The sequence below is a fragment of the Wenjunlia tyrosinilytica genome (assembly GCF_014646055.1).
Classification (GTDB): Bacteria; Actinomycetota; Actinomycetes; order Streptomycetales; family Streptomycetaceae; genus Wenjunlia; species Wenjunlia tyrosinilytica.
The window spans coordinates 57309-114498 of the sequence record NZ_BMMS01000007.1; the positions used below are offsets into that span (position 1 = coordinate 57309).

Consider the following 57190-nt stretch of genomic DNA (forward strand, 5'->3'; position numbering starts at 1 on the left):
ACTGGGCCGGGCCTACCGGGCGCTACCCCCGGGTTCGCCGGAACGGGCGGCCGCCGCGGCGGAGTACGGCACCGCGGTGGAGGCGCTGCGCAACGCCGAGGGCGGCTTCTTCACCGCGGCCGCCGACCCCTCGGTCGCCGGACGGGCCGTCACCGGCACGGTGGAGCGCGAGAGTGTGCGGGCGGTGGCGGCGCTCACGGACGGGGCGACCCGGCTGGTCCAGCTGTTCGGGGTGGCCGACTGGGCGAGCAGCATGGGGCTGCTGCGCAAGGAGGGGCCCGCGGAGCTGATCGCGCGGGTGCGGGCGGCCGAGAAGGCGGATCTGGAGACGACCGAGCACCCTCGCTGGAAGGCGCACGACGACGCCACGGCGGTGCTGGTGGAGCTCGGGTAGCCCGGGACGGTCTCGAGCGGGCCGCCCTATGCCTGCTCGGCGTGCTCGTTGAATCGGTGGAGGAGGCGGGCGAGTTCGGCGACCTCGCCGCGGTCCCAGGACTTCATCAGCTCCAGGTAGCGGCCGCGCCGGGCCTCGCGGACGCCGTTGAACCGTCGCCGCCCCTCCTCCGTGAGCTTCATCAGATAAGCCCTGCCGTCGGCCGGGTCCGGCTCGCGGGCCACCAGGCCGAGGTCGCACAGCGCCCTCAGCTGGCGGCTCATCGTCGCCTTGCCGACGCCGAAGTAGGCGGCGAGGTCGGTGGCCCGCTCCGAGCCGACCTGCTCCAGCCGCACGAGCAGCCCGTAGGCACCGGGCTCCAGCTCGGAGTGCAGCTCCCTGGCCATCTCGCCCATCGAAGCCCGGGCCCGGCGCAGCAGGACGGAAAGCTCGCGCTCCAGCTCCTCGAGCGCGCCTTCGACGCCTGCTCCGGCCTCATCCACCATCGGACGAGTATCCCTCAGCCGGCCAGGCCGTCGAGGACCTGCGCCCCGGGCAGGCCCGCGAGCGACTTGCCGGGAACGAGGATCTTGGAGCGGCGCACGCCGCTGCCGATGACGGCCCAGGGCACGTCCAGGACGGCCCGGTCGATCAGCAGGGGCCAGGAGTCGGGAAGGCCCACGGGGGTGATGCCGCCGAACTCCATGCCGCTCTCGGCGACCGCGATCTCCCGGGGTGCGAACGAGGCCTTGCGCGCACCCAGGTGGCGGCGGACGAACCCATTGACGTCGGCGCGGGTGTGGGCGAGGACGACGCACGCGGCGAGGGTGGTCTCCCCGCCCCGTTTGGCGGCGACGACCACGCAGTTGGCGGACTCCTCCATCGTGACGCCGTACCGCTCGCAGAACGCGGCGGTGTCGGCGACCTCGGGGTCGGTGTCCACGACGACCGCCCCTTCCAGGGAGGCGATCACGGCCGCGACGGGCTCGGCCAGCAGGTCGGGCCGCTCGGTGGCGGGCCAGGCTTCGGTGAAGGTCCCGAAAGGCGCATCAGGCATACCGCCAGCCTAGTGGCGGCGGGCAGCCGTCCCGGCCGCATCCGGGGTACCGGCCGTATCCGGGGCACCGGTCGTATCCCGGGTGCCGGCCGTATCCGGGGCACCGGCCGCGCGACCTCCGTTACGCCAGGCAGATGAAATTACGGATGTCGGCACGGCGATCCTCGGAGCCGACGGCTTCCCCCTGGTGGTATAGACCAACGGCGTGGTCGGCGGAGCCTTTCACCGCCGCTTCTCCGCACACACCCTCACATGTCATGGCCACACCAAAGGCGGAGGCACCATGCTCGTGCACAGACCCGGCTCGGCACGTCGTTCCCCGCGCACCGCCCTCATGGCGCTGCCCGCCGTGTTCGCCCTGGTGATCACCCTGCCCGCGACCGCCACGGCGGGCGGCAGGGGCCGGATCCCCCACCCCGAGGCCGACTGGGCGGGCTCCACCGTCCTCGCCCACGAAGGCGGCGGGTCCGACAACGACCCACCGCGGCCACGGGTGGCCCAGACCGGCGGAATGGACGTCAGCAGCCACCAGGGCAATGTCGACTGGGCCACCGCGTGGAACAACGGTGCCCGCTTCGCCTACGTCAAGGCCACCGAGGGCACCACGTACACCAATCCCTACTTCGCCCAGCAGTACAACGGCTCCTACAACGTCGGCATGATCCGCGGCGCCTACCACTTCGCCCTGCCCGACGTCTCCAGCGGCGCCGCCCAGGCCGACTACTTCGTCGACCACGGCGGCGGCTGGTCCCGGGACGGCAGGACCCTCCCGCCGGCCCTCGACATCGAGTACAACCCCTACGGCGCCACCTGCTACGGCCTGAGCCAAGCGGGCATGACCAACTGGATCCGCGACTTCAGCAACACCGTGCTCGCCCGCACCGGCCGCTACCCGACCATCTACACGAGCACCAACTGGTGGGTGACCTGCACCGGCAACAGCAGCGGCTTCGGCGCCACCAACCCGCTCTGGATCGCGCGCTACTCCTCCAGCCCCGGCACCCTCCCGGCCGGATGGGCCTACCACACGATCTGGCAGTACGCCTCGTCCGGCACCTTCCCGGGCGACCAGGACTGGTTCAACGGGGCCTACGACCGGCTCCAGGCCCTGGCCAACGGCTGATCAGCGGCCCGCCCACACCGGCCCGTCGGGGAAGCGGTAGTGCTGGAGGGACTCGTCGTGCATCCGCGTCGACATACCGGGGGCAGTGGGCGCGAGGTAGCGGCCGGCGCGGACGCGCGCCGGATCGGTGAAGTGCTCGTGGAGGTGGTCGACGTACTCGATGACGCGGTCGTCGAGGGACCCGCTCACGGACACGTAGTCGAACATCGCCAGGTGCTGGACGGACTCGCACAGGCCGACCCCGCCCGCGTGGGGGCAGACCGGGACACCGAACTTGGCGGCGAGCAGGAGGATCGCGACATTCTCGGCCACACCGCCGACCCGGCAGGCGTCGAGTTGCAGCACATCGAGGGCACCGGCCTGGAGGAACTGCTTGAAGACGACCCGGTTGTGGATGTGCTCGCCGGTGGCGACCTTGACCGGTGCGACGGCACGGCGGACGGCGGCGTGGCCGAGTACGTCGTCCGGTGACGTGGGCTCCTCGATCCAGTAGGGCTCATAGGGGGCCAGGGCCTTGGTCCAGGTGATGGCGTCGGCGATGTCCCAGCGCTGATTGGCGTCGACGGCGATCCGGATGTCGGGGCCGACGGCGTCCCGGGCGACCCTCAGGCGGCGGGCGTCCTCCTCGAGATCGGCGCCGACCTTCAGCTTGATCTGGCTGAAGCCCTCGGCCACGGCCTGCTTGGACAGCTCCGCGAGCCGTTCGTCGGTGTAGCCGAGCCAGCCGGGGGTGGTGGTGTAGGCGGGGTAGCCGTCGGCGAGGAGGTGGGCGATGCGCTGCTCGCGGCCCCGCCGTGCGCGGTGGAGGATGCCGAGGGCCTCGTCCGGGGTGAGGGCGTCGGTGAGGTAGCGCCAGTCGACGAGGCCCAGGATCCGCTCGGGTTCCATGTCGGCGAGCAGCCGCCACACGGGTTTGCCGGCGGCGCGACCGGCGAGGTCGAAGGCGGCGTTGACGATGGCGCCCGCGGCCATGTGGACGGCGCCCTTCTCTGGTCCGAGCCAGCGCAGTTGGGAATCACGGACGAGATCGCGGGCGAAGCCGCCGAGGTCGGCGACGACGCTGTCCACGCTGCGCCCGACGACGAGCGGGGCATGAGCGCGGATGGCCGCGGTGCAGACCTCGTTGCCGCGGCCGATGGTGAAACAGAAGCCGTGGCCGTGCTCGTGCTGCGGACCGTCGGTCCGCAGCACCACGTAGGCGGCCGAGTAGTCGGGGTCGGGGTTCATCGCGTCCGAGCCGTGCAGTTCCAAGGAGGTGGGGAACCGCACGTCGTGGATGTCCACAGCGGTGATGACGGACGCCATGCGGTCTGTCCCTTCGTCGCAAGTGTAAGAATATTTATCAGACCTCTTTATGGTTGGAACAGGGCCTGTATGGGATTTTCTTCCTCAGAACCTCACCGTTGCAGCACATTGGTCTGACCATTGAGGTGGGGGGCACAATGTCTGGCGATGGCAAGACCGACGGGGGCACGACCGACGGGGGCACGGACGCATGTACAGCGCGGAAGGGGACGGGGGCATGGACGGACTCGCTACACCGGCGGCCGAGGTGGCGCCGGGCAGACGAACGGTGACCCAGCGGGCCATCGAGCAGATCAAGCAGATGATCGCGGCGGGAGAGCTCAGGCCGGGGCAGCGGCTGCCGACGGAGCGGGATCTGGCGGCACAGCTCGGCCTGTCGCGAAGCTCCATGCGGGAGGCGATCCGGGCGCTGACGGTGCTGGGTGTCCTCCAGGCGAGGCATGGGTCGGGGATCTATGTGACGGAGCTGGGGGCCGGGGACCTGCTGGAGACGTTCGGCCTGATGGCGGAGGTCGTGCGGGGGGAGCAGCTGCTGGAGCTCCTTCAGGTTCGGCGGTTGCTGGAGCCGACGGCGACGGCGATGGCGGCGGCGAGGATCACGGAGCCGGAGCTGGCGGAGGTCGAACGCCATCTGCTGGCGATGGAGGACACGGACGACCCGGAGGAGCTGCTGACGGAGGACCTGGCGTTCCACCGCGCGGTGGTGGCGGCGGCGGGCAACCCGACCCTGGCGGCGATCGTGGAGGGCCTGTCCAGCCGCACCTTCCGCGCCCGTCTGGGGCGCGGGCGCCAGGAGCCGGGAGTGTTCGCTCAGGTCCGCAAGGACCACGCCCGGATCCACAGGGCGTTGGCGGCCCGCGACCCAGAAGCCGCCCGCGCGGCGGCGGCGGTCCACATCGCAGAGGTGGAGGACTGGCTCAGAGCGCACATGGACGACTGGAGGTGACCCCCTCGGCGGAGTGCGCCGTAAAACCGACGGCACCGCCGCCGGCGCCCTCCGCGCGGGAACGGCGCCCCTGCCCCGGCGGCGGCTGGCCCCGCAGGCGGGCCTCGGCTTCGGAGGCGTGTCCGAGCGGTTCAGCCGCCGGACTGGTCAGCCGCGCTCCACGCGGGGACCGAAAACACCACCGCAGGGGGCGCCTGCCGCCGAACTGACGGTCCCCCCGCCAAGTGGCGGCCGGTGCTGCGTGCTCCGCACGAAAGACAAAAGCGCTCGCAGGGGGAGCGAGCGGGGTCGGCACCGCAGGTGACCCGTGCCCGAGGATGGGCTGGGGGGTACGGGGGTCGTTTGGCCCGCACCCGGCACCCGGCACGCGGCCCCGCGTGCCGCTGTGGTCCCTTGGCTGTGGTGCGCTCACCGTTGGCGACACAAACCACCTCAGCTCGAATCCGGGCGATCGCCGCCAGGAGGGGAGGCTTTCAAGCCCTGATATGCCTCACGCAAGTCCGAGGCTTCCGGCAACTGTCGAGCCTCGACCGCCTTGACAACTTCCAGGACTCGCCAATGATTCGATGGCACGACACGTCCGGACTGTATGGCCTTCTGTGCGGCGTCGCACGCTTCGTCCAGTCGATCAGTCGTCAACAAGGCCAACGCCAAGTCAATATTTGCCGAGGCGACACGGCGTGGCCATTTGCTGATTTCATCGCTTGGACCAAGGTTCGCGATAATTTCCCGTGCGTACCTTTCGGCGGCAGGGTCGCCTATCCAAGCGAGAGTGGTTGCCGTATACGCTGTTGATTTACCGGGGTCGTATTGATAATGATGCTCGGGACGTTTCCGTCTTTCCAGGGTGGTTGACATCATCTGCACCCTGTCAATGGCGGCGTACGTCTCTTTCACATGGCCAAGCCGTGCTCGCGCCCTACCCTCTTGTGCGGTTGCCTGAATGGATACCGAACTTCCAACTGGAGCAAGGCGCTGTGCAATCCTCGACAGTTCCACGGCGTGCAGGAAATCGCCGTCCGTGAGTACCCGCCAAGCATCCGTCTCATAACACCACGCTTGAATTTCCGCATGGCCGACGTGTTGGGCGAGAGTTGCCGCAGTTCGCAAACGGGCCGTCGCGGCGTGCTGTTGGTTGAGATCGATATGCAGCGTGGCCCCCAACAGGGAAAGCCAACCTCCAACTGTGAGCAACCGCCGTTGCTCATCGAGAGTCTTTCTCGCGTCCATAAGGTGAGCCACATAGGCGGAGTGTCTGCGCACCCCGCTCAGGAGCTCTTGGGGCGGTGCAACTGGATAGGCTGTAGCTAATTCGTCAAACGCGGACTCAAGCCGATTCAGCGTTTCCGCTCCGACGTCACTTGCTTCTACGCGTCGCACCAACTCAAGCGCGTCAAGTTCGTCGTCATTGGCGTGGGCGCCATTCACAGGCCGCTGGCCGGCGGGCCGATGAACTGCAACGGCATCAAGGACCAGGAGCGCTTCGAGCTCATCCATAGTAATCGCCAGAAGTTTTAGCAATCCTTGGCCGAAGCCAAGGCTGCGGCCCATTGCCTCCTTTCTCCTAACGCTGAACTGTGGTGCGGTCCACTTTCAACGCGTTCGCGAATTCCTCTTGACTGTATCCGCACGTCTTCCTGCGATCCGCGAGGCGCTCCCGCTCGTTCCCCATGCCTGTCCTCCTTCCCGGTGCCGTTTCGCCAGGTCAGCGTATCCGGTGCAGCGCCTGCACCGCAGTGATGCAGCGGAAATGCAGCAGCGATGCGGCACTTCTGCCGTGGTGCGGAGCAGCAGTCCCCGATTGCCTGGGAGAAACGGCGACACGGTCTGATCAGTGAGCGGACGAGACGCGAGGTACCCCATGGTGACGGCCCAGCAGGCAGCCGAAGCGTGGCAGGTCGGCGAACGGGTGGCGGCGGAACCGCACTTGGCCTTGGCGAGCTGTCGGTTCTCGATGCAGACCCAGGCGTGCTCGCCGGTCCACGGACGAGCGTTCATGGAGATCGGTCCCGTCCATGCGGGTCTGGCCATGCGGTTCGTTGAGTGGCTGGGGGAACGAGAGTGACGCCCCTGACGAGCTCCATTCACCTCCGTACGTACCGGCGGGGCGAGGGCGGCTTACAGATCGGCGACGTGCAGCCGGTCACGGTCGTCGTCCCTCGCCCGTGGTTCCGGCCCACCACTGACCGGTGGCCCCCGTACGTCTGCCCGTGGTGCCGCGAAGGCGAGCGCCAAGGGTGGAGCCGCGACCGGTTCGGCGTGGTGATCCAGCCGTGACGGCTACGACGTCCCTGGCCAGAGCGAGCACCTAGGACTCCCGTTCCGGTCGGCGGAATCATGGACAGCCGAGCGGGCCGGAGTGGATCGCAAGTGCACGACGACGCGGGATGGTCTCGCGCCGCATCCGAGGGAGGTACAGCCTTGAAGACTGCGCGAAGGTGCACATTGCGCGCCGCTGCCGGTGGCGGTGGGGAGGGAGGCGACGGACACCCCCGGCACTCCTTGGACGCCGCCCCCGCCGCCCCCGGGTGGTGAGATGCCGCCCGGCGACGGAACGCACCGCAAGTGAGGCCCAGCACTGAGCAGGAAGGCCGCGCCAGCGACGAACTGGTGCGGTCCCTCCTCGAATCCGGAGCCCTGACACCCGATTGGGCGGAGACGTTCAGGGCCGGACCGCGATCGCTGTTCCTGCCTGATCTCGTCTGGGCTCACGACATGGCGACCGGCCGAAGTACGCCCGTCTCAGGGACCGACAACCCCGAAGGGTGGGAGCAGGCCGCGTACGCGAATGTCCCGTTGGTCACCCAGTGGGACGACGGACAGCACACGGGTACGGAGCCGGGGACCGTGCCGACCAGCTCGGCGAGTATGCCGTCAGTCGTAGCCGCCATGCTGCGAGATCTGGGCGTGAGCGACGGAATGCGGGTGCTCGAAATCGGCACCGGCACCGGCTGGAACGCCGGACTCCTCGCCCACCGGTTGGGCAGCGGGAACGTGGTGAGCGTCGAGATCGACGCGGTGATGGCCGAGCACGCCCGAGGCGCGTTGACACGCGCCGGACTCACCCCCGAGGTGGTCCGAGGGGACGGCGGGGACGGCTGGCCGGACAAGGCACCGTATGACCGCGTGATCGTCACGGCGGGGGTGCGAGCTGTTCCGCCGCGCTGGTTGGAGCAGACTCGGCCGGGCGGGATCATCCTTGCCCCCTGGGGGACGCACTACAGCGATCAGGACGCATTGGTGCGGCTGACCGTGGAGGAGGACGGCCGCGCCACAGGCCCGTTCCTGCGCATGGTCGAGTTCATGAAGCTGCGGGACCAGCGCTTGGACTGGAACCGGTTCCGTGAGCACGTCCCGGAGTTCCCCGGCGACGCCGACATGTCCAGTACGACGGTCGCTCTGTCGGACCTGGGGGATCGCTACGAGCCCGTGCGGTTCGTGACGGGGCTGCGCGTGCCCGACTGCGCCCACGTCGTCAACCGGTCGGAGGCGGAGGACAAGGCGTGGTTCTTCGATCTGACGACCCGGTCATGGGCTGCCGCCGTGTTCCGCCCCGGCGAGCCGGAGGCCACGGTCTACCAGTCGGGGCCGCGCCGGCTGTGGGACGAAGTCGAGGCGGCCTATCGGTGGTGGACAGCGCGCGGTGAGCCGGGGCACTCCCGGTTCGGTCTTACGGTTACCGCCGAGGGTGATCGGGTGTGGCTGGACGACCCAGCCGAAGACGTCGGCGCGCCGCAACCAACTGATCTGCGGTGACAGCTGACCCGCCCGGCACCCAAAAGCCGAACTCATCAACGAAAAGGGGCGCCCCCACCTCGGGGGCGCCCCGCTCGCGCGGTGGCTACCGCCTACGCCGCCACCTTCTCCTCGGCCGCCGACGGCTCCAGCGCCAATGCCAGGACCTGGCGGACGTCCGAGACGGGGTGGACCGTCAGGCGGTCCAGGATCTGCGCCGGGACATCGTCCAGATCCGGCTCGTTGCGCTGCGGGATCAGCACCGTCGTGATCCCCGCCCGATGCGCGGCCAACAGCTTCTGCTTGACGCCGCCGATCGGCAGCACCCGTCCCGTCAGGGACACCTCACCCGTCATCGCCACGTCCGGACGGACCAACCGCCCCGACAGCAGCGACGCCAGCGCCGTCGTCATCGTGATACCCGCGCTCGGCCCGTCCTTCGGGACCGCGCCCGCCGGCACGTGCAGGTGGACACCCCGATCCTTCAGATCACTCACGGGCAGTTCCAGCTCCGCCCCGTGCGACCGCAGGAACGACAGCGCGATCTGCGCCGACTCCTTCATCACGTCACCCAGTTGCCCGGTGAGCTGAAGCCCCGTCCCACCCGTCTCCGGGTCGGCCAGGGACGCCTCGACGAAGAGCACGTCCCCGCCCGCTCCCGTCACCGCGAGACCGGTGACCACGCCGGGCACGGCCGTGCGCCGCTCCGCCGGGTCCTGGGCCGACTCGGGTGTGTGGTGGGGGCGGCCGATGAGGCCGCGCAGGTCGTCCACGCCCACCGCCGCCGGCAGTTCACGGTCTCCCAGCTCGTGCTGAGCGGTCAGCTTGCGCAGGATCCGGGCCACGGCCCGCTCCAGCGACCGGACACCGGCCTCCCGCGTGTACTCGCCGGCGAGCTTGCGCAGCGCCTCGTCGTCCACGCCGACCTCGTCCGCGCCGAGACCCGCCCGCTCCAGCTGGCGCGGGAGCAGGTGGTCCCGCGCGATGGTGACCTTCTCGTCCTCGGTGTAGCCGTCGAGCTGCACGAGCTCCATCCGGTCCAGCAACGGCTGGGGGATCGACTCCAGCACATTTGCCGTCGCCAGGAAGACCACGTCGGAGAGGTCGAGCTCGACCTCGAGGTAGTGGTCGCGGAACGTGTGGTTCTGCGCCGGGTCCAGCACCTCGAGCAGGGCGGCCGCCGGGTCGCCCCGGTAGTCCGAGCCGACCTTGTCGATCTCGTCGAGCAGGACGACGGGGTTCATCGAGCCCGCCTCCTTGATCGCCCGCACGATACGGCCCGGCAGCGCGCCGACGTAGGTACGCCGGTGGCCGCGGATCTCCGCCTCGTCCCGGACACCGCCGAGCGCGACGCGGACGAACTCCCGTCCCATCGCCCGCGCCACGGACTCGCCGAGCGAGGTCTTGCCGACACCGGGCGGCCCGACGAGGGCCAGCACCGCGCCGCCGCGACGCCCGCCCACGACGCTGAGGCCCCGGTCACCGCGCCGCTTGCGCACGGCCAGGTACTCGACGATGCGGTCCTTGACGTCGTTCAGACCGAAGTGGTCGGCGTCCAGCACCGCCCGGGCGCCGGGGATGTCGTAGGCGTCCTCGGTCCTGGTGTTCCAGGGCAGCTCCAGGACGGTGTCCAGCCAGGTGCGGATCCAGCTTCCCTCGGGAGAGGCGTCGGAGGACCGCTCCAGCTTGTCGACCTCCTTGAGCGCCGCCTCGCGCACCTTCGCGGGCAGGTCGGCCGCCTCCACCCGGGAGCGGTAGTCGTCGGCCTCGTCCTCGGGGTCGCCGTTGAGCTCGGAGAGTTCCTTGCGGACGGCCTCGAGCTGGCGCCGCAGCAGGAACTCCCGCTGCTGTTTGTCCATCCCCTCCTGGACGTCCTTGCGGATGGTCTCCGCCACGTCCTGCTCGGCGAGGTGGTCACGCAGCCAGGTGAGGGCGAACCTCAGCCGCTCCACCGGGTCCGTGGTCTCCAGCAGCTTCACATTCTGCTCGGTCGTGAGGAACGGGGAGTATCCGGCGTTGTCCGCGAGCTCTCCGGGGTCCTCGATGCCCTGGATACGGTCGACGATCTGCCAGGCGCCGCGCTTTTGCAGCCAGCTCGCCGCGAGCGCCTTGTACTCCTTCATCAGCTCGGCGACCGCCCCCGGCAGGGGGTCGCCCAGCTTCGGGTCCTCGACCCGCTCGCCCTCGACCCACAAGGCGGCGCCCGGGCCGGTGGTGCCGGCGCCGATGCGCACCCGCCCGGCGCCGCGGATCACCGCCGCCGGGTCGCCGTCGGCGAGGCGGCCGACCTGCTCGACCGTGCCCAGGGTGCCGACAGCGGCGTATTTGCCGTCGATCCGTGGCACGAGCAGCACCCGTGGCTTCTTGTCGCCGGTGGCCCGGGCGGCCTCGATGGCGGCCCGCACCTCGTTGTCGGACAGGTCCAGGGGAACGACCATCCCGGGCAGCACGACAGCGTCGTCCAGCGGCAGAACAGGCAGGGTCAGTGCCATGACATCTCCCAAGATAGACAAGTTGAGCTCCATGGACTCAATGCTTCTGATGCTCCTGATGTTCCCCAGCCAATGTTCGCTCTGAGCGAACACCCCCTCGCACCAGGCCCCTCAACCCCCGGAGAAGCCCGGCCCGGGCCTGCGAAGATGGGGCCCATGACCGCTCGCATGACGAATGAGGCGCCGCCGGTCACCGTCGACCGGCGGGACGGGCCCCACGGGGAGGTCGCACTGCGCCGCCGCGGGGATGGACCGGACGCGGCCTACGAGATCATCGCCAACGGCTGCTTTCTCATGGACACCGGCGACGGCCGCTCCGAGCGGCTCCTGGTGAACGCCGCGATGGACGCGCTCCTTCCCGGCACCGCCGAGCCCTCCGTGCTCATCGGCGGCCTCGGCGTCGGCTTCTCCCTGGCCGAGGCGGCCGCCCGGCCCGGCTGGGCCAGGATCACCGTCGTCGAGCGCGAGCAGGCCGTCGTGGACTGGCACCGCCAGGGCCACCTGGCTCCCTTCTCCCGCGGCGCCCTGGACGACCCCCGAGTGGAGATCGTCCTCGCCGACCTGGTGGGCCACATACGCACCACGCGCGAGACCTTCGACGCCCTGTGCCTCGACATCGACAACGGCCCCGACTGGACCGTCACCGACGACAACAGCGGCCTCTACGGCCCCACCGGACTCGCCGCCCTGCACACCCGGCTCACCCCCGGCGGCGTGCTGGCCGTGTGGAGCGCCCAGCCCTCCGCGCCGTTCGAGGAACGCCTGCGCGAGCGCTTCACCGACGTGGTCACCCTGGAAGTCCCCGTGGACCGGGGCGTGCCCGACGTCGTGCACATCGCCCGGAGGAAGGCATGATTCCGGATGCCCGGTGCACCGGGTGGGGCGAGCCCCGTACGCTGCGGCCAGGAGTTTTTTCACGGGGAGCCACGGGGCGGGGCGGATGGACATGACGCAAGCACCTCAGAGCAGCAACGGATCGGTCGGGCAGGGCGCTCAGCGAAGAGTCCTGGTCGTCGAGGACGAGCCGACGATCGCCGAGGCCATCGCCGCCCGCCTGCGTGCCGAGGGCTTCTCCGTGCACATCTCCCCCGACGGCCCCAGCGCCGTGGACGCCGCGCACGCCTGGCAGCCCGACCTGCTGGTCCTCGATGTGATGCTGCCCGGCTTCGACGGCCTGGAAGTCTGCCGCCGGGTCCAGGCCCAGCGCCCGGTGCCCGTGCTCATGCTCACCGCGCGCGACGACGAGACCGACATGCTCGTGGGCCTCGGCGTGGGCGCCGACGACTACATGACCAAGCCGTTCTCGATGCGTGAGCTGGCCGCACGGGTCCATGTCCTGCTGCGCCGGGTGGAGCGGGCCGACATGGCCGCGCGCACCCCGCGCTCGGGGACCCTGCACCTGGGGGACCTGGAGATCGACCACGCCCAGCGCCGGGTGCGGGTGCGCGGGGCGGACGTCCACCTGACGCCGACGGAGTTCGACCTCCTGGTGTGCCTGGCGCAGACCCCTCGCGCGGTGCTGTCCCGCGAGCAGCTCCTCGCGGACGTCTGGGACTGGGCCGACGCCTCCGGCACCCGTACCGTGGACAGCCACATCAAGGCGTTGCGGCGCAAGATCGGCGCGGAGCGCATCCGCACCGTTCACGGCGTCGGCTACGCGCTGGAGACCCCGGCGCCCTGACGTCCGGACCGTAGCCCGCACTCCAGGGGGACGCACCCGCATGGATCAGACCGCTGCCGCCCGCGCCAGTTCCCGGGAACGCCGGGTGCGGGAGGCGGAGCGCGTGACCGGCGGGCCGTGGAAGCGGCTCATGGAGGAGGTCCAGCCGTTCTCCATCAAGACCAAGCTGTCCACACTGGTGGTGGTCTCGGTCTTCATCACCACCGGTCTGGTGATCGTGGCCATCCGCACGGAGACCCAGCTGCGGGTCATCACGATCTTCTCGATCATCGCCTCCATGCTGCTGACCCAGCTCATCGCCCATGGCCTCACCTCCCCGCTGCGAGAGATGACGGACGCCGCGCGTGCGATGGCGCACGGCGACTACAGCCGCCGGGTGCGCACGGGGCGCCGGGACGAGCTGGGAGAGCTCGCGGTCACGTTCAACCGCATGGCCTCGGACCTGGAGGCCGTGGACCAGCACCGCAAGGAGCTGGTGGCGAACGTCTCCCATGAGCTGCGCACCCCGATCTCGGCGCTGCGGGCGGTGCTGGAGAACGTGGTGGACGGGGTCTCGGCCGCCGATCCGGAGACCATGCGGACGGCGCTCACGCAGACCGAGCGCCTGGGGCGCCTGGTGGACCACCTGCTCGACCTGTCCCGGCTGGACAACGGTGTGGTGCCGCTGAACGCCCGGGAGTTCGAGGTCTGGCCGTTCCTGTCCGGGGTGCTGCGCACGGCGAAGGTCGAGGCCCAGGGCTCCCGCGGCCGCGACGACGTCCATCTGCACCTGGACGTCTCCCCGCCGGAGCTGGCCGCGTTCGCCGACCCCGAGCGGCTGCACCAGGTGGCGGCGAACCTGATCGACAACGCGGTCAAGCACAGCCCGCCCTGCGGCAAGGTCGCCGTGAGCGCCCGCGCGGGGACCGAGCCGGACAGCCTGGTGCTCGAGGTCCAGGACGAGGGCCCCGGCATCCCGGAGGCGGAGCGGCTGAGCGTCTTCAACCGCTTCAACCGCGGTATCGCCTCGACGGGCAAGGGCCCCGGCAGCGACGGCGGAACGGGGCTGGGCCTGGCCATCGCCCGGTGGGCGGTCGATCTGCACGGCGGGCACATCGGGGTGGCCGAATCCACGAGGGGCTGCCGGATAAGGGTCACCCTTCCGGGCTCGGCTCAACCGCCACGTTGACATAGGCTGGCCCTGACCAGCAGATCTTCGCCATGACCGCGTGCGAGCACGCGGCGGGAGCCAAGGACAATTCCCGCCAAAGACGGCCCTGAAACCAGACGTCGGGTGTGACTTGCGCGACGACAAACGGTTGGGACCTGCATGAACCCTGCGGGTAGGCGTAGCCTTGTTTCCCGCTGTCCACCATTCAAGGAAGCGGAAGAGGGCGGTTGCCGCCGTGTCGCCACAGTCCCCCAATACATCGAGTTCCCCCGGTCTTCGACCGGGCGGTTCCTCCACGACAGACTCGAACGGAGCGGGCGCGAGCCCGGCCGCGGGCTTCGGCCCGAACGAGTGGCTCGTGGACGAGATCTACCAGCAGTACCTCCAGGACCCGAACTCGGTAGACCGAGCCTGGTGGGACTTCTTCGCCGACTACAAGCCCGGCCCGGACACGGGTTCCGCCGTGGCCCCCGGCGCCGACGCCGACCAGGCGCCCGCGCCGCAGGCCGCGGCTTCGGCCGCCACCGCATCCGCCCCCACGACGGCGCAGCCCGCCGAGACCGCCCCCGCACCGGCCTCGACGAAGCCCGCTCCGGCTGCCGCCGCTCCCCCGGCGGCGCCCGCCGCGCCCGCCGCGCCCGCCGCCAAGCCCGCCACCCCGGCTGAGAGGCCCGCGCCGAAGCCGGCCGCGAAGGCCGCCGACGCGGCGGGCGCCGAGGGGCCCGAGCTCGTGACGCTGCGGGGACCCGCCGCCGCCGTCGCGAAGAACATGAACGCCTCCCTGGAGCTGCCCACGGCCACGTCCGTGCGCGCCATCCCGGTGAAGTTGCTGATCGACAACCGCATCGTCATCAACAACCACCTCAAGCGCGCCCGCGGCGGCAAGGTCTCCTTCACGCACCTCATCGGCTACGCGATGGTGCAGGCGCTCAAGGCCATGCCCTCGATGAACCACTCGTTCACCGAGAAGGACGGCAAGCCGACGCTGGTCAAGCCCGACCACGTCAACCTCGGCCTCGCCATCGACCTGGTCAAGCCGAACGGCGACCGGCAGCTGGTGGTCGCGGCGATCAAGAAGGCCGAGACGCTCAACTTCTTCGAGTTCTGGCAGGCGTACGAGGACATCGTCCGCCGTGCCCGCGCGAACAAGCTGACGATGGACGACTTCACCGGGGTCACCGCCTCGCTGACCAACCCCGGCGGCATCGGCACCGTCCACTCCGTGCCGCGGCTGATGCCCGGCCAGGGCCTGATCGTCGGCGTCGGCGCGATGGAGTACCCGGCGGAGTTCCAGGGCACGTCCCAGGACACCCTGAACCGCCTGGGCATCTCCAAGGTCATGACGCTGACCAGCACCTACGACCACCGGGTCATCCAGGGCGCCGCCTCCGGCGAGTTCCTGCGGGTGATGAACCAGCTCCTGCTGGGCGAGAACGGCTTCTACGACGAGGTCTTCGAGGCGCTGCGCATCCCCTACGAGCCGGTCCGCTGGCTCAAGGACATCGACGCCACGCACGACGACGACGTCAACAAGGCCGCCCGCGTCTTCGAGCTGATCCACTCCTACCGGGTCCGCGGCCACGTCATGGCCGACACCGACCCGCTGGAGTACCGCCAGCGCAAGCACCCGGACCTCGACATCATCGAGCACGGCCTCACCCTGTGGGACCTCGAGCGCGAGTTCGCGGTCGGCGGCTTCGCGGGCAAGTCGATGATGAAGCTGCGCGACGTCCTCGGCGTGCTGCGCGACTCGTACTGCCGCACCACCGGCATCGAGTTCATGCACATCCAGGACCCCAAGCAGCGCAAGTGGATCCAGGACCGCGTCGAGCGCCCGCACGCCAAGCCGGAGCGCGAGGAACAGCTGCGGATCCTGCGCCGCCTCAACGCCGCCGAGGCGTTCGAGACGTTCCTCCAGACCAAGTACGTCGGCCAGAAGCGCTTCTCGCTCGAGGGCGGCGAGTCGGTCATCCCGCTGCTGGACTCCGTGCTCGACGCGGCCGCCGAGTCCCGCCTGGACGAGGTCGTCGTCGGCATGGCCCACCGCGGCCGCCTCAACGTCCTGGCGAACATCGTCGGCAAGTCGTACGCCCAGATCTTCCGCGAGTTCGAGGGCAACCTCGACCCGAAGTCGATGCACGGCTCGGGCGACGTGAAGTACCACCTGGGCGCCCAAGGCACCTTCACCGGTCTCGACGGCGAGCAGATCGCGGTCTCGCTGACCGCGAACCCCTCGCACCTCGAGGCGGTCGACCCGGTGCTCGAGGGTGTCGCCCGCGCCAAGCAGGACATCATCAACAAGGCGGGCACGGACTTCACTGTCCTGCCGGTCCTGCTGCACGGCGACGCGGCCTTCGCGGGCCAAGGTGTCGTGGCGGAGACGCTCAACATGTCGCAGCTGCGCGGCTACCGCACCGGCGGCAGCGTGCATGTCGTGATCAACAACCAGGTCGGCTTCACCGCCGCCCCGGCCGCGTCCCGCTCGTCGATGTACGCCACCGACGTCGCGCGCATGATCGAGGCGCCGATCTTCCACGTCAACGGCGACGACCCGGAGGCCGTGGTCCGCGTGGCGCGGCTGGCCTTCGAGTTCCGCCAGGCGTTCAACAAGGACGTCGTGATCGACCTCATCTGCTACCGCCGCCGCGGTCACAACGAGGCCGACAACCCGTCGTTCACCCAGCCGCTGATGTACGACCTGATCGACAAGAAGCGCTCGGTGCGCAAGCTCTACACCGAGTCGCTGATCGGCCGGGGCGACATCACGCTGGAAGAGGCCGAGCAGGCGCTCAAGGACTACCAGGACCAGCTGGAGAAGGTCTTCACGGAGGTCCGCGAGGCCGCGTCCGCCCCGGCTCCGGCCGAGGTGCCGCAGGCGCAGCCGGAGTTCCCGGTGGCCGTGAACACGGCGATCTCCCAGGAGGTCGTCAAGCGGATCGCCGAGTCCCAGGTCTCCCTGCCCGAGCGGGTCCACGTCCACCCGCGTCTGCTGCCGCAGCTCCAGCGCCGCGCGGCCATGGTCGAGGACGGCACGATCGACTGGGCCATGGGCGAGACCCTCGCCATCGGTTCGCTGCTGATGGAGGGCACGCCGGTCCGGCTCGCCGGACAGGACTCCCGCCGCGGCACGTTCGGCCAGCGCCACGCGGTGCTGGTGGACCGCGACACCGGCGAGGACTACACCCCGCTGCTGTACCTGTCCCCGGACCAGGCCCGGTACAACGTCTACGACTCGCTCCTGAGCGAGTACGCGGCGATGGGCTTCGAGTACGGCTACTCCCTCGCCCGCCCGGACACGCTGGTGATGTGGGAGGCGCAGTTCGGCGACTTCGTCAACGGCGCCCAGACCATCGTGGACGAGTTCATCACCTCGGCCGAGCAGAAGTGGGGCCAGACCTCCGGCGTCACCCTGCTGCTGCCGCACGGCTACGAGGGCCAGGGCCCGGACCACTCCTCGGCCCGGATCGAGCGCTTCCTCCAGGAGTGCGCGCAGAACAACATGACGGTGGCCATGCCCACCCTGCCGTCGAACTACTTCCACCTTCTGCGCTGGCAGGTGCACAACCCGCACCACAAGCCGCTGATCGTCTTCACCCCGAAGTCGATGCTCCGGCTCAAGGCCGCCACCTCGAAGGTGGAGGAGTTCACCAGCGGGCAGTTCCAGCCGGTCATCGGCGACTCCAAGGTCGAGCCGGCGGCGGTCCGCAAGGTCGTCTTCTGCTCCGGCAAGGTCTACTACGACCTGGACGCGGCCCGTCAGCAGCGCGGGATCACCGATACGGCGCTGGTCCGCATCGAGCGGCTGTACCCGCTGCCCGGCGCGGAGATCCAGGCGGAGCTGGCCAAGTACACGCAGGCCCAGAAGTACGTGTGGGCCCAGGAGGAGCCGGCGAACCAGGGTGCCTGGCCGTTCATCGCGCTCAACCTGATCGACCACCTGGACCTGGTCCTCGGTGCGGCGCCCGACAACGCGGACCGGCTGCGCCGTGTCTCGCGTCCGTCGTCCTCGTCGCCCGCGGTGGGCTCGGCGAAGCGCCACCAGGCGCAGCAGCAGGAGATCATCGACGAGGTCTACTCGCTCTGACGGCTGAGTGAGTAGGGTCCGCGGGACCTTCGAGGTCTACGCAGGCTGAACCGGAGCCCGGTCCCTCTTGGGGGCCGGGCTCCCTCGCAGTAGCGCCAGCAGATGCGCCGGCGAGGCGGGGAGCGTGGCGAACACCGCCCCGGACGGTCCCGCCGTGGTGGGCCCCTCCTCCAGCGGTATGACACAGCGGATGTGTTCGGCGACATGGGCGGAGCGCTCGGGATCGGTGCGCTCCAGCAGAGCGGTCGCCTCGCCCCAGACCTTGCGCCACCGCAGGCGCCGCGCGGGCTGGAGCCTGCCGGCGGGAGTCCCGTTGGCGGGCGCGCGGAAGGGGTCGAGGTCGTCCAGGACCGCCCTGGCGCCGGGCAGCGGATGCAGGGGAAGCCAGCTCGGGTCCGCCGACCGCCACACTCCGGGCCGCCAGCCCCTCCGCAGCACGATCACCTGTCCGCCCGGCCTGGGCAGATGGATCCTGACGATGTCGGTGGTGCCGGTCACCAGCACCCGGTGTCCCTCGGGGGCGGCGACGGCGCCGAGGGCGGGCAGGGCGAGCACTCCGGCGCGCGGCAGGAGTTCGACGCTGAAGGGGCGGCCGGCGCGCAGGGCGGCGCAGGCGGCGACGGCGGCCAGGTGTTCGAGGTCAAGGGCGAGCGCGGAGTCTTCCCCGCCCCCGGTCGTGCCTCCTGTGGCGGCCCCTGCCCCGGCGCCGGCTTCGCTCATGGCCCCGGCGCCGGCTTCGCTCACGGGCCAGTTCCCGTTGCCCGCGGGGTCCTGGCCGAGGCGGCGCAGGCACTGCTCGGCCCAGCCGGAGACGGTGGGATAGGCGAGGACCTTGTGCACCGCGTCGGGGTCGGTGCTCCAGGCCGTGTCGAGCAGCCGCCAGTGCTCCTCGAGCCGGGCCGGAAGCCGCTCCGGCCAGGAGCGGCCGGCGACCGCGTCCCGGAGGGAGCGCAGCTGTCGGGCAACGATGTCGGCCATGCCTGCCCCCCTCGCCTTGCCCGTCAGGCTAGCCCCACAACGGCGTCGTGGGAGCCCTGATGGCGGCTTTCCCGCCACGGTCGCCGGGCGGATAACCTGTCCGGGTTGTCCCGTCACATTCCCGGAGTGTCCCTTGTACTTCACCGACCGCGGCATCGAGGAGCTGGAGAACCGTCGTGGCGAAGAGGAAGTCACGTACGAGTGGCTGGCCGAGCGGCTGCGCGAGTTCGTCGACCTGAACCCCGAGTTCGAGATCCCCGTCGAGCGTCTGGCCACGTGGCTGGCCCGGCTCGACGACGAGGACGACGAGTAGGCCGAGAGCCCGGACAGCGGCGTCGAACGAGCCAGCGGCGTGTATCGCGAGACCGCCGCGACACCTTGACATCCCCAGCACGCGATATATCGTGTCTTTCACAAGACGCGATATGTTGCGTGTCTGCCTACCCGCATCAGGAGGGCCGGGATGCCTCAGTGGACCATTGAAGAACCACGGAAGCTGACCTTCGACAGCGAGATCAGCAGTCTGCATGTGCGGATCGTCGGTGGAACGGTCAACGTCGTGGGGACCGACGAGGGTTCCTCGAGGCTCGAGGTCACCGAGATCGACGGCCCAGCGCTGATCGTCAGCAAGGACGGCAGCACGCTCACCGTGGCGTACGAGGACCTTCCCTGGAAGGGCCTGCTGGGCTGGCTCGACCGCAAGGGCTGGCGGCGCAGGGCCGTGGTCTCCGTCGCCGTCCCCATCGGCACCCGCGTGGAGCTCGGCGTCGTCAGCGCCTGCGCGGTCGTCTCCGGCATCGGGGGCCGCACCTCGGTGCGCGGTGTCAACGGGGACACCACGCTGGTCGGCGTCAGCGGCTCCGTCGACGCCAACACCGTCTCGGGCAATGTCGACGCCCAGGCCGTTTCCGGCGACCTCAAGGTCAACACCGTCTCCGGCGAGCTCACCGTCGTGGAGGGCACCGGCGGCCGGGTCAAGGCGGACTCGGTCAGCGGCGGGATGGTGCTCGACCTCGACCCCCGTACCGGCACGGACGTACGCCTCAACACCGTCTCCGGCGAGGTGGCCATCCGCCTGCCCGACCCGGGCGACGCCAAGGTGGACGCCAACACCGCCAGCGGCGCCGTCTCCAACGCCTTCGACGAGCTGCGCCTGACCAACCAGTGGGGCGCCAAGCGGCTGACCGGCACCCTCGGCAAGGGCAACGGCAAGCTGCGTGTCACCACCGTCTCCGGCTCCGTCGCGCTCCTGCGCAAGCCCCCCGCCGAGGAGGAGTTCGTGGACGCCCCCCGCGACGCGCGAGACCCGGAAGACCCGGAAGGAAAGGTCCTGTGATGGCGCCCGTCTTCGGCCACGGCAGGCTGCGCCTGTACCTGCTCAAGCTCCTCGACGAGGCCCCGCGGCACGGCTACGAGGTGATCCGCCTGCTGGAGGAGCGCTTCCACGGCCTGTACGCACCCTCGGCCGGCACGGTCTATCCGCGTCTGGCCAAGCTGGAACAGGAAGGGCTGGTCACCCACACCACCGAGGGCGGCCGCAAGGTCTACTCCCTCACCGACACCGGTCGCTCCGAACTCGCCGACCGGCACGGCGAACTCGCCGATCTCGAGCGCGAGATCCGTGATTCCGTCGCCGAGCTCGCCGCCGAGATCCGCGAGGACGTGCGCGGCTCGGCCCGCGACCTGCGCGAGGAGATGCGCGCCGCCGCCGAGCAGGCCCGTAGCCCGCAGGGGCATGCCTGGGAGGGCGGTCGCGGCGACAAGGAGGCATGGAAGCAGGCCAAGGACGAGTGGGCCCGCGCCAAGCAGGAGTGGAAGGAGCAGGCCCGCCAGGCCAAGGAGGAGAGCCGCAAGGCCAAGGAGGAGGCCAAGCAGGCCCGCCGCCAGGCGATCCAGGACCAACTGCACACCCGCGACGAGGTGATGCGGATCAGGAAGCGGGTGCAGGAGCAGGTCCAGGAGCACCTCAAGCGCGGTGACTGGCCGACCGGGGTGATCGAGGGGATCGGCGAGCTGACGAGGGAACTCGCCTCGCTGGCCGACCCCGACCGGCACGGCCACCACGGGGCCCGCGGCAGCCACGACGTTCACGGCACCCACGGCACCCACGATGTGCACGACGGCCACGATGTGCACGACGGCCACGACGGCCGCGACGGCCTCGGCAAGGAGACCCGCACCGTCGAGGGGGACGACCTGCCCTTCGCCGCCTCCGACTTCGACGCTGCGGACCTCCTCGAGCCGGAGTGGGCCAAGGCCGAGGACTCCCTGTCCAAGGACCCGGCGAGGGACCTCGAACGGCTGCTGGACCGCTTCCGCGACGATGTGCGGGACGCCGCCCGGGACAATGGCGTCACCACCGACCAGCTGAGGCAGGCCCGCCGCCATCTGTCCACGGCCGCGGCCCACGTCGTCGCCATCCTGCGCGGCGGGAATTAGGGCACCCGGACGGACATACGGAGTCAGGAGAAGGGGCGCTCGCGGCCACCGCGAGCGCCCCTTCTCCTGGGCCGGCTGGGCCCGCACCGGCTACATGGTCAGCACGATCTTCCCGAAGAGGTCGCCCTCGGCGATCTTCTCGAAGCCCTCACGGGCCCGGTCCAGCGGCAGCACCGAGTCGATCACCGGACGCACCCCCGTGGTGGCGCAGAAGTTGAGAAGGCCCGCCAGTTCCTCCTTCGTGCCCATGGTCGAACCCACGACCTTGAGCTCCAGGAAGAAGATGCGGTTGAGTTCGGCGGCGGGCGGGTTGGGGCCGCTGGTGGCGCCGGAGATGACCAGCGTTCCGCCGGCCTTGAGGGACTTCACCGAGTGGGACCAGGTCGCGGCGCCGACCGTCTCGATGACGGCGTCGACGCGCTCGGGCAGGCGAGCGCCGGGCTCGACGGCCTCGAGGGCGCCGAGCTCCACCGCGCGCTTGCGCTTGGCCTCGTCCCGGCTGGTGGCGAAGACCCGAAGGCCGGCCGCCCTCCCGAGCGCGATGGCCGCGGTGGCCACACCCCCGCCGGCGCCCTGCACGAGCACCGAGTCGCCGGGGCTGACGTTCGCGTTGGTGAAGAGCATGCGGTAGGCGGTCAGCCAGGCCGTGGGCAGGCAGGCGGCCTCCTCGAAGGAGATCCCCTTGGGCTTGGGCAGCACGTTCCACGCGGGGACGGCCACCTTCTCGGCGAAGGTGCCCTGGTAGCGCTCGGTCAGGATCGAGCGGGGCTCCTCGGGGCCGACCCCGTGGCCGGTCTGGCCGATGACGGAGTGGATGACGACCTCGTTGCCGTCCTCGTCCAGACCCGCCCCGTCGCAGCCGAGGATCATCGGCAGGCTCTCCTCCCCGAGTCCCACCCCGCGCAGCGACCACAGGTCGTGGTGGTTGATCGAGGCGGCCTTGAGGGTGACGGTTGTCCAGGCGGGGCGTGCTTCGGGCTCGGGGCGGTCCCCCAGTTCGAGGCCGTCGAGCGGCTGGTCACGGTCGATGCGGGCGGCATAGGCAGCGAACATGGCCATGACCCTAGGACGCCGGTGGTCACGGGGGAACCGGGCCTGCGTGTGACTCCCGCCGCGCTTCACCGCCGGGCCACGGCCGGGCGGTGAAGCGCGAGCGGCGAGCTGTGCCGGGGCTACCGGCGGGCGACGCCCTCCGCACGGGCGGCTTCGGCCACGGCCTTGGTCACGGCCGGGGCGACCCGCTCGTCGAACGGACTCGGGATGACCTTGTCCGCGCTGAGCTCGTCGGCGACCACGGCGGCCAGTGCCTCGGCCGCCGCGATCTTCATGCCCTCGGTGATCCGGGAGGCCCGCACCTGGAGGGCGCCGGCGAAGACGCCCGGGAAGGCGAGGACGTTGTTGATCTGGTTCGGGTAGTCGCTGCGGCCGGTGGCGACGACGGCCGCGTACTTGTGGGCGACGTCCGGGTGGATCTCCGGGTCGGGGTTGGCCATGGCGAAGATGAACGAGTCCTTCGCCATCGAGGCCACCGACTCCTCGGGGACGGTCCCGCCGGACACGCCGATGAAGACGTCCGCGCCTTCGAGCGCGTCGGCCAGCGAACCCGTCAGCTTGGCCTTGTTCGTCAACTCGGCGATCAGTCGCTTCACCTGAGTGAGATCGTCGCGGCCCTCGTGCACGATGCCCTTGCGGTCCGCGAGGGCGACATCGCCGATGCCCGCCTCCACGAGGATCTTGGCGATCGCGACACCCGCGGCGCCCGATCCGGAGATCACCGCGCGCAGGGAGCCGAGCTCGCGGCCGGTGAGCTCGGCCGCGTTGCGCAGGGCGGCCAGGGTGACGATGGCCGTGCCGTGCTGGTCGTCGTGGAAGACGGGGATGTCCACGCGGTCCTGGAGCTTGCGCTCGACCTCGAAGCACCGCGGGGCCGAGATGTCCTCGAGGTTGATTCCCCCGAACGAGGGCGCCATTCGGGCGATCGTCTCGACGAGCTCGTCCACCGCGGTGCAGTCCAGCGCGATCGGGACCGCGTCCACGCCGCCGAACTGCTTGAAGAGGATCGCCTTGCCCTCCATCACCGGGAGGGAGGCCTCTGGACCGATGTCACCGAGTCCGAGCACCGCCGTGCCGTCGGTGACGACCGCGACGACCTGGGACTTCCAGGTGTAGTCGTGCACGAGTTCCGGATGCTCCGCGATGGCCGTGCAGACCTTGGCCACGCCGGGCGTGTAGGCGAGGGACAGGTCGTCGGCGTCGCGCACCGGAACGGTCGCCCGCACCTCCATCTTGCCTCCGCGGTGGAGGGCGAACGCCGGGTCGATCAGATTCTGCTCCGGCTCACTGCCGGACTCGTTACGGGAATGGACGATCTCCGCTGCCACGGTGACCCCTTTGGTTTACGTCTGCGAGGGCGCTGCCCCCAAGGAGGGTTGGTTGATGAGCGCTCGTGAGGCTTGACGAGCACTTGAGCCCGCCGCACGCGGGCCCGGATCCCCGGATGCGGGGGGTAAGGATCCGTTCTACCGGAAACACTCCACCGGCGCGGGGGTAATTCCCCAGCGCGGATCTGTCTGCCGACACCGCGGCCGCCTCGGCGGCTCACGGGAGGGTTGATCATGTGGAGCATCGGGGATCGCCCGTTATCTGATTTTGACACACCGGTGCCCCTGAGATCGCCCGACCGGATGGCAAGATGCGGGAATCACACAGGCCCATGGGTCTCGGGCATATGTCCGAATGTTTTCCCGTTACGGCTCTCCCCCGCAGGAGGAATCACCATGACCGCACGCTCCACCCGGCGCTGTCTGCTGGCGACCGGAGCCCTCGTGGCCTCGGGCGCGCTGATGCTCACCGGTTGCGGGGACCAGACGAACAAGTCCGGTGGGGGGGCCAGCGAGTCCGCCGGAACCAGCTCCGCACCCCTGTTCAACAAGTTGCCGAAGAAGTACCAGGACGCCAAGGTCATCAAGGTCGGCTCCGACATCAACTACGCGCCCGTCGAGTTCAAGGACAAGGACGGCAAGACGGCGATCGGAATCGACCCCGACCTGGCCAAGGCCCTGGGCAAGCAGCTGGGAGTGACCTTCCAGTTCCAGGACAGCATCTTCGACAACCTCATCCCGTCGATGCAGACCGGTCGCTTCGACGTGGCCATGTCGGCCATGTCGGACACCAAGGCCCGTGAGACCGGCAAGGACGACACCGGCAAGAAGGTCGGCCCGGGCGTCGACTTCGTCGACTACTTCACCGCCGGCACCTCGATCCTGGTCCAGAAGGGCAACCCGAAGAACATCAAGTCGCTGAACGACCTGTGCGGCAAGGTCGTCGCCCTCCAGCGCGGCACCACCTCGCAGGACGTCGCCACCGCCCAGGCCAAGCGGTGCAAGGACGACGGAAAGGCCAAGCTGACCATCCAGACGTTCGACAAGGACACCGACGCTCTGGTGCGCCTGCGCCAGGGCGCCTCCGCCGCCGACCTGAACGACTTCCCGGTGGCCGCGTACAACGCCAAGACCTCGGGCGGCAAGTACGAGGTCGTCGGCGATCAGATCGAGGCGGGTCCCTACGGCATCGCCGTCACCAAGAGCAACACGCAGCTGCGTGACGCGCTCAAGGAGGCGCTCGATGCGGTCATCGCCAATGGCGAGTACAAGAAGGTGCTCGAGAAGTGGAACGTCACCGACGGAGCGGTGCTGAAGGCAGAGGTCAACGGCGGTTCCTGAGCACGCTTCCTCGCGAGAAAGTTAACAGCAAGTGACTGAGCCGATCGACAGGGGCCCGGCCGACATGCCGCCGGGCGGGCCCACCGTCCACAAGTCCACGAGCGCCGGCGGGCTGCCGCCGCAGGCCATCAAGGCCATCCCGGTCCGCCACTACGGCCGCTGGATCAGCGCGGTCCTGGTACTGGGCGTGCTCTCCCTCATCGGGGTCGCCTTCGCCAACGCGGACGTCAACTGGAACGTGATCCCGGACTACCTGTTCTTCGACACGATCGTCAGGGGTGCGGCGAACACCCTGCTGATCACCGTACTGTCCATGACCGTCGGTGTGGTGCTCGGCATCGTCCTCGCGGTGATGCGGCTGTCGAAGAACCCGGTGACCAGCACGGTCGCCTGGTTGTACATCTACCTCTTCCGCGGCACCCCGGTGCTGGTGCAGCTGTTCCTGTGGTACAACCTCGCGTTGATCTTCCCGGTCCTGAACCTCGGGTTCTACAAGGACGAGATGACCGACGTCATGACCCCGTTCCTTGCCGCCCTGCTGGGGCTGGGCCTGAACGAGGCCGCGTACATGGCCGAGATCTGCCGCGCGGGCATCCAGTCGGTGGACGAGGGCCAGACCGAGGCGTCGCACGCGCTGGGCCTGACCGGCACGCAGACGATGCGCCGGATCGTGCTGCCCCAGGCGATGCGGGTGATCGTCCCGCCCACGGGCAACGAGTTCATCAACATGCTCAAGACCTCGTCGCTGGCCTACGCGATCCAGTACCAGGAACTGCTGAAGGCGGCCACCGACATCTCCAGTCGTACCCTTGCGGTCATGGAGATGCTGTTCGTGGCCTCGATCTGGTACCTGTTCCTGACCAGCATCTTCAGTATCGGCCAGTACTACCTCGAGCGGCGGTTCGCCCGCGGCGCGACGCGCAACCTGCCTCCGACCCCGCTGCAGAAGATCCGGGCGAACCTGACCCGCCTCAGCCACCGGGAGCGTGTCGCATGAGCAACATGATCAAGACCAGCGGCCACCCCATGGTCAAGGCCGAGGGTGTGCACAAGTCCTTCGGCCTGGTCCCGGTCCTCAAGGGCATCGACCTCGAGGTGCAGCCCCAGGAGGTGTTCTGCCTGGTCGGCCCCTCCGGCTCCGGCAAGTCGACCTTCCTGCGGTGCATCAACCACCTGGAGAAGATCAACGCCGGGCGGCTGTCGGTCGACGGCGAGCTGGTCGGCTACCGCGAGAGGGGCGACAGGCTCTACGAGCTCAAGGACCGCGAGGTCGCGGCCAAGCGCCGGGACATCGGCATGGTCTTCCAGCGCTTCAACCTCTTCCCCCACATGACGGCGCTCGGCAACGTCATGGAGGCCCCCATACAGGTCAAGGGAGAGTCCAAGTCGGTGGCGCGCGAGCGTGCGCTCAAGCTCCTGGACCGGGTGGGCCTGGCCGACAAGGCCCACAGCTACCCCACCCAGCTCTCCGGCGGGCAGCAGCAGCGGGTGGCCATCGCCCGCGCGCTGGCGATGCAGCCCAAGCTGATGCTCTTCGACGAGCCCACCTCGGCGCTCGACCCGGAGCTCGTCGGTGAGGTCCTGGACGTCATGCGCGGCCTGGCCGAGGACGGCATGACGATGATCGTGGTGACGCACGAGATGGGCTTCGCCCGCGAGGTCGGCGACGCCCTGGTCTTCATGGACGACGGTGTCGTCGTGGAGGCGGGCCATCCTCGCGAGGTGCTGACCAATCCGCAGCACGAACGCACCAAGGCGTTCCTGTCCAAGGTGCTGTAAAGGACGTGACGGCGGCGGTGGGCCCTGGGGCGCACCGCCGCCTTCGGCATACGGGGGCTGCTTGAGCGCGAGCATCAGCCCCGCGCGAGCCGGGCGGGCCGCAGGGCGCTCTCGGCCTCGTTCACCCGCGAGGTGGCCGGGTCGGGCACGCGGTCGGCGTTCATGAGGACGCACCGGGTCGAAACCCCTCCGGGCGATCTGCCGTAATACCCTTGATGGCAGACCGGCCATTACCAGCTCGATCCACCACGACCATGGACCGACCACGTAAGGATCAGAAGTGGAACTGGCCTATTACTCGGATTACGCCGTGCGTCTGGTCAACACCGAGGAGCCCGGCCGCGGGGAGGACTCCCTGACGTCCGTGGAGGCGGTACGCGAGCTCTTCGGGGCAGGGGCGCAGGCCGCCCGGCGCACCGTCGAGGCCGATGTGACCCGCCTGCGCTCGGTCCGTACGCGCCTGCGCGCGATCTTCGAGGCGGCGTCCGAGGACGACCAGGTCAGGGCGGTGGACCTGCTCAACGCCCTGTTGATGGAGTTCCCGGTCAGCCCGCAGATCTCCGGGCACGACCACCTCGACGAGGCCGGCCGCCCCCGCTGGCACATGCATCTGGCCGAGCACGCCGCCAGCGCGACCGGCGCCTACGCCGCGCTCGCCGGCATGGGCCTGGCCGTCCAGGTCACCGACCTCGGCGTGGACCGCCTCGGCATCTGCCAGGCCGCGCCCTGCCGCAATGCCTATGTCGACACATCGACGAACCGCTCGCGGCGCTACTGCTCCGACCGCTGCGCCACCCGCGCCAACGTCGCCGCCTACCGCGCCCGCAAGCGCCTGGAGAACGACCGCTCGACCCCGACCGGCCGCACCGCCCCCAAGAGCCAGGCGGCGGTGGAGGAGTAGCCCTTCCTCGGCCGGTACCTGCCCAGCACCCGGCCCAGCACCAGCTCGGCGGGCACCGTCCCGAACTCCCGGCTGTCGTTGGGCACATAGGGGTTGTCCCCCAGCAGCCACCAGCCCCCGTCCCGGCGCCCGACCGCCCGCTTCACGACGAGCAGGTCCTGCTGGAACGGATGCCTGGCCACCACCACGTCCCCCGGCCGCACCGCCACGCCGTAGCGCACGAGCAACTGGTCCCCGTCACGGAAGGTGGGCACCATCGAGGGCCCCCGCACCGCAGCCCACCCGAGCGGGGGCGCAGCCGCCACCGCGGTGTCCTCGGTCCGCATGAGCGCTCCTCCCTGTGTCCTGTGTGTTTGTCCACTCCCTCTCAGGGTGGCCCAGACTTTCGTCCTAAGACCCTAGGGCCGGTCGAGAAATCCCCTTGCTCTCGGAGTAATCTCGCACGTGAGAAGACGATCACGAGGAAGGACTTCCATGTTCGCTCGCCTGTTTGCTCCCAAGGTGACCGTGAGCGCCCACTGCGACCTCCCCTGCGGTGTGTACGACCCGGCCCAGGCCCGCATCGAGGCCGAGTCGGTCAAGGCCGTTCAGGAGAAGTACCAGGGCAACGACGACGCGCAGTTCCGCACTCGCGCCATCGTCATCAAGGAGCAGCGCGCCGAGCTGGTCAAGCACCACCTCTCGGTGCTGTGGAGCGACTACTTCAAGGCTCCGCACTTCGAGAAGTACCCGCAGCTGCACCAGCTGTTCAACGACGCCCTCAAGGCCGCCAGCGCCACCAAGGGCTCGACCGACCCGAAGACCGGCCAGGCCCTGCTGGACCTGATCGCCGAGATCGACAAGATCTTCTGGGAGACGAAGAAGGCCTGATCTTTGCCCAGGCCGTCTGACCCGCGTTTCCACGGGTCACATCGCCTACCCTTCCGCACCCGGCCCGCAGGCCGCCGAGAACGGCGTCCATGACGGTCCGGGTGCGGTCCACTTCGCCCGGCCACAGGTGGGCATGGATCGGCAGCGTAAGGAGCTTGGCCCTCTCCAAAGGTTGAGCACCTGCTGGCAGCGTTCAAGCCGCCGAAGCGTTCGCCATGTATCTTCTGGCCCAAGCCTCGATTGCGTCCAAGTGCTCGGCGTGCAGACCCGCCCGATGATCGGGCTGCACGAGCAGCGTGGGGCTCCCCCTCTTGGTACGTTCCTCGGCCCACTCGTGGTCCAGGACGGTGAAATCGTCGTCGATCCAAGCGGTCGGCGCGCCGCCGAGCCACCCATCGACGTAATCGCGCTTCCACAGATAGCCGTTCGGATGGCTGGTCGTGATCTGCGGGCGCGGGAGGTCGACATACGGCAGAGGCGGCAGGCCGAGGAGCGGCCCGACGAGGGTGGTGGCGTCCTGACGCCAACTGGTGCACCAGACCGGGGTGACCAGGCCGATGCGGATGATGCCCATGAGCATGGGGCCGTGGGCGGGGTTGAGCCAGATGGTTACGGAGGCGTCGGGGGTTCGGCCGCCAGGCACGACGTCGTGACGGATGTGGGTCGCCGGGCAGGCCTCTTCCGCGTCCGGGAAGGGGATAAGGACGCCGTCGATGTCGAGGAGCAGGTATGGCAGGCGCATCGGTGTCTCCCAAGGGGCCGGGGCGGGGGGTCAGAGCTTGCGCGCGGTGATCAGCAGGGTGGTGGGCCAGCGGTCGTGGCGGGCGTCGTGGAACTCCTGGGCCGAAGTGAGCCAGAGGCCGGCGCGGTCGAGGTGCTTGTCCCAGCAGTGGGCGTCGAAGTCCCAGCGGGCGATGGGTAGTCGGGTGCAGTCGGGGAGCGAGACGTAGTCACGGCCGGGGCGGTCGTCGGTTGAGGGGCGTCTGCCGCCGCGTTGGGGGTGGGGGACGGAAAAGGCAAGGGTGCATCGCGGTTTTAGGTGCTGGGCGATGGCCGGGAGCAGGAGTTCGGGGGCTACTAGGCCGATGGCGCCGAAGACGGAGTAAATGGCGTCGAAGTGGTCGTCGGAGGCTTGCAGGTAGTGCAGGGCGTGGCCGGCGACGAAGGTGAGGGTGTTCAGTCGGCCGTAGTGCGAGCGGGCTCGGCGGACCTGGAGGCCGACGAGGTCGACGCCGGTGGCCTGGGCGCCGTAGCGGGTGGCGAGGTGTGCGGCGTTGTGGCCGGGGCCGCATCCGAGTTCCAGTACTCGCTTGCGGCACAGGTCCGGGCCGAGGATCTCGGCGCCGGGCCCGCTGCCGGGTCGCGTGGTCCACTCCATCCGTGCGGGCACGGTCAGCGGCTCGGCGGCGCCGGCCGTGGTGCGCTTTAGGGCGTGGACGTACCAGGGGGAAGCCTGGGAGAGCACGTCAGACCTCCAGGAGGTGGAGCACGTCAGTGAGGTGGCGGCGTACGGCTTTGATGTAGGCGGGGTCGGTGGCCGGGTCATTGACCCAGCGGATGGACTGCTCCATGAACCACTCGACGGCCCACATGCGGTGCCAGCCCAGTGCCCATCTCTCGGCGGGGAGACCACCGCGTTCGACGAGGGCGTCGGGGGTGCCGCCTTCGGTGACGTAGGTGTCCAAAAGGACCCGAAGACGCACGGGGTCGGGGGTGTCGAGGGTGCCGTGCCAGCTTGCGAAGTCGAACAGGCCGGGGCCGGTGAAGGCACGAGCGAAATCCAGCAATCGCCAGCCCTGCCTGCCAATGTGGAGGCTGGTGGGGTGGAATTCGGAGTGCACCCAGCCGAACGGAGCCACCGTCGCACCGGCCGAGCGTGCTTCGGCCGCCTGGGCGATGCGCTCGAGGGCCCCCTCGACGTCATCCGCGTCCTGCCAGCGCTCGGCCTTGCGGAGTCGGCCAAAGTGCTCCAAGGCCCGACTCGGCAGGGTGCGCAGCCGCTCCTGGTCGAGGACGGGCAGGGTCGCAGCCGTGCGGGTGCGGTGCAGGACCACTGCGGCGGCAGCGCCGTCGAGTTCGTCGGCCTCGCGGACGGCAGCGCCAAGGTCCTCCAGCAGCATCCCGAGCCAGCCGTGCACCATTGCGGAGGAGTGAACAGCGGGCACCGGGACGCCGAGGGTGTGCGCAAGCCGGAGTGCCTGGTCCTCGCGGTCGAAGGGCTTCTTGGCGTACTTGAAGATTGCGGTGGTGCCGTCGGTGAAGGTCAGGCGCTCGACGCCGGACATGGACCACACGCGCACCTCCTCGCGCTCCGGGGTGGATCGGTCGGCGATGGTCAGGAGGTTGTCCAGGAGTTCGGCGTTGAGGGTCGTGTCCATAGGGGCTCCAGTGCGATTGGCGGCATCCGGGGTGGGCGGGAAGTGTCGGCCCGCCCCGGAGCCGGGGCTGTGGTGCTATGCGGCCGGGGTCACGCGGTGGGCGTAGACCTGCTCGATCCATCGGGCCTTGAAGGACGCGAGGTCGTCGCGGAAGGCGGTCATCGAGGCACCGTAGGGCGCCACGACCCCACCGGTCTGGTCCGGCACGGACTGGCAGCCGTGCACGAGCCGTCCGCCGAGGGCGGCATGGGCCTTGATGGACTCGATGCGGCGGTGCTCGTTGAACCAGCCGCCGTGGTAGACCTCGTCAAGCAGGCGGCCCATCCCGTCGTCCAGGTCGAAGACGACGGACGTGGCGGCGGGGAAGAACCAGCACGGGCCGACGTTGGAGATGTGCCCGTCCAGCTCCACTTTGTTCAGCGCCATCAGCGTGGCGGCCTGGCGCAGCATCAGCAGGTGCTCGGCGGTGATCTGCGGCAGGCCGAGGCCGGCGAGGTGCTCGTCGCGGAAAAGGTACGCGTACACCTCGTAGGCCGTGGCGAGCACCCGGGCGGCGTCCGAGGTGGGCTTGGCGTGTGTCCTGATGAACTCCAGCGCGAGCTGCTCGACCGTGCTCTCGGTCGTCTCCTCCACGTCCAGGAGCTCGGCCTTGACCAGCTCCCAGTCGGCGACGAGCCACGTGCTGGACTCGAAGCGGAAGAAGTACTCGGTCGGGTCGATGCTGATGCGCCGGCCGTCGACCTGGATGCCGGGCAGGCGGCTCCAGCGCTCGTCGAACGCCTCGGGCAGCACGACCGTGATGGCCGCGGTGTCGATGGTGGTCACCGTGTCTCCGTCTCTGATCGGCCGGGTTCGGACACAGGAATGCCCGAACCCGGTGTAGGCGTACGGACTTCGGGGCCGCCCGGCCGAATGGGGAGCCTGGTCACCGTGTGGGACCGGGGCCGGGGGCGGCTGATGATTAGTGAACACTCCGTCACTCACGGTGGGTACGGTGAGAGGCAGTTGAAGCGGTATACGCGGTTTACAGCCCCGGACGGGAGGCGATCGTGGCGGCGCAAAGAGACCCCAACTCCCGCCTGCGGGACACCATCGACGCGACCGGCTGCACGTACGAGGCCCTGGCGAAGGACGTCCGGCGCATCGCCGCGGAGAACGGCGACATTCTCCAGACCAACAAGTCGGCTATCTCCCACTGGGTGAACGGCACGCGTCAGCCCACCGGCCGAACGGGCCAGTACCTTGCAGAGGCTTTGTCCCGACGGACCGGCCGCACCATCACCCGGTCCGAGATCGGCCTCCCCACGCCAGATGCCGACGGGCCTGACGAGCGGGATCCCGTCCTGGCCGCAACCGACCTGGGCCGCGCCGACGTCGAGCGCCGCCGCTTCCTCACGGTGGCCGCATTCACCACGGCCGGCGTCTCCATGCCCCTCACCCACGACCACGAGGCCACCGCCCGCATGCTCCGCGCCCGCACCGGAACATCCGTGGTCGGAGCCGAGGACGTGGACGTCGTACGCCAGATCACCGCAGCCTTCAGCGCCGCCGACGAACGCCTCGGCGGCGGCCATGGCCTCACCACGGTCACGGCCTACCTCGCCGACACCGCCGCCCCCATGCTCCGGGGCCGCTACCGGAGCGAACCTTTACGACGGTCCGCATTCGGTGCGGTAGCGGAACTCGCCTACCTGGCAGGCTGGAAGCACCACGACCTCGGCCAGGAAGGCGCCGCCCAACGCTACTACCAGGTCGGCTACCAGCTCGCCTGCGAAGCCGACCCGCACGGCCACGCCGCCTGGATGATGCGCGCCCTCGCCCACCAGGCCCTCAGCCTCAAACAGCCCCACCACTGCGTCGACCTCGTCGAAGGCGCCCTGTGCCGGGGCCTCGGCCACGTCGACGGCCAGACCGAAGCCCTCCTTCACATCACCCATGCCCGCGCCTATGCCGCCACCGGGGAGAAGCCCGCAGCGGCTCGCGCCCTACTTGCCGCCGAGGACGCCCTATTGCGCGACGACGGGCCTCAGCCCAGCTACTCGCGCGTCAGCGGCCCCGCGGCCGGCACCGTAGCCAGTCACACCGCCCGCACGCTCACCGACCTCGCCGACCACGTCGGCACCGAACAGAAGCATCGCGACGCCCTGATCCGCTGGGACTTGGAGAAGTACAAGCGCGTCCACGCCCTCACCTACGCCGACCTCGGCGACAGCCTCGCCGCCCAGGCCCGCGCAGACGAGGCCGTAGTCGCTTGGTCCCAGGCCCTGACCCTCATGGAGGGCATGACCTCCGATCGCACCCGCAAGGCGATCACCTCGATCCGCTCTACCCTCGCGGTCTACCAGCGCCGCAAAGTGCCCGGCGCGGCCGATCTCGCCCGCCGCGCACGTGAGGTCCTCGCCTAACATGCCCAACAACCCGCCCGACGAAGGGAACACCGTGGGCCAGCAGACTGACGACCAGCCGAAGGCCCTGAAGCCAGCGCTCGAATCCATGACCCTGCTGGTCGCCGCGGTCATCGTCCACGACAAGGCCACCAACCGCGTCGCCCTCCTCCAACGCAGCCAGAACGCCAAGTTCGCCCAGGGCATGTGGGACCTCCCCGTCGGCAAGAGCGAACCGGGCGAGCCCATCACCGAGACGGCCGTCCGCGAGTTGTACGAGGAGACCGGCCTGACGGTGAAACCGGAAGCCCTGAAGGTCGCCCACATCATCCATGGAGCCTGGGGCGTCGAAGCCCCGAACGGTTTCCTCACCGTCGTCTTCGCCGCCCACGAGTGGACTGGAGAACCCGAGAACCGCGAACCCCGAAAGCACTCCCAGGTTCGCTGGGTCGACACCGATGCCATCCCGGAGGAGTTCGTTGTCACAACAGCCGGCGCTCTCCACCGCTACCTCATTGGTGGGCAGCAAGTCTCCCTCGATGGTTGGGGCTAGTCGTCCTCCATCCTCCGTACCGCTGCGGTGGACTTTCGGCCTGAATCCGCCTCAGGCGCCCGGCCGTGAGTGGTTCGGCGGCCCGGTCGCGGAGGGCGGCGTCCCGCCGGACGAGCTTCCGCCGGACGAACGGGGCCCGCCCGGACATGATCCGGGTGGGCCCCGTTTCGCCTGCCGGATGCGGGGAGTTGGGGTGCGGGGCGTGCGGGGGCGGGCACCACCGCTTGGGCGGGGGACCGTTCAGAAGCCTCCGCCGTCGAAGCCGCCGCCTCCCCCGCCGTCGCCGAAGCCCCCGCCGTCACCGCCGAAGCCGCCTCCGAAGTCGTCGGGGTTGAAGTCGGCGCCGGAGTGGTCGCCGCCGTCGGGGCCGCTCCAGCCACCGCCGTCGGCGTACGCGTTGGGGCCGCTCAGCACGCCGCCCAGCAGGGTGCCGACCAGCAGGCCCGGCAGCAGGCCGCCGCCGAAGTAGCCTCCGGCCCACGGGGCGTACGCGGGGCCGGCGTCCCAGTAGGGGCGGGGGCCGTTCTCCGTGGGGACGGTCCTCGACATGGGTTCCTGACCGTCCGCCAGACGGGCGGCGTCGGCCGCGCACACCGGCACCGTGCGCGGGGACCCGCCGGACGGGGACCACTCGGCGTCGGCCGTCGAGGGGCCGTGGCGCGGGTCGAAGAAGCACGGCGGGCGGCGTTCGGGCAGCGGGGTGCCCGCGCGGCGGGCGGCGAGGGTGGCCAGCGCGAAGCGGCCCTCTTCGAGCCGCTCGGTGACCGGACGCACGTCGGAGGGGCGCCGGGCGGTCTCCATCGCGGCCTTGGCGCCGTCGTAGGAGTCCAGGGCGCGGGTGTAGTCCTCCCGCATGGCGTCGTCCGCCGCCGGGTCCGCGGGATCGAAGTCGAGGCGGTCGAGTTCCTCGCCGAACGCGGTGATGTCCTCGTCGACGACCGTGCGCAGCTTCGCCAGGGCGGCCCGCTCCTCCTCGGCCCTCCTGCGCCGGTTGCGGCGCGACAGGAGCACGACCCCGGCGCCCCCGGCCACCACGAGGACGCCGAGCGCGATGGCCACGCCGGTGCCTCCACCGCCGCTTCCCGAGCCGCCGCCCCACGAGGAGGGGGCGTGTCCCCTGGCCTGCTGGAGCGCCGCGGTGACGAAACTGTCGAGTTCGGCGGCGGCGCTGCCCGCGTTGGAGCGCTTGACGGCGGCCGTGAGGTTGACCACCGCGTTGTGGGGCATCACCCGCGGGTCCGCGCCCGCGTTGAAGCCGCTGCCGAGCCGCACCGCGTAGACGCCGGCGATGCCCGCCTTGGTCCGCAGATCGGGCAGGAGGGTCTGCGGGGGGAACTCGGGGGCCCGCGGCAGCACGGCCACGAAGACCGGCTTGTCGGCCTTCTTGATCTTGGAGGCCAGCGCGTCCGCCTGCGAGGAGGAGAGCTGGTCCGAGGCCCGCGGGTCGACATAGACCGGGGACTTGCGCAGGGACTCGGCCACCGTGTCGAGGCCGGCGGCGGCCTTCGCGCTCGGCGCGAGCAGGGCCGCCGAGGCCAGGGCGGCGATGATCACCGCCAGCAGCGCTCCCAGGAGCCTGCGACGCGACGGCGCTGCCTGCGCGTGTACGACGACCACACCTACGACGCTACCCGAACACGGAGGAATCGGACGGGTCCGCAATCCCCGCGCGGGCCCTCTCCGCGGCGTCGTTGAGCTCGGCCGACACCCGCTCGGCCCGTGAGTGCCCCGGGGCCATCCAGTGGTACATGCCCACGGCGAGCGCTCTGACGGAGGAGCCGTCCGAGGTGTCGATCCGCAGTCCGCTGCGGTCGGGAGCCACCGCGACCACGGCCCGCAGGGGGAAGCGCCTGCTGGAGAACCAGTTGCGAACCACGATCGCGTCCTCGGTCAGCTCGATACTGCGCAGATACGACTGGAGGAGCACCGCGGCTCCCCAGAGCGCGAGCACGGCCATGACGACCGTGAAGGCGTCCCTGAGCTCCGCCCGGTCGGCCCTCGTCCGCGCGAGCAGGCACGCACCGCCGATGCCTGCGAGCCCGACGGCCGTGTGGGCGACGCGGACGAGGGTGTGCAGGTGCCAGATGCGCATGGGCTCACGCTAGGTACTCCCCTGGGTCCGCGCGATCGGGCGGCGGGCCGGTGTGGGCCGAACAGGGGGGCCGGCCCGTGGGGAAGCGACGGCCCCGGCGCGCTACGGCGAGACCATCTCGACCCGGATGGTCTTGGTGTCACCGGCCCCCGCGGCGATGAGCCAGTGGCGGGCGAGCCGGTCCACTATCTCCATGCCCCGACTGCCCGGCTCGCTGTCGTCCGAGGGCCGCACATACGGTTGCCCCGGTCCGGTGTCCCGCACCTCCACCACCAGGGAGGGCGAGCGCCACGACAGGCGCAGCTCCTCCGGGGAGTCGGCGTGGATCATCGCGTTCGTCACCAGTTCGCTGACGACGAGGACGACGTCCTCGCCGAAGAGGGAGTCGTCGCCGATCTCCCACCGGTTGAGGCAGCGGCGGGTGAAGATCCTCGCCGCAGCACTGCTGCATCCCGTGTCCAACGGCATGCGGTAGGTCTCCCACAGGGCCTGCGACAGGTCGTCGTCGAGAACCCCTTCCTCGGCATGCGCCGGCCGCACCGCGTAGGCCGGCCGGCTCCGGGCAGCACGCATCTTCCAACCCCCGTAAGTCCTGCGTGGTCCGTGCTCTTGTCTGGTCTTGCGCCGTGCTCGCGGCGTCCCTCGTGGCGTCTTCCGCCGCTGTGCTCGTTCGGTGGCGCCCGTTCGGTGGCGCTCGTTCGGTCGCGCTCGTTCGGTCGCGCCCGTTCGGTCGCGCGGTTTCCGTCACACTCCCGCAGCCGCTCTCGGTCCGGCCCTTGGATCGGGCCCGTTCCTCCGGTTGCGGTCTTCCGGTGTGCTTTTCGCACCCGTTGATACGGCCTACCCATCCGTCCGCCTGATCCACCTTTGCGCCACGGACCACACCAGCCGGACACGTCCGGAACTAGAGGCTCCGCCTCTCGTGTGAGCGCGATCACGCCTGGTGAGCGGCCCTTCACCGGACGCGAGGGCCGAGCGGTGTCCGGCGTCAACTCCCCTTGACCCGCTGTTTCGAGCCGCGTGCTAGCGTCGGTTCGGCCTTCAAGCCTCCGGAGCTGTGTGCGCAGACTCGATTCCTGCCCAGGACCCCGGTCCTGTCAGGGCTCCGACCTCATCAGCGACAGCGACCGGGAAGAGAACTCGGAGTGACCACTCTGGAGTCGGTGCGCCGAGCCGACCCGCCCTCGGCGGCCAAGGCTCCGCGTGAAGCGCGGTACGAGCGGATCAAGAAGCTGCTGCGCCACCCCGTGGCGGCCGCCCTCCTGGCGGCCGGTGTGCTGCACCTGCTGTGGGCGCTGTTCCTGGCGACCGGCGGCGGTGACCTCGCCGCCCAGGACGCCTGGGCCGACTTCGTCAACGCCCATCCGTTCTCGGCGTACAACCTCGCCTGGTACGGCGGGATGCACCCCGTCTCCTACAGCGTCATCTCGCCCTATCTCATGGCGTTGCTGGGGGTGCGCACGGTCGCCGTGGTCTCGGGCACGCTCTCCGCGGGGCTGCTGGCGTTCCTCCTGGTGCGGGCGAAGATCTCCAAGCCGCTGCCGCCCGCCCTGTGGGGCGCGTTCGCGCTCAGCTGCAACGCGGCCTCGGGGCGTGTGACGTTCGCGCTCGGCGTGCTGTTCGCGCTGTGCGCCGTGGCCGTGGTGTTCGTCTCCCGCGGCGACCGGCGCCTGCGGGGAGCGGGGGCGGTCGGCTTCGGTGCGCTGGCCACGAGCGCCAGTCCGGTCGCCGGGCTGTTCATCGTCGTCATAGCGGCCGCGCTCTTCCTCACCAAGCGCCGCCCGCCCGCCTACGCGCTCGCCGTCGGGCCGATCGTGGTGGTCGGGGTCTGCGCGCTCCTGTTCCCGTTCCGCGGGATGCAGCCGATGCCGGTCTTCTCCGTGATACTGCCCGCCGGTACCGCGATAGCCGTGGCGGTGCTGGCGCCCAAGGCCTGGCGGACGGTTCGGGTGGCCGCCGGGGTGTATGCGCTCGGGGTGGTGCTGAGCTGGGCCATACCGTCGCAGGTGGGCACCAATGTGGAGCGGCTGTCCCTGCTGTTCGGCGGGGTGGTGCTGCTGGCCGCCGCCGCGACCCGGCCCAGGACCACCGCCATCTACCTGGCGTTCGCGGTCACCGCCGTGTGGACGGTGGCCAAGCCCGTCCGCGACCTGGTGATGACGACACCGGCCGCCTCCTGGACGGAGCAGACCGCCCCGCTGATCGCCGAACTCGACCGGGTCGGGGCCGACCGCGGCCGCGTCGAGGTCGTCCCCGAACGCTCGCACCGGGAGGCGTCCGGCCTGGCCCCGTACGTCAACCTCGCCCGCGGCTGGAACCGGCAGCTCGACGTGGACCGCCACCCCCTCTTCTACGACGGCACCCTCACACCGCGGACGTACCACGCCTGGCTGCGGCTGTGGGCGGTGCACTACGTCGTTCTCCCCAAGGCGCAGCCCGACAACGCGGCCGAGCTCGAGGCGAAGATCGTCAGGGACGGCCAGACCTGGCTCAAGCCCGTCTGGCGCGACCAGAACTGGGAGCTCTACCGCGTCACCGACGCCCGGCCCCTCGCCGAGGCCCCCGCGACCGTGCGCAAGACGGGTCCGGAGGAGATGACCATCGAGGTGCCGCGGGCCGGTTCCTACCTGGTGCGCATTCCCTGGTCGCCCTGGCTCAGCGTGCTGGACCAGGTCCGCACCGGTGGCTGCCTCACACCGGAGCGGGAGGGCGAGGACCTCCAGTGGACCCGGCTGCATGTGTCGTCGCCCGGCGAGTACCGGATCGGCGCCCACTACAAGATGCCGCGGGGTACGCCCTGCTGATGCGCTGAGCACGAGGCGCTGAGCGCGCTCCTCGCGGGGGTGGGGCGAACGGGGGCGGGCGGCGGTCGTCACTCGTCCCGTTCCGACGCCGCCTCCTCCAGGTCCAGCCGCCGCATGAGCGTGCGCAGCATCTCGTCGTCGATGCGCCGCTCGTCCCGCAGCCGCACGAACACGTCGCGCTCGGTCGCGATCATCTCCCTGGCGAGCCTGCGGTAGACGTCGTCCGCGCTCTCCCCCTCCTCGCTGACCGGGCCCAGCCGCTCCCAGACGGCGTTCTGCCGCCGTTCCAGGACGGTGCGCAGCCGCTGTTCCAGGGGATCCGGCAGGCGGTTGACGGGGTCGCGCACCAGCTCCTCGAGGCGCTCCTGGGCCGCGCGGGAGGCCTCGCTCTGCGCCTGGGCCTCGGCCAGCGTCTCGGCCCTGACATCCCGTTCGGGGAGCCCCAGGGCGCGCACCAGTCTGGGCAGGGAGAAGCCCTGGATCACCAGCGTGCCGATGACCGCGACGAACGTGAGGAAGAGGATCAGGGCACGGGCGGGGAAGGGCCGGTGGTCGTGGGTCGTCAGAGGGATCGAGAAGGCGACGGCCAGGGAGACCACTCCCCGCATGCCCGCCCACGAGATCACGAACGGGTAGGTCCACGGCGGAGCCGGGTTCCTCTCCCGGTGGCCGGAGAACAGCTTGCCCGGCAGATACGTCGCCGGATAGACCCACAGGAACCGCCCCGCGATCAGCGTGACCAGCACGATGACCGAGTACCGGGTCAGCTGGCCGGCCCCGTACCGGTCGATGGCCCCGACCACCACCTTCAGCTGGAGCCCGATCAGCGCGAAGACCAGCGACTCCAGGCCGAAGGTGACCATCTTCCACACGGCGCCCTCCTGGAGCCGGGTGGCGTAGTCGACCTCCCACTGGCGATGGCCGAGGTACAGGCCCACGACCACCACCGCGAGCACACCGGAGGCATGGAACGCCTCGGCCCCGGCGTAGGCGACGAACGGCGTGAGCAGGGAGAGGGTGTTCTGCAGCAGGGGTTCGCGGATGCGGGTGCGCAGCCAGTACAGCGGGGCCATCAGCACCAGGCCGACCGCGATGCCGCCCGCCGCGGCGAGCACGAACTCGGAGACGCCCCGCGCCCAGGAGAAGCCCTCGCCGACGGTCGCGGCCAGGGCCACCCGGTAGGCGGTGATCGCCGTCGCGTCGTTGAACAGGCTCTCGCCCTGGAGGATCGTCACGATCCTCGGCGGCAGCCCGACCCGGCGGGCGACCGCGGTGGCCGCGACGGCGTCCGGAGGGGCGACGACGGCGCCGAGCACCAGGGCCGCGGTCAGCGGGAGGTCGGGCACGGCCCAGTAGGCGACCAGGCCGACCAGGAAGGTCGAGAAGAGCGTGTAACCGACGGAGAGGAGCAGGACGGGGCGCAGATTGGCCCGAAGGCCGAGATAGGAGCTCTCCAGCGCCGCCGAGTGCAGCAGCGGGGGCAGGATCAGCGGCAGGACGAGATCGGGGTCGAGCGCGTAGTGCGGGACGCCGGGGATGTAGGAGGCCGCGAGCCCGGCGACCACGAGGAGCAGCGGCGCGGAGACATTGACCCGGCGGGCCGCACCCGCGACGGCGGCGCTGCCTGCCACGAGCAGCAGGATGGGAGAGGCGTCCATTGCCGTCCGTTCGGGGCGTTCGACGTTGTGCGGGACCACTCGGACCACGCGGGCCAGGCGTTTACCCTACGGTCCATGAACGGATGCCCGCATGCGGCCGAGCTGCCGACGCCCGAGCCCTCGCCGCGATGGGAGACCTGCCCGGACTGCCTGGAGAGCGGGCAGCACCCCGTCCAGCTGCGGCTGTGCCTGTCCTGCGGGAATGTCGGGTGCTGCGACTCCTCGGCCGGCCGACATGCCACCAAGCACGCGGGGGACACGGGGCACCAGGTGATGCGCTCGTTCCAGCCGGGAGAGTCGTGGCGCTGGTGCTACAGCTGCCAGTCGCTCGTCTGAGCCCGGTGAGCCCGATGAGCCCGGCCGCGCAACCCGGTGAGCCCGGCCGCGCAACCCGGTGAATCCGGCTGCCGGTCGCTCGTCGATCGGCTTCCATCCGTCCCTCGGGTCACAGGAGTTGTCCCCTGTTCGTCCGGTGCGTGAACGGGACCGCCGCCTTGTCCGAGGCAGTCGGTAATCTGGCCGCATGATCCGATCGGCAGCCGTTGAAGACATCCCCGAGATTCTCGCCATGGTCCGCGAACTGGCCGACTACGAGCGCTCGATCGAGCACGCGAAGGCCACCGAGGAGCAGGTGCGCGGGGCTCTGTTCGATGAGCACCCGGCGGCGTTCGCGCTCATGGCGGAGGACGACGAGAGCGGCGAGGCCGTGGGTTACGCCCTGTGGTTCCGCAATTTCTCGACGTGGACGGGCACGCACGGCGTCTACCTGGAGGACCTCTACGTCCGCCCGCACGCCCGCGGCGGCGGCCACGGCAAAGCCCTGCTCGCCGCGCTGGCGGACATCTGCGAGCGGCGCGGCTACGAACGGCTGGAGTGGTCGGTACTGGACTGGAACGAGCCGTCGATCGGCTTCTACAAGTCCCTGGGGGCCGTACCCATGAACGAGTGGACCGTCTTCCGGCTCTCCGGGGCCCCGCTGAGCGAGCTCGCAGCATCTCGTTCGAATTAAGTCGTCCAACCCCTGTCACTGTACGCACTCATTGACTTACCATGAGTGACAGGACGCAGGTACGGGGGCGTGCTCCGTCCGGGCGACATCGCGGCACAGATCGCGATAGCGTCACTGGGCGGTGCGCAGAGGGCGGACCGCGCGGCCGGGAAGGACGACCGGTTACCGCGACCAGCGGTGGGCGGCTGTCGCAGAACAGCGCAACCACCATGCGTCACCTTGGAGGTGAGGGTGTCCCAGATCGAAGGCGAGCCCGGAACGCAGGACTTCGTCGAGGTCCGGCTACCCGCGGCAGGGGCCTATCTGTCGGTACTGCGGACGGCGACCGCCGGACTCGCGGCCCGCTTGGACTTCACCCTCGACGAGATCGAAGATCTGCGAATCGCCGTCGACGAGGCCTGCGCCATCCTGCTCCAGCAGGCGGTGCCGGGCAGTGTCCTGTCGTGCGTCTTCCGGCTTGTGGGAGACGCCCTGCGGGTGACCGTATCGGCGCCCACCACAGACGGACGCGCTCCCGAGCGCGACACTTTCGCCTGGACCGTGCTTTCGGCACTCGCGGGCGAGGTCGACTCGAGCGTGGCCGAAGACCGTACCGTGAGCATCAGCCTGCACAAGAAGCGCGGTGCGGGCCCCGGGCTGTCGTGAGGACCATCGCCATGACCACCGCCTTCACCGCCGAGACGGCCCCGACGCCGACCGCGGGCTTCCCCAGTGCCGCGTGCCGGGGCTCCCTCGCGTCCCGGGCCGGCCGACGGCTCCCGGCGGTACAACCGTGTTCGACCCCAGCGCACTCCCACCAGGCGCCGGTGCGTCCAAAGCGGAACGGGGAATCGCCGTGAGCGAGACGGAACGCAGCACGGAGCGCGTCGCACCCGGCGTGCACGACAGGGCGCTGCCCACCCAGGCGGGGGCAGGCGGCCATGGCGACTCCGCCCGGGCGCGCGGCGGACCCGCGCCCGGGCACGGCCGGGTCGGGGCGGACGAACCGACCCGTCCGGGCAGGCCCGACACCACCGACACCACCGACACCACGGACACCACCGACACGGATCCGACCGGCCTCGCGGGGCCGATGGACCCGGTCGACCCGAACGGTTCCCCCGAAACGCATTCCCTCGAGTCAAAGGCGGCGACAGACCCAGACATGGCGGAGCAGGCGGAACCGATGGAACAGCACCACCTGCACGACCGCACAGGCGCGAAAGCGCTGTTCGTGGCACTGTCCAAACTGCCGGACGGATCACCCGAGCGGGCCGAGCTGCGCAATCAGCTGGTCCGGATGCACCTGCCGCTGGTGGAGCACCTGGCCCGCCGCTTCCGCAACCGCGGCGAGCCCCTGGACGACCTCACCCAGGTCGCCACCATCGGGCTGATCAAGTCCGTGGACCGGTTCGACCCCGAGCGGGGCGTCGAGTTCTCCACCTACGCCACCCCCACGGTGGTCGGCGAGATCAAGCGGCACTTCCGGGACAAGGGCTGGGCGGTCCGCGTCCCCCGGCGCCTTCAGGAGCTCCGTCTGTCGCTGACGTCGGCGACGGGCGAGCTTTCCCAGCGGCACGGCCGGGCGCCGACCGTGCACGAGCTCGCGGAGCACCTGGGCATCTCCGAGGAAGAGGTCCTGGAGGGCCTGGAGTCGGCGAACGCCTACAGCACGCTCTCCCTCGACGTCCCGGACACGGACGACGAGTCCCCGGCCGTCGCGGACACCCTGGGCGCCGAGGACGACGCCCTGGAGGGCGTGGAGTACCGGGAGTCGCTCAAGCCGCTGCTGGAGCAGCTTCCGCCGCGGGAGAAGAAGATCCTGCTGCTGCGGTTCTTCGGCAATATGACCCAGTCGCAGATCGCGCAGGAGGTCGGCATCTCGCAGATGCACGTCTCCCGCCTGCTGGCCCGCACGCTCGCGCAGCTGCGGGAGAGACTGCTCGTCGAGGAGTGACGCCGGGGCGGCGCGAGTGCCGGGCTACTCGCGCGGCCCGGACAGCGCCTCGGTCGTCGCGGGGTGGATCAGCGTGAAGGCACCGACGAGCGCCACGACGCCCAGACCCACCCCCGCCGCGATCATCCCGCCGCCGTTCTGCGCCATCGTCCAGGCCACCGGCAGGGCGAGCAGCTGAAGGACCAGCACCGGGCCCCGGCTCCAGCCGCGCACCTTCAGCAGGCCGCGGGAGGCCAGCAGCGGCATCAGGGCGATGCACAGCACCGCGACGCCTCCGACCTCGGCCCGCATCGGGTCGTCCGGGTCACCGACGACACCCTCGACCATCATGTAGACGGCCCAGGCCGCGAGCACCGCGCCTTCGAGGGCGGCCACCGCCGCGGCCACCGTCACGGTCGGCGGCCGGGAGGCCGGGCCCGCGGGAGTCGGGTCGTCCTGGGTTGACTGGGTCTTCGCGCTCACACCTTGAAGGGTAGAGGGAGGCGGAGTGTCCTCCGCACCGACCCGTGGCTACGCTTCCTTCCATGCGCGCACTCCTCGTGGTCAATCCGGCAGCCACCACCACGAGCGCGCGGACCCGTGATGTGCTGATCCATGCCCTGGCCAGCGATCTCAAACTCGAGGTCGCGGCCACGGAGTACCGGGGCCACGCCCGCGACCTCGGCCGCCGGGCGGCCGACTCCGACGACATCGAACTCGTCGTCGCGCTCGGCGGGGACGGCACGGTCAACGAGGTCGTCAACGGTCTGCTCCACAACGGCCCCTCCCACGACCTTCCGAAGCTCGCCGTGGTCCCCGGCGGCAGCACCAATGTCTTCGCCCGCGGGCTGGGGCTGCCCAATGACGCGGTGGAGGCCACCGGCGCCGTGCTGGACGCGCTGCGCACCGGAAGTGAGCGCAGTATCGGGCTCGGGCTCGTGAGCGGAACGCCGGGGACGACCGACGAGGCGGTGCCGGCCCGCTGGTTCACCTTCTGCGCGGGGCTCGGATTCGACGCGGGAGTGGTCGGCCGTGTCGAGGGACACCGCGCGGAGGGAAAGCGCTCGACCCATTCCCTTTATGTGCGGCAGGTCGTGCGCCAATTCCTGGGCGATCCGCACCGCAGGCGGGGCGCGATCACGCTCGAGCGGCCGGGCAAGGACGCCGTCGGGGGACTGGTCGTGGCCATAGTGTCGAACACCTCACCGTGGACGTACCTGGGGAACCGGCCGGTGTACGCCTCCCCGCTGGCGTCCTTCGACACGGCGCTGGACCTGCTCGCGCTGTCCAAGCTGTCCCCGTCGTCGGTCACCCGCTATGCCTCGCAACTGCTCTCCTCCTCCGGGCGGGGGCCGCGCGGCAAGCATGTGGTGTCCCTCCACGACGCCCCGGAGTTCACCCTCCGCAGCCGTGAGCCGCTGCCCTTTCAGGTGGACGGAGACCACTTGGGACTCCGCAGTAACGCCACGTTCACAGGCGTACGGCGAGCACTGCGTGTGATTGTGTGAGTAGAAGGGCCCTCTGGCCTTTTTCTCGAACTCATAGGCTGGTTTGCACCCCATGGAAGTACGCCTGTGAGCTAAGCGACACCAAGGAATCAAAAAAACCTTCCCCGAAGGGGTTGTATCCGGGGCCGAGGTTTGCGAGTCTCTTTCTTGGCAGTCGGGACGTCCCCTCAACGAGGGCCCCGAAGCCCGAAACCAACCTCACCCTTGCAGGACCACAGCGGGAGATCCCGCTTGCTGGCCCTTCTCTTGTGAGGGGATTCGTGAAAGCGTTCACATTCACAAGCGTGTCTGCGGGTAACCCCCCGCCGACAGGAGGAGATGGAGCAGCTATGGACTGGCGCCACCGCGCTGTGTGCCGCGAGGAAGACCCCGAGCTTTTCTTCCCCATCGGCAACACTGGTCCTGCGCTGCTGCAGATCGAGGAAGCCAAGGCTGTCTGCCGGCGTTGCCCCGTCATGGAGCAGTGCCTGCAGTGGGCCCTTGAGTCCGGCCAGGACGCCGGTGTGTGGGGTGGCCTCAGCGAGGACGAGCGCCGCGCGATGAAGCGCCGCGCCGCCCGGAACCGGGCGCGCAGCAACAGCGCCTGACAAAGACCCGCCAGACCCACAGCGCTTGCCCCGGGCCGGATCGCACATCCGGCCCACCCCCGAGACGCAGCGCGCAGTACGACCGCAGCACCGCAGTACCTGGCCCCGACCGGCTGAACCGGTCGGGGTCGGTTGTCTTTCCGGTGCGCCGGTCCGGCGTCCCTGTCGGCCGTCCGTCTCCGGAGAGTTCTCCGGTGCGGCTTCGGCGGCTGTTTCCGGCCATCCCTCGACGTACGCCGCGGGAACGGCGGTGCGGCGCCAGTGGTCCAGACCATGGTCTAGTCCGCGTCGATGCGCAGGTCGAGCAGGACCCGGGTGCCACCGCCGGGCGCGGGCAGCATGTCGAAGCTTCCCCCCAGTTCGCCGACCACGAGGGTGCGGACGATCTGCAGGCCGAGGTTGCCCGAGTTCTGCGGGTCGAACCCGTCCGGCATACCGCGCCCGTTGTCCGAGACGGTGATCAGAAGGCGCTCCTGAGCACGTGAGCCATTGCCGTCCAGGGCGCGGGTGCGCACCGCCCCGACCTCCACCTCGCCCTGGTCACCCGGCCCGAAGCCGTGCTCCAGCGCGTTCTGCAGGAGTTCGGTGAGGACCATCGACAGCGGTGTGGCCACCTCGGCGGCGAGTATCCCGAACCTGCCCACGCGGCGTCCGGCGACCCGCCCCGGGGACAGCTCGGAGACCATCGCCAGCACCCGGTCGGCGATCGAGTCGAACTCCACCCGCTCGTCCAGCGTCTGCGACAGCGTCTCGTGCACGATCGCGATCGAGCCCACCCGCCGCACCGCCTCCTCCAGTGCCGACCTGGCCGGGGCGGAGTCCATGCGGCGGGCCTGGAGGCGCAGCAGGGCGGCGACGGTCTGGAGGTTGTTCTTCACCCGGTGGTGGATCTCCCGGATGGTGGCGTCCTTGGTGATCAGCTCACGCTCGCGGCGGCGAAGCTCGGTGACGTCCCGGCACAGCACGAGGGACCCGATGCGCCGGCCCTTGGGCTTGAGCGGGATGGCCCGAAGCTGGATCGCGCACTCCTCGCCCTCCACCTCGGTCTCGCGCGGCGCCCAGCCGCTGGCGATCTTGACCAGGGCCTCGTCGACCGCGCCGCGCGAGGGCGCGAGGTCGGCGGTGACCTCGCCGAGGTGGTGCCCGACCAGGTCGGCGGCCAGGCCCAGGCGGTGGTAGGCGGACAGCGCGTTGGGGCTGGCGTACTGGACGATGCCGTCGGAGTCGAGGCGGATCAGGCCGTCGCCGGCGCGGGGCGAGGCATCCATGTCGACCTGCTCGCCGGGGAAGGGAAACGATCCTGCGGCGATCATCTGGGCCAGGTCGGAAGCGCTCTGGAGATAGGTGAGCTCCAGGCGGCTGGGGGTGCGCACGGTCAGGAGGTTGGTGTTGCGGGCGATCACACCGAGCACCCTGCCCTCGCGGCGGACGGGAATGGACTCGACCCGGACCGGCACCTCCTCGCGCCACTCGGGGTCGCCCTCGCGTACGATGCGACCTTCGTCCAGTGCGGCGTCCAGAAGAGGGCGACGGCCTCGGGGAACGAGATGGCCGACCATGTCGTCCTGGTAGGAGGTGGGGCCGGTGTTGGGGCGCATCTGGGCCACCGAGACGTACCGGGTCCCGTCGCGGGTGGGCACCCACAGCACCAGGTCGGCGAAGGAGAGGTCGGAGAGCAGTTGCCACTCCGAAACCAGCAGGTGGAGCCACTCGAGGTCGGAGTCGCCGAGAGCGGTGTGCTGGCGGACGAGATCGTTCATGGACGGCACTCCTGGAGAGTACCCGGATCCGGAAAGACGAAAGTGTGGACATCCGCAATTGGTCTAGTCCACAATAGGGAATAGCATTTAGCTCCACCCGCACCGCACAGGCGGGTGGTCGGAGGCGACGGCGTTCTCTGCCCTGACTGCGCAGCCGCCTCCCGGTCGGTCGACCGTGCTCCACGTGGTCCGCACACCCGTGGTGCCCGCGGCCGACGTCAGCTCCGGGCTGCGGTACCGGACAGGTTGAGGGTCCTGTCCCGGTGCCGCGGCCCGAAGTGCTGTCCGGGGACTTCTCCCGTCCCCGTCCGTCCCCCGGCCCCCGTCCCCGGACGTCCCCAGGCCCGGACGTCCCCAGGCCCGGACGGCAGGCCCCGACTCCCACAGGGAGCCGGGGCCTGCCGCGCGCCGTGCCGTGGTTCAGTGCGTCTCGGTGACCTTGGCCAGGGCACGCGGGGCGTCCGGGTCCTGGCCGCGTGCCACGGTGACCTCGTAGGCGAGCTGCTGGAGGGGCAGGATCTCCAGGATCGGCTGCACCTCCTCGGGCACACCCGACGGCAGGACGAAGCCGGCGCTGGCCGCCTCCACCTGGTCGCGCTGCCCGATGACGACGAGGTCGGCGCCCCGGCCGCGCAGACGGTCCAGAACGGGCTGCAGCGCCTCGCCGCCCTTGCCGTCCGGCACGATCGCGATCACCGGCGAGACGTTGTCGACCATCGCCAGCGGCCCATGGAGCAGGTCCGCGCCCGAGAACGGGCCGGCGGGGATGTAGGTGGTCTCCATCAGCTTCAGCGCCGCCTCCCGGGCGGTCGGGTAGCCGTAGCCGCGCGAGGTGATGACCAGCCGCTGCGCGAAGCGGTAGCGCTGGGCGAGCTCCTTGACCTCGTCCTTGCGCTCCAGGATCGCCCTGGCCAGGTCCGGCAGGCCCTTGGCCGCCGCACCGTCACCGCCGCGCAGTCCCTCGACGAACAGGTAGAGCGACAGCAGCTCCGCCGTGTACGTCTTCGTGGCGGGCAGGGCCTTCTCGGGACCGGCCAGCACGTCGATGTGGTATTCGGAGACCTCGGCGAGCGGGGAGTCGGCGTTGTTGGTCACCGCGAGGGTGATCGCCCCGGCCCGGCGGGCGGCCTTGGCGGAGGCCACCAGATCGGGCGAGCCGCCGGACTGGCTGACGGTGACGACCAGGCAGTCGGTCAGGTCGGGCTCGGCGCCGTACGCGGTCGTGGTGGACATGGAGGTCAGGCCGGCGGGCTTGCCCAGCAGAACCTCGATCAGGTACTTGGCGTACAGCGCGGCGTTGTCGGACGTGCCGCGGGCGGTGAGCAGGACGAAGCGGGGGTTGCGCTCGGCTATCGCGCCCGCGATCTCCCGGATCCTGGGCGCGCCCTCGTCGAGGATGCGGCGGAGCACGTCGGGCTGCTCGGCCATCTCCCCGGACATGATCCGGCCCGGCCGGCTCGGCTCGTGCGGGGTCGGATTGTCGGCGGTCATGCGTGGGGCCTCCATAGGTCGTTCATTGACAACAGCTGCCGAAGCCGCCGGTATCAACCGCGTCCGTCAGCCTTCGGCCCCATTGCCGACGATGACCTCCGCGGCCGCTCGTCCGCATACGCGGGCGGCGCCGTGAGTGGCGATGTGCAGGGCGCCGACCGGCTCGGCCTGCGGGACCCCCATCTCCACGACGATCGCGTCGGGACGGGCGGCCACGAGGTCGGCCAGCGCGGCGGCCATCCAGGGGTGCCGGTGCACATCGCGCACTGCAACGACGATCCTACGGTCCCGCGCGCGGCTGAGCACTTCCGCCACCACCTCGGGAAGCCGCTCCCCCGTCGCCTCCGGTGCCCGGAAGGTGCCGACGGCGGTGCCGGGCAGCAGCTGGTCGAGTTCGGCGGCCAGGCCCCAGGGGGTTTCCTCGCCCACGGCGATATTGGCGACGGGGGTCAGCGCCGCGACGTAGGGAGGCGCGGTCACGGGGTCGAACTCCGGCCTTCCCGGTGTGACCCGCAGCGCGCGGCGGGCGGCGGACAGGCCCACGGTGAGGTCGGCGGGCACGGGCCCCGGTCCCTCGTTCGCGGCTTCGAGCGCCCGGGAGCGGGCCCACCGCGCCAGTGAGCGCACCCGCGCGGCAGCGTCGGCGAGGCGCTCCTCGGGCAGCTCGCCCGCCCGGACCGCCCGGACGAGGGCGTCACGCAGGCGCAGCACCGTTTCCTCATCGGCCAGGCCCCCGCCGACGCAGATGGCGTCGGCGCCCGCGGCGATGGCGAGCACGGTGCCGCGCTCGATGCCGTAGGTGGCGGCGATGGCGTTCATCTCGATGCCGTCGGTGACGATCAGCCCCTCGTAGCCGAGGCCCCCCTGGGACTCGGGCGCGCGCAGCAGTCCGGTGAGCACCGCGCCGCTGAGGGTCGCCGGGAGCGAGGAGTCCAGGGCGGGTACGAGGATGTGGGCGCTCATCACCGCCTTGCTGCCCGCCGCCAGTGCCGCGCGGAAGGGCAGCAGCTCACGGGCGGCGAGCAGCTCGGCGTCGGCGTGGATGGTCGGCAGCGCGTGGTGGGAGTCGACCGAGGTGTCGCCGTGGCCGGGGAAGTGCTTGGTGCAGGCGGCGACGCCTACGTCCTGGAGGCCCTCGACGTAGGCGGCGGTGTGGCGGGCGACGAGCTGGGGTTCGGCACCGAAGGAGCGGACCCCGATGACGGGGTTGCGGGGGTCGGAGTTGACGTCCGCGGAGGGCGCCCAGTTGAGGTTGACCCCGCAGGCGGCCAGCGCCTGGCCGAGCGCCCGCGCGACGGAGCGGGTCAGCCGGGGGTCGTCGACGGCGCCGAGCGCGAGGTTGCCGGGGAAGGACGAGCCCTTCCTGGCTTCCAGGCGGGTGACGTCACCGCCCTCCTCGTCGATCGCGACCAGGACCTCGGGCCGCTCCTTGCGCAGCGCCTCGGTCAGCGCGGCCAGCTGCTCGGGATCCTCGACATTGCGGGCGAACAGCGCCACCGAGCCCAGGCCCTCGCCGAGCCTGCGCAGCAGCCAGTCGGGCGGGCAGGTGCCGATGAAGCCCGGCTGCAGCACGGCCAGAGCGTTGGCGTTGAGGTCGGTCGTTGCCTCGGGCCCGCTCTCCACGGAGGAGGTGGGGCTGCCCAGGGAGCCGGCGTTCATAGGCGATCAGCCCTTCACTGCGCCGGCGGTCATTCCACCGACGGCCTTGCGCTGGAGGAACAGGAAGACGACGAGGACGGGGACGGTGAACATGGACGATGCCGCCATGGTGGCACCCCAGTCGTCGCCGAAGGCGGTCTGGAACTGCGTGAGCCACAGAGGCAGGGTCTGCGCCTCGGGGTCCTTGTTCAGGATCAGGACCAGCGGAAACTCGTTCCACGCCGTGATGAAGCCGAACAGGGAGGTGGACATCAGCCCCGGCGCGAGCAGCGGGAAGATGACCTTGACGAAGGCCTGGGTCCTGGTGCACCCGTCCACCATGGCCGACTCCTCCAACTCCTTCGGCACGGCGGCGATGAAGCCGCGCAGCGTCCAGATGGTGAAGGGCAGCACCATGATCATGTAGAAGAGGGTGAGCGGGACCAGGCTGTTGAGCATGTCCTTGTCGCGCACGATCATGTAGATGGCGATGGTCATGACTTCCCACGGCGCCATCTGCGCCATCATCACGGCCAGCACGAAGCTCTTGCGCCCCTTGAACCGCATCCGCGCGATGGCGAACGACGCGAGCAGGGCGATCAGCAGCGACAGCAGCACCGCGCAGACGGTGACGGTGAAGGAGTTGCCCACCAGGGTCCAGAAGTTGTCCGCGTCCACCGCCGTGCCGAAGTGCTTCAAGGTGGCGTCGAACGGCACGAAGACCGGGGTCTCGCTGATGACGTCCTTGTTCGGCTTGAACGCCGTGGAGAACATCCAGTACACGGGGAACGCGAAGAACACGAAGAGCCCGGCGGCGACCACATTGGGCCAGGTGCGGCCGAGAAGGGATCGCCTCACAGCTCCTCCTCCTGCTTCAGGATGACGCGGAAGTAGTAGGACATCAGCACCAGCAGGAAGACGATCGTGAGCACGGAGATGGCCGCGCCCATGCCGAAGTGCTGGTTGCCCACTCCCTCGACGAAGGCGTAGACGGGCAGGGTCTCGGTGAGCCGCTCGGGGCCGCCCTGGTTGATCGCGAAGACCTGCGTGAACGCCTTGAAGACCCAGATGACCTCGAGGAAGGTCGTGGCGAGGAAGAACGGCCGCAGGACCGGGAAGGTGACGGAGCCGAAGATCCTCCAGGCGCCGGCCCCGTCCATGCGCGCGGCCTCGTACAGCTCGTTGGGGATCGTGGTGAGCGCCGCGTAGAGGTTGAACGCGACGAACGGTATGGACTGCCAGACGATCAGCAGGGTGATGACGAAGAAGGTGGAGAGCTGCCCGCCGACCCAGTTGAAGTCCTTCATGGAGTGCCAGCCGAGGGCGTCCAGCATCCAGTTGACGACGCCGAAGCGGCTGTCGAACAGCCACTGGTAGACGGTGGTGGCGGCGACCACCGGCATCGCCCAGGCCAGGACCAGGCCGAGGGAGAGCGTCAGCCTCATCTTCTTGCCGAGGCGATTCAGCAGAAGGCCGACCAGGGCCCCGCAGACCATGATCAGGGCGACGTTGGCGGCGGTGAACACCACCGAGCGGCCGGTGACCTTCCAGAACTCCGAGCTCTTGAGCACGGCCTGGTAGTTGTCGACGCCGTTCCACTCGGTGATGTGCTGGATCAGCTGGCGGGGGTTGAGGTTCTGGAACGACAGAAGCCCGTTCTTGACCAGCGGCCAGCCCAGCAGGGCGACCGTGGCGACCACGGCGGGCAGCAGGAGCAGGTAGGGGGCGCTCCCGGCCAGCAGAGCGCCCGCCGCCCCGGGTCTGCGGGCAGGGACGGGCGTCGGCCTGCCGCCGGTCCCGGGCGGGCTCGGCGGCGGGGAGCCGGTCTTCCCGCTGTCGGCGTCGGGGCGCACCACCACCCCGTCGGACTGCACAGCCATCTTCTTCACTTCCCTCGCCACACGGGCCACCGTCGTCGGGCGTGCGCCGGCGCCGCCCGCCGCCCGTGCTGCTCAGGGGCGGCGGGCGGCGCCCGCGCGGTTCACTGCTTCTGGCTGAGGCGCTTGTTGATCTCGGCCTCGACGGACTTGGCGGCCGCCTCGTGGGACTTACCACTGAGGTAGGCGGTCATGTAGGACTTGATGGGGTTCGGCGGGTTCTCCACCGCGGCCCATTCGGGGATCAGGGGCGTGGTGCCGCCGAAGGGCACGGACGGCGTCGCGGCCTGGGCCACGGCGTTGCCGTCGAGGTTGCTGTTGAGGCTCTCCTTGTTCGGGATGACTCCGGCCTCCTTGGCCAGCGCCCCCTCGAACTTGTCCGACATCGCGAGCTTGAGGAACTCACGGGCCAGCGCCGGGTTCTTGCTGTTCTGCGACACGGCGAGGTTGGAGCCGCCGAGGAAGACACCGCCGGGCTTGGCGGACGTGGCACCGGGGACCGTGAAGTACCCGATCTTGGACTCGATGCTCTTGTTCGCGGCGATGGCGGTCGCGGCTTCCCAGCCCATGGCGATCATCGTGCCGGTCTTGCCCTTGGCGAAGACCTCGGCCTGCTGCGGGGTGGCCTCGTCCTTGTCCTTGGGGGCGTTGCTGTAGGCCTGGAGCTTCTTGTACTCCTCCATCGCTTTGCCGACCTTGGGGTCGGACAGGTTGCTGACGTACTTGTCGCCGTCCTTCTTGACGAGGTCGGCGCCGTTCTCGATCAGCAGGCCGTCGAGGACGTACCAGTTCTGGCCCGGCAGGTAGATCGGCTCGTTGCCGGTCTTCTTGATCTTCTGCAGGTCCGCGAGGAACTCGGATCGGGACTTGGGCGTGGCCTTGATCCCGGCCTTCTTCCAGATCTCCTTGTTGTAGACGACCACGCGGTTGGCGAAGTACCACGGGGCCGCGTACTGCTTGCCGTCGACCACGGCGGACTGGTTCAGCGACTTGGTCCACTGGTCGGCGCCGAGATCGCCCTTGACGTCCGCGAGGTCGGCGAGCCCGCCGGTCGCGGCATAGGCCGGGGTCTGGGTGTTGCCGATCTCGAAGACGTCCGGCGGGCTGGACTCCGACAGAGCCGTCGTCAGCTTCTGCTGGATGCCGTTCCACTGCTGGACCTTGACGTCCAGTTTGGCGCCGGTCTGCTTCTCGAAGGCCGCCTTGATGTCGGCGGTCCACTGCTTGGGGTTGGACCCGCTCATGAACCAGACGGTCAGCGTCTTGCCCTTGCTGTTGCCGGCGTCGGCCTTCTTGCCGTCGCCGTCACCGCCGTCGGAACCGCAGGCCGCGAGGCCGAACACCATGCTCGCGGCCGCAATGACAGTGAACGCTGCATTCCGCTTGCGCTGCACGCCACCCTCCTCAGGGTTGCCAGAGACTCCCCCCACCGCCCGGTTGGTTCGCGTATCTCGCAATCGGGACGATGCGGGCGCGTACTGCCTGTGGGCCTGGGTTTTGGTCTTTAATGGTTTAGACCAGTGCCCGCAGCTTGGCCTAGACCAATAGGGGTGTCAAGAGGTAGTAAGGACGCCCATCACGTCCGTTACCGGACCGACACCTGGCCTGCCTCACCCCGGCTGGGACGGGCCGTGCCACGATGTGACGCGCACGATCGGAGGACGCCGGTGACGGCAGCACAAAGAGCGGGAGCAGGAGCAGGAGCGATGGAGAGCGACGGAGGCAGCACGGAGACGTCCGGGAACGGCACCAACGGGCGCACCACCCGGGTACCGAAGTACTACCGGCTCAAGCGGCATCTCCTGGAGATGACGCAGACCCTGCCACCCGGCACGCCGGTGCCCCCCGAACGGACCCTCGCCTCCGAGTTCGACACCTCCCGCACCACCGTCCGCCAGGCGCTGCAGGAGCTCGTGGTCGAGGGGCGTCTGGAGCGCATCCAGGGCAAGGGCACGTTCGTCGCCAAGCCCAAGGTCGCCCAGGCCCTGCAGCTGACCTCCTACACCGAGGACATGCGCGCCCAGGGGCTGGAGCCCACCTCGCAGCTGCTGGACATCGGGTACGTCACCGCCGACGACCGGCTCGCCGAGCTGCTCGACATCAGGACCGGCGGCCGGGTGCTGCGCATCGAGCGGCTGCGCCTGGCGAACTCCGAGCCCATGGCCATCGAGACCACGCACCTGTCGGCCAAGCGCTTCCCGGCGCTGCGCCGCAACCTGGTCAAGTACACCTCGCTGTACACCGCGCTGGCCGAGGTCTACGACGTCCATCTCGCCGAGGCCGAGGAGACCATCGAGACCTCGCTGGCCACTCCGCGCGAGGCGGGGCTGCTGGGCACCGACGTCGGCCTGCCGATGCTCCTGCTCTCCCGGCACTCCCTCGACACCACCGGGGAGCCGGTGGAGTGGGTGCGCTCGGTCTACCGCGGCGACCGCTACAAGTTCGTGGCGCGCCTCCAGCGGCCGACGACCTGAGCTCCAGGGGTTCACCACCGGGTCCGCGGGCACCGCTGGAGGCCGGTTCGAGCGGGGCTCCCATTACCTCTTTCGAGTCGGTTCGGCGCCCGCGACCTGGGTGTTGACCACCCGATCGTTATGCGATCGGGTGGTGACGCGCGTCACTCGTCTGCTCTAGATTCCGTCCTGCCATGGAGCCAGTCGGTAGGTCAAACGGGAGGACGGCCCGGTGCGCAGAGCCAAGCCAACAACCATCGCCGTATGGACGCTGGTCGCACTCGTAGGGGCTGCGGGGTGGACCGTTCTGGCGGTCTCCCGGGGCGAGGAGGTCTCCGCGGCCTGGATGGTCGCGGCCGCCCTCGGCTCGTACGCGATCGCGTACCGCTTCTACGCCAGGTTCATCGCCAACAAGGTCCTGAAGGTCGACAAGAACCGGGCCACGCCCGCCGAGCGCCTCGACAACGGTGTCGACTACCACCCGACGGACCGGCGGGTGCTCGTCGGGCACCACTTCGCGGCCATCGCGGGCGCGGGTCCGCTGGTGGGGCCGGTGCTCGCCGCGCAGATGGGCTATCTGCCCGGCACCATATGGATCATCGTCGGCGTCATCTTCGCCGGGGCCGTGCAGGACATGGTGACGCTGTTCTTCTCCCTGCGCCGTGACGGCAAGTCGCTGGGCCAGATGGCCAGGGACGAGATCGGCGTGGTCGGCGGTGCGGCGGCCCTGATCGCCGTGTTCGCCATCATGATCATACTGCTGGCGGTGCTGGCACTGGTCGTGGTCAACGCTCTCGCCGGATCCCCGTGGGGCACGTTCTCCATCGCGATGACGATCCCGATCGCCCTCCTCATGGGCTTCTACCTGCGGGTGATGCGCCCGGGGCGGGTCACCGAGGTCTCGCTCGTCGGAGTGGCGCTCCTGCTGCTCGCGATCGTGGCCGGCAAGTGGGTCGCGGACTCCTCCTGGGCGGACGCCTTCACCCTGGCGCCGTCGACGCTGGTCATCTGGCTGATCGTCTACGGCTTCGTCGCCTCCGTGCTGCCGGTGTGGATGCTGCTGGCCCCGCGTGACTACCTTTCGACGTTCATGAAGATCGGCACGATCACCCTGCTCGCGCTCGGTGTGCTGATCGCCCTGCCGGACCTGAAGGCCGACGCGGTCACGGACTTCGCCTCGCGCGGCGACGGACCGGTCTTCGCCGGGTCCCTGTTCCCGTTCGTGTTCATCACGATCGCGTGCGGCGCCCTGTCCGGATTCCACTCGCTCGTCTCCTCGGGCACCACGCCGAAGATGATCCAGAAGGAGACCCAGATCCGGGTCATCGGCTACGGCTCGATGCTGATGGAGTCGTTCGTCGCGATCATGGCGCTGATCTGCGCGACCGTCATCGACCCCGGTCTGTACTTCGCGATGAACGCCCCCGCCGGGTTCATCGGCACCACCGTCGAGTCCGCCTCGCACGCGGTGACGGGCTTCGGCTACTCGATCACCCCGGAGCAGTTGCAGGCGGCGGCCAAGGCCGTGGAGGAGCAGTCGATCCTGTCCAGGACCGGTGGCGCCCCGACGTTCGCGGTGGGGATGTCGGACATCTTCTCGCAGGTCATCGGCGGCAAGAGCCTCAAGGCGTTCTGGTACCACTTCGCGATCATGTTCGAGGCGCTGTTCATCCTGACGACGGTGGACGCGGGCACCCGGGTCGGCCGGTTCATGCTCCAGGACATGCTGGGCAACGTCTGCAAGCCGTTCCGCAACGTCAGCTGGAAGCCCGGCCTGTGGTTCGCCAGCGCCGTCGTGGTGGGCGCCTGGGGCTACTTCCTGTGGGCCGGTGTGCACGACCCGCTGGGCGGCATCAACCAGCTCTTCCCGCTGTTCGGCATCGCCAACCAGCTGCTCGCGGCTGTGGCCCTGGCCGTCTGCACCACGCTGCTGATCAAGTCGGGGCGGCTGAAGTGGGCCTGGATCACCGCCGTTCCGCTGGCCTGGGACGCGACCGTCACGCTCACCGCGAGCTGGCAGAAGGTCTTCTCCGACGACCCCCGTGTGGGCTTCTTCTCCCAGCGGGACGTCTACTCCAAGGCCCTCGACTCGGGCAAGGTGCTGCCTCCGGCGAAGAACATCGACGACATGCACACGGTGGTCACCAACTCCACGGTGGACGGGTTGCTCTGCGCGCTGTTCGCGCTCCTGATCATCGTGGTGATCCTGGACGCCGGGCGGGTCTGCCTGAAGGCGGTCCGCCACCCGGCGACGACGCCGCTGCGGGAGACCGCGTTCGTGGAGTCGCGGCTGGTGGCGCCGGCCGGGCTGATAGCCACCAAGGAGGAGAAGGCCGAACTCGTGGCGGCAGGCGTCGGCGGCGAGGGAGGCAGCCGCGCGGAAGGCCCTGAGGCCGAACCCACCGGCGCGTCCGCGGGCGGCTCCGTATGACGGCCGCCGCGCTGGTC

52 protein-coding genes (2 of these 52 only partly in view) are annotated in these 57190 nt (G+C 70.1%); 28 read left to right on the top strand and 24 right to left on the bottom strand.

What is annotated here, in order from left to right; genetic code table 11:
- A protein-coding gene (locus IEY86_RS09640) for a hypothetical protein (protein WP_189131146.1) crosses the window boundary here: on the top strand, positions 1–394 show its end. 452 nt of this gene lie to the left of the window's left edge; 394 of the gene's 846 nt are visible here — the last part of the coding sequence; the start codon falls outside the window, past its left edge; its stop codon occupies positions 392–394.
- 26 nt (positions 395–420) lie between these two features.
- On the opposite strand, the gene IEY86_RS09645 is transcribed toward IEY86_RS09640, so the two are convergent.
- Together IEY86_RS09645 and IEY86_RS09650 are read right to left on the bottom strand one after the other, a co-directional pair.
- The gene (locus IEY86_RS09645; protein WP_189131147.1) at positions 421–879 is read right to left on the bottom strand and encodes a MarR family winged helix-turn-helix transcriptional regulator; all 459 of its coding nucleotides are present in this window, start codon (positions 877–879) and stop codon (positions 421–423) included.
- Between the two features lie 14 nt (positions 880–893).
- Positions 894–1430: a YbaK/EbsC family protein gene (locus IEY86_RS09650; protein WP_189131148.1), complete on the bottom strand. Its 537-nt coding sequence runs from the start codon at positions 1428–1430 to the stop codon at positions 894–896.
- Positions 1431–1713: 283 nt separating this feature from the next.
- Between IEY86_RS09650 and IEY86_RS09655 the strand changes: the two genes are divergently transcribed.
- Positions 1714–2553 (top strand): lysozyme, encoded by an 840-nt coding sequence (locus tag IEY86_RS09655; protein WP_189131149.1) that lies wholly within the window; start codon positions 1714–1716, stop codon positions 2551–2553.
- Here IEY86_RS09655 and IEY86_RS09660 read toward each other — a convergent pair whose 3' ends face one another.
- Entirely contained in the window at positions 2554–3858 is a 1305-nt protein-coding gene (locus tag IEY86_RS09660) for an enolase C-terminal domain-like protein (protein WP_189131150.1), read from the bottom strand.
- Between the two features lie 217 nt (positions 3859–4075).
- Between IEY86_RS09660 and IEY86_RS09665 the strand changes: the two genes are divergently transcribed.
- Positions 4076–4804: a FadR/GntR family transcriptional regulator gene (locus IEY86_RS09665; protein WP_189131151.1), complete on the top strand. Its 729-nt coding sequence runs from the start codon at positions 4076–4078 to the stop codon at positions 4802–4804.
- A gap of 432 nt (positions 4805–5236) precedes the next feature.
- On the opposite strand, the gene IEY86_RS09670 is transcribed toward IEY86_RS09665, so the two are convergent.
- Positions 5237–6355: an NsdA family TPR-like regulatory protein gene (locus tag IEY86_RS09670; protein WP_229698285.1), complete on the bottom strand. Its 1119-nt coding sequence runs from the start codon at positions 6353–6355 to the stop codon at positions 5237–5239.
- A gap of 1164 nt (positions 6356–7519) precedes the next feature.
- Between IEY86_RS09670 and IEY86_RS09675 the strand changes: the two genes are divergently transcribed.
- On the top strand, positions 7520–8560 hold the full coding sequence (locus tag IEY86_RS09675; protein ID WP_308425122.1) for a methyltransferase domain-containing protein: 1041 nt from the start codon (positions 7520–7522) through the stop codon (positions 8558–8560).
- Positions 8561–8652: 92 nt separating this feature from the next.
- Here the strand turns inward: IEY86_RS09675 and lon are convergent, their stop codons facing one another.
- The gene (gene lon / locus IEY86_RS09680; protein ID WP_189131153.1) at positions 8653–11031 is read right to left on the bottom strand and encodes an endopeptidase La; all 2379 of its coding nucleotides are present in this window, start codon (positions 11029–11031) and stop codon (positions 8653–8655) included.
- 156 nt (positions 11032–11187) lie between these two features.
- Here lon and IEY86_RS09685 point away from each other — a divergent pair, with 156 nt between their 5' ends.
- The 4 genes from IEY86_RS09685 (at position 11188) to IEY86_RS09700 (ending at position 17946) form a co-directional block, all read left to right on the top strand.
- Positions 11188–11886 carry a spermidine synthase gene (locus IEY86_RS09685; protein ID WP_189131154.1) on the top strand — a complete coding sequence of 233 codons (699 nt, stop codon included), beginning with the start codon at positions 11188–11190 and terminating at the stop codon, positions 11884–11886.
- Positions 11887–11971: 85 nt separating this feature from the next.
- On the top strand, positions 11972–12712 hold the full coding sequence (locus IEY86_RS09690; RefSeq protein WP_189131155.1) for a response regulator transcription factor: 741 nt from the start codon (positions 11972–11974) through the stop codon (positions 12710–12712).
- A 130-nt stretch (positions 12713–12842) separates the two neighbouring features.
- Positions 12843–13880 carry a sensor histidine kinase gene (locus IEY86_RS09695; protein ID WP_189131305.1) on the top strand — a complete coding sequence of 346 codons (1038 nt, stop codon included), beginning with the start codon at positions 12843–12845 and terminating at the stop codon, positions 13878–13880.
- A gap of 217 nt (positions 13881–14097) precedes the next feature.
- Positions 14098–17946, top strand: a complete 3849-nt coding sequence (locus IEY86_RS09700) for a multifunctional oxoglutarate decarboxylase/oxoglutarate dehydrogenase thiamine pyrophosphate-binding subunit/dihydrolipoyllysine-residue succinyltransferase subunit (protein ID WP_189131156.1) — start codon at positions 14098–14100, stop codon at positions 17944–17946.
- 36 nt (positions 17947–17982) lie between these two features.
- On the opposite strand, the gene IEY86_RS09705 is transcribed toward IEY86_RS09700, so the two are convergent.
- The gene (locus tag IEY86_RS09705) at positions 17983–18924 is read right to left on the bottom strand and encodes an HEXXH motif-containing putative peptide modification protein (protein WP_189131157.1); all 942 of its coding nucleotides are present in this window, start codon (positions 18922–18924) and stop codon (positions 17983–17985) included.
- Positions 18925–19057: 133 nt separating this feature from the next.
- Between IEY86_RS09705 and IEY86_RS09710 the strand changes: the two genes are divergently transcribed.
- The 3 genes from IEY86_RS09710 (at position 19058) to IEY86_RS09720 (ending at position 21363) form a co-directional block, all read left to right on the top strand.
- The gene (locus IEY86_RS09710) at positions 19058–19237 is read left to right on the top strand and encodes a DUF6104 family protein (protein WP_189131158.1); all 180 of its coding nucleotides are present in this window, start codon (positions 19058–19060) and stop codon (positions 19235–19237) included.
- Positions 19238–19387: 150 nt separating this feature from the next.
- Positions 19388–20260, top strand: a complete 873-nt coding sequence (locus tag IEY86_RS09715; protein ID WP_189131159.1) for a DUF4097 family beta strand repeat-containing protein — start codon at positions 19388–19390, stop codon at positions 20258–20260.
- Entirely contained in the window at positions 20260–21363 is a 1104-nt protein-coding gene (locus IEY86_RS09720) for a PadR family transcriptional regulator (protein WP_189131160.1), read from the top strand. The genes IEY86_RS09715 and IEY86_RS09720 overlap by 1 nt, the downstream gene beginning before the upstream one ends.
- Positions 21364–21453: 90 nt before the next feature.
- On the opposite strand, the gene IEY86_RS09725 is transcribed toward IEY86_RS09720, so the two are convergent.
- Both IEY86_RS09725 and IEY86_RS09730 read right to left on the bottom strand, forming a co-directional pair.
- On the bottom strand, positions 21454–22416 hold the full coding sequence (locus tag IEY86_RS09725) for a zinc-binding dehydrogenase (RefSeq protein ID WP_189131161.1): 963 nt from the start codon (positions 22414–22416) through the stop codon (positions 21454–21456).
- Between the two features lie 119 nt (positions 22417–22535).
- Positions 22536–23744, bottom strand: coding sequence for an NAD(P)-dependent malic enzyme (locus tag IEY86_RS09730; protein ID WP_189131162.1), 1209 nt, complete (start codon positions 23742–23744; stop codon positions 22536–22538).
- 396 nt (positions 23745–24140) lie between these two features.
- Between IEY86_RS09730 and IEY86_RS09735 the strand changes: the two genes are divergently transcribed.
- From IEY86_RS09735 to IEY86_RS09750, 4 genes are all read left to right on the top strand, one after another.
- Positions 24141–25085 (top strand): ABC transporter substrate-binding protein, encoded by a 945-nt coding sequence (locus IEY86_RS09735; protein ID WP_189131163.1) that lies wholly within the window; start codon positions 24141–24143, stop codon positions 25083–25085.
- Positions 25086–25116: 31 nt separating this feature from the next.
- On the top strand, positions 25117–26082 hold the full coding sequence (locus tag IEY86_RS09740) for an amino acid ABC transporter permease (protein ID WP_373286983.1): 966 nt from the start codon (positions 25117–25119) through the stop codon (positions 26080–26082).
- 5 nt (positions 26083–26087) lie between these two features.
- The gene (locus IEY86_RS09745; RefSeq protein WP_373286986.1) at positions 26088–26864 is read left to right on the top strand and encodes an amino acid ABC transporter ATP-binding protein; all 777 of its coding nucleotides are present in this window, start codon (positions 26088–26090) and stop codon (positions 26862–26864) included.
- Positions 26865–27144: 280 nt separating this feature from the next.
- Positions 27145–27765: a CGNR zinc finger domain-containing protein gene (locus IEY86_RS09750; RefSeq protein WP_189131164.1), complete on the top strand. Its 621-nt coding sequence runs from the start codon at positions 27145–27147 to the stop codon at positions 27763–27765.
- Here IEY86_RS09750 and sodX read toward each other — a convergent pair.
- Positions 27678–28091: a nickel-type superoxide dismutase maturation protease gene (gene sodX / locus IEY86_RS09755; RefSeq protein ID WP_189131165.1), complete on the bottom strand. Its 414-nt coding sequence runs from the start codon at positions 28089–28091 to the stop codon at positions 27678–27680. The two genes, IEY86_RS09750 and sodX, sit on opposite strands and share 88 nt — an antisense overlap.
- Before the next feature lie 148 nt (positions 28092–28239).
- On the opposite strand from sodX, the gene sodN reads away from it, so the two are divergent.
- A complete protein-coding gene (gene sodN / locus IEY86_RS09760; protein ID WP_189131166.1) occupies positions 28240–28635 on the top strand; it encodes a superoxide dismutase, Ni in 396 nt (131 codons plus the stop codon).
- A gap of 193 nt (positions 28636–28828) precedes the next feature.
- Here the strand turns inward: sodN and IEY86_RS09765 are convergent, their stop codons facing one another.
- From IEY86_RS09765 to IEY86_RS09780, 4 genes are all read right to left on the bottom strand, one after another.
- Complete coding sequence (locus IEY86_RS09765; protein ID WP_189131167.1) at positions 28829–29377, bottom strand: hypothetical protein; 549 nt, start codon at positions 29375–29377, stop codon at positions 28829–28831.
- Between the two features lie 30 nt (positions 29378–29407).
- The gene (locus IEY86_RS09770) at positions 29408–30100 is read right to left on the bottom strand and encodes a class I SAM-dependent methyltransferase (RefSeq protein ID WP_189131168.1); all 693 of its coding nucleotides are present in this window, start codon (positions 30098–30100) and stop codon (positions 29408–29410) included.
- A gap of 1 nt (position 30101) precedes the next feature.
- Complete coding sequence (locus IEY86_RS09775) at positions 30102–31013, bottom strand: aminoglycoside phosphotransferase family protein (RefSeq protein ID WP_189131169.1); 912 nt, start codon at positions 31011–31013, stop codon at positions 30102–30104.
- Positions 31014–31088: 75 nt separating this feature from the next.
- Positions 31089–31838, bottom strand: coding sequence for a hypothetical protein (locus tag IEY86_RS09780; protein WP_189131170.1), 750 nt, complete (start codon positions 31836–31838; stop codon positions 31089–31091).
- 224 nt (positions 31839–32062) lie between these two features.
- On the opposite strand from IEY86_RS09780, the gene IEY86_RS09785 reads away from it, so the two are divergent.
- Positions 32063–33418, top strand: coding sequence for an NsdA family TPR-like regulatory protein (locus IEY86_RS09785; protein ID WP_189131171.1), 1356 nt, complete (start codon positions 32063–32065; stop codon positions 33416–33418).
- 1 nt (position 33419) lies between these two features.
- A complete protein-coding gene (locus IEY86_RS09790) occupies positions 33420–33950 on the top strand; it encodes an NUDIX domain-containing protein (protein WP_189131172.1) in 531 nt (176 codons plus the stop codon).
- A gap of 240 nt (positions 33951–34190) precedes the next feature.
- Here the strand turns inward: IEY86_RS09790 and IEY86_RS09795 are convergent, their stop codons facing one another.
- From IEY86_RS09795 to IEY86_RS09805, 3 genes are all read right to left on the bottom strand, one after another.
- Positions 34191–35567, bottom strand: coding sequence for a hypothetical protein (locus IEY86_RS09795; protein ID WP_229698286.1), 1377 nt, complete (start codon positions 35565–35567; stop codon positions 34191–34193).
- A 10-nt stretch (positions 35568–35577) separates the two neighbouring features.
- Positions 35578–36042, bottom strand: a complete 465-nt coding sequence (locus IEY86_RS09800; RefSeq protein WP_189131173.1) for a PH domain-containing protein — start codon at positions 36040–36042, stop codon at positions 35578–35580.
- 102 nt (positions 36043–36144) lie between these two features.
- On the bottom strand, positions 36145–36615 hold the full coding sequence (locus IEY86_RS09805; protein ID WP_229698287.1) for an ATP-binding protein: 471 nt from the start codon (positions 36613–36615) through the stop codon (positions 36145–36147).
- Between the two features lie 572 nt (positions 36616–37187).
- Here IEY86_RS09805 and IEY86_RS09810 point away from each other — a divergent pair.
- Positions 37188–38846 (top strand): DUF8823 domain-containing protein, encoded by a 1659-nt coding sequence (locus IEY86_RS09810; protein ID WP_229698288.1) that lies wholly within the window; start codon positions 37188–37190, stop codon positions 38844–38846.
- A gap of 68 nt (positions 38847–38914) precedes the next feature.
- Here the strand turns inward: IEY86_RS09810 and IEY86_RS09815 are convergent, their stop codons facing one another.
- A complete protein-coding gene (locus tag IEY86_RS09815) occupies positions 38915–40504 on the bottom strand; it encodes a Na+/H+ antiporter (protein ID WP_189131174.1) in 1590 nt (529 codons plus the stop codon).
- A gap of 75 nt (positions 40505–40579) precedes the next feature.
- Between IEY86_RS09815 and IEY86_RS09820 the strand changes: the two genes are divergently transcribed.
- The 4 genes from IEY86_RS09820 (at position 40580) to IEY86_RS09835 (ending at position 43449) form a co-directional block, all read left to right on the top strand.
- Entirely contained in the window at positions 40580–40840 is a 261-nt protein-coding gene (locus IEY86_RS09820; protein WP_189131175.1) for a UBP-type zinc finger domain-containing protein, read from the top strand.
- Positions 40841–41027: 187 nt separating this feature from the next.
- On the top strand, positions 41028–41513 hold the full coding sequence (locus IEY86_RS09825) for a GNAT family N-acetyltransferase (RefSeq protein ID WP_189131176.1): 486 nt from the start codon (positions 41028–41030) through the stop codon (positions 41511–41513).
- Positions 41514–41744: 231 nt separating this feature from the next.
- Positions 41745–42158 carry an ATP-binding protein gene (locus IEY86_RS09830; protein WP_189131177.1) on the top strand — a complete coding sequence of 138 codons (414 nt, stop codon included), beginning with the start codon at positions 41745–41747 and terminating at the stop codon, positions 42156–42158.
- Positions 42159–42348: 190 nt separating this feature from the next.
- On the top strand, positions 42349–43449 hold the full coding sequence (locus IEY86_RS09835) for an RNA polymerase sigma factor SigF (protein ID WP_229698289.1): 1101 nt from the start codon (positions 42349–42351) through the stop codon (positions 43447–43449).
- Positions 43450–43473: 24 nt separating this feature from the next.
- Here IEY86_RS09835 and IEY86_RS09840 read toward each other — a convergent pair whose 3' ends face one another.
- The gene (locus tag IEY86_RS09840) at positions 43474–43911 is read right to left on the bottom strand and encodes a hypothetical protein (protein WP_189131178.1); all 438 of its coding nucleotides are present in this window, start codon (positions 43909–43911) and stop codon (positions 43474–43476) included.
- 62 nt (positions 43912–43973) lie between these two features.
- On the opposite strand from IEY86_RS09840, the gene IEY86_RS09845 reads away from it, so the two are divergent.
- Positions 43974–44936 (top strand): diacylglycerol/lipid kinase family protein, encoded by a 963-nt coding sequence (locus IEY86_RS09845; protein WP_189131179.1) that lies wholly within the window; start codon positions 43974–43976, stop codon positions 44934–44936.
- A gap of 329 nt (positions 44937–45265) precedes the next feature.
- Positions 45266–45523, top strand: a complete 258-nt coding sequence (locus tag IEY86_RS09850) for a WhiB family transcriptional regulator (RefSeq protein WP_189131180.1) — start codon at positions 45266–45268, stop codon at positions 45521–45523.
- Positions 45524–45801: 278 nt separating this feature from the next.
- Here IEY86_RS09850 and IEY86_RS09855 read toward each other — a convergent pair whose 3' ends face one another.
- The 6 genes from IEY86_RS09855 to IEY86_RS09880 all read right to left on the bottom strand — a co-directional run bounded on the left by IEY86_RS09855 (position 45802) and on the right by IEY86_RS09880 (position 53683).
- A complete protein-coding gene (locus IEY86_RS09855; RefSeq protein WP_189131181.1) occupies positions 45802–47283 on the bottom strand; it encodes a PAS domain-containing sensor histidine kinase in 1482 nt (493 codons plus the stop codon).
- A gap of 420 nt (positions 47284–47703) precedes the next feature.
- Positions 47704–48774, bottom strand: a complete 1071-nt coding sequence (locus IEY86_RS09860; protein WP_189131182.1) for an SIS domain-containing protein — start codon at positions 48772–48774, stop codon at positions 47704–47706.
- Positions 48775–48840: 66 nt separating this feature from the next.
- Positions 48841–50433, bottom strand: coding sequence for a glycoside hydrolase family 3 protein (locus tag IEY86_RS09865; RefSeq protein ID WP_189131183.1), 1593 nt, complete (start codon positions 50431–50433; stop codon positions 48841–48843).
- A 6-nt stretch (positions 50434–50439) separates the two neighbouring features.
- The gene (locus IEY86_RS09870; protein ID WP_189131184.1) at positions 50440–51270 is read right to left on the bottom strand and encodes a carbohydrate ABC transporter permease; all 831 of its coding nucleotides are present in this window, start codon (positions 51268–51270) and stop codon (positions 50440–50442) included.
- A complete protein-coding gene (locus IEY86_RS09875; protein ID WP_189131185.1) occupies positions 51267–52292 on the bottom strand; it encodes a carbohydrate ABC transporter permease in 1026 nt (341 codons plus the stop codon). Before IEY86_RS09875 ends, IEY86_RS09870 begins: the two co-directional genes overlap by 4 nt.
- 101 nt (positions 52293–52393) lie before the next feature.
- Positions 52394–53683 carry an extracellular solute-binding protein gene (locus IEY86_RS09880; RefSeq protein WP_189131186.1) on the bottom strand — a complete coding sequence of 430 codons (1290 nt, stop codon included), beginning with the start codon at positions 53681–53683 and terminating at the stop codon, positions 52394–52396.
- A 312-nt stretch (positions 53684–53995) separates the two neighbouring features.
- On the opposite strand from IEY86_RS09880, the gene IEY86_RS09885 reads away from it, so the two are divergent.
- The 3 genes from IEY86_RS09885 to IEY86_RS09895 form a co-directional block, all read left to right on the top strand.
- Positions 53996–54763: a GntR family transcriptional regulator gene (locus tag IEY86_RS09885; RefSeq protein WP_189131187.1), complete on the top strand. Its 768-nt coding sequence runs from the start codon at positions 53996–53998 to the stop codon at positions 54761–54763.
- A gap of 211 nt (positions 54764–54974) precedes the next feature.
- Positions 54975–57173, top strand: coding sequence for a carbon starvation CstA family protein (locus IEY86_RS09890; protein WP_189131188.1), 2199 nt, complete (start codon positions 54975–54977; stop codon positions 57171–57173).
- Positions 57170–57190 carry the start of a CstA-like transporter-associated (seleno)protein gene (locus tag IEY86_RS09895; RefSeq protein WP_189131189.1) on the top strand. The gene runs 183 nt beyond the window's last position, so the window shows 21 of its 204 coding nt (coding positions 1–21); it begins with the start codon at positions 57170–57172; its stop codon lies off the right edge, out of view. Before IEY86_RS09890 ends, IEY86_RS09895 begins: the two co-directional genes overlap by 4 nt.

Coding starts and splice junctions, on each gene's coding strand:
- IEY86_RS09885 (WP_189131187.1), top strand. CDS start 53,996: ATGGAGAGCGACGGAGGCAGCACGGAGACGTCCGGGAACGGCACCAAC.
- IEY86_RS09820 (WP_189131175.1), top strand. CDS start 40,580: ATGAACGGATGCCCGCATGCGGCCGAGCTGCCGACGCCCGAGCCCTCG.
- IEY86_RS09675 (WP_308425122.1), top strand. CDS start 7,520: ATGGCGACCGGCCGAAGTACGCCCGTCTCAGGGACCGACAACCCCGAA.
- IEY86_RS09705 (WP_189131157.1), bottom strand. CDS start 18,924: ATGGCCGACATCGTTGCCCGACAGCTGCGCTCCCTCCGGGACGCGGTC.
- IEY86_RS09725 (WP_189131161.1), bottom strand. CDS start 22,416: ATGTTCGCTGCCTATGCCGCCCGCATCGACCGTGACCAGCCGCTCGAC.
- IEY86_RS09825 (WP_189131176.1), top strand. CDS start 41,028: ATGATCCGATCGGCAGCCGTTGAAGACATCCCCGAGATTCTCGCCATG.
- IEY86_RS09850 (WP_189131180.1), top strand. CDS start 45,266: ATGGACTGGCGCCACCGCGCTGTGTGCCGCGAGGAAGACCCCGAGCTT.
- IEY86_RS09805 (WP_229698287.1), bottom strand. CDS start 36,615: ATGCGTGCTGCCCGGAGCCGGCCGGCCTACGCGGTGCGGCCGGCGCAT.
- IEY86_RS09715 (WP_189131159.1), top strand. CDS start 19,388: ATGCCTCAGTGGACCATTGAAGAACCACGGAAGCTGACCTTCGACAGC.
- IEY86_RS09690 (WP_189131155.1), top strand. CDS start 11,972: ATGGACATGACGCAAGCACCTCAGAGCAGCAACGGATCGGTCGGGCAG.
- IEY86_RS09790 (WP_189131172.1), top strand. CDS start 33,420: ATGCCCAACAACCCGCCCGACGAAGGGAACACCGTGGGCCAGCAGACT.
- IEY86_RS09775 (WP_189131169.1), bottom strand. CDS start 31,013: ATGGACACGACCCTCAACGCCGAACTCCTGGACAACCTCCTGACCATC.
- IEY86_RS09645 (WP_189131147.1), bottom strand. CDS start 879: ATGGTGGATGAGGCCGGAGCAGGCGTCGAAGGCGCGCTCGAGGAGCTG.
- IEY86_RS09650 (WP_189131148.1), bottom strand. CDS start 1,430: ATGCCTGATGCGCCTTTCGGGACCTTCACCGAAGCCTGGCCCGCCACC.
- IEY86_RS09765 (WP_189131167.1), bottom strand. CDS start 29,377: ATGCGCCTGCCATACCTGCTCCTCGACATCGACGGCGTCCTTATCCCC.
- IEY86_RS09745 (WP_373286986.1), top strand. CDS start 26,088: ATGATCAAGACCAGCGGCCACCCCATGGTCAAGGCCGAGGGTGTGCAC.
- IEY86_RS09845 (WP_189131179.1), top strand. CDS start 43,974: ATGCGCGCACTCCTCGTGGTCAATCCGGCAGCCACCACCACGAGCGCG.
- IEY86_RS09660 (WP_189131150.1), bottom strand. CDS start 3,858: ATGGCGTCCGTCATCACCGCTGTGGACATCCACGACGTGCGGTTCCCC.
- IEY86_RS09685 (WP_189131154.1), top strand. CDS start 11,188: ATGACCGCTCGCATGACGAATGAGGCGCCGCCGGTCACCGTCGACCGG.
- IEY86_RS09800 (WP_189131173.1), bottom strand. CDS start 36,042: ATGCGCATCTGGCACCTGCACACCCTCGTCCGCGTCGCCCACACGGCC.
- sodX (WP_189131165.1), bottom strand. CDS start 28,091: ATGCGGACCGAGGACACCGCGGTGGCGGCTGCGCCCCCGCTCGGGTGG.
- IEY86_RS09735 (WP_189131163.1), top strand. CDS start 24,141: ATGACCGCACGCTCCACCCGGCGCTGTCTGCTGGCGACCGGAGCCCTC.
- IEY86_RS09670 (WP_229698285.1), bottom strand. CDS start 6,355: ATGGGCCGCAGCCTTGGCTTCGGCCAAGGATTGCTAAAACTTCTGGCG.
- IEY86_RS09665 (WP_189131151.1), top strand. CDS start 4,076: ATGGACGGACTCGCTACACCGGCGGCCGAGGTGGCGCCGGGCAGACGA.
- lon (WP_189131153.1), bottom strand. CDS start 11,031: ATGGCACTGACCCTGCCTGTTCTGCCGCTGGACGACGCTGTCGTGCTG.
- sodN (WP_189131166.1), top strand. CDS start 28,240: ATGTTCGCTCGCCTGTTTGCTCCCAAGGTGACCGTGAGCGCCCACTGC.
- IEY86_RS09695 (WP_189131305.1), top strand. CDS start 12,843: ATGGAGGAGGTCCAGCCGTTCTCCATCAAGACCAAGCTGTCCACACTG.
- IEY86_RS09655 (WP_189131149.1), top strand. CDS start 1,714: ATGCTCGTGCACAGACCCGGCTCGGCACGTCGTTCCCCGCGCACCGCC.
- IEY86_RS09855 (WP_189131181.1), bottom strand. CDS start 47,283: ATGAACGATCTCGTCCGCCAGCACACCGCTCTCGGCGACTCCGACCTC.
- IEY86_RS09720 (WP_189131160.1), top strand. CDS start 20,260: ATGGCGCCCGTCTTCGGCCACGGCAGGCTGCGCCTGTACCTGCTCAAG.
- IEY86_RS09815 (WP_189131174.1), bottom strand. CDS start 40,504: ATGGACGCCTCTCCCATCCTGCTGCTCGTGGCAGGCAGCGCCGCCGTC.
- IEY86_RS09860 (WP_189131182.1), bottom strand. CDS start 48,774: ATGACCGCCGACAATCCGACCCCGCACGAGCCGAGCCGGCCGGGCCGG.
- IEY86_RS09865 (WP_189131183.1), bottom strand. CDS start 50,433: ATGAACGCCGGCTCCCTGGGCAGCCCCACCTCCTCCGTGGAGAGCGGG.
- IEY86_RS09875 (WP_189131185.1), bottom strand. CDS start 52,292: ATGGCTGTGCAGTCCGACGGGGTGGTGGTGCGCCCCGACGCCGACAGC.